Here is a 55488-nt window from a genome sequence, read left to right on the forward strand (position 1 = left end):
TTCCCGACGCCGGCAATCACCTTCTGATCCATCAGCAGGGATGCCAGCGGCATCCGGCGGGCCAACACGCGCCGGACAAAGTCATCGCGGCCACCACTCCCGTTGGGCGGCGGATCGGCTTCCTGCCGCGGATCCCGCATATGAAGGGGGCCGGGATTGTGCAGCGGGTCGGGTCCGAGCCGGGCCAGCACGGCATCCGCGTCCGCCTCGGTGATGGCGGCGCAGGTGGTGGCTCCGCGCAGGTCGGCCCAGCCGTGCTTCCCCGCCAGCCGCACGCGTACGGCGCCGACCGGTGCGGGCGGCCCGGCGTAGGCCGCCGGCGCGGCGTCGTCGGGAACCTCCCGCTCCCCCACCTTCCGCGGCGCGCCGATGCTGGACGCACCGCGGAATTCGCTGTCCCCGCCGAAGTCCCATGCACCGTACAGTCCGAGGTGGACGTGCAGGACCATGCCGTGGTCGAAGCGCAGGAACAGATGCTTCCCGTGCGCGTCGGCGCACATCAGCGTGCGTCCGTCCAGGAGCGCGGCCCCGGCGGCGAAGCGGCCCTGCGGGCTGGTCACGGCAAGCTGCTCGCCGGCGAAGACGTCACCGAACTGGCGGGCAAGCCGGTGGATAGAGTGCCCTTCAGGCACTACTCGACGACCTCGCCCGTGGTTTCGTAGGCTGCTATTTTGCCGATCCGGCGGATGTGGCGCTCGTCGTTGCTGAACGGCTCCTGCAGGAATGCCTCAATCAGGGCAGTTGCTTCCTCGACGCTGTGCTGGCGGCCGCCGACAGCCACGACGTTGGCGTCGTTGTGCTGGCGCGCCAGGACGGCGGTGGAGTGGTTCCAGGCCAGCGCCGCGCGGACACCCTTGACCTTGTTGGCAGCGATCTGTTCGCCGTTCCCGGAGCCGCCCAGCACGATGCCCAGGGCGTGGACGCCGGCGGACTGGTCCGCCACGACCGCGAGCGCGGCATTGATGCAGAAGGCCGGGTAATCGTCCAGGGCGTCATATTCCCTCGGGCCGTGGTCCACCACGTCGTAACCCTTCGCGGACAGGTGGCTCACCAGGTGGGCGCTCAGCTCCATGCCGGCGTGGTCAGTGGCGATGTGGACCCGCGGGAATGCAGGAGTAGTGGTCACGGTAGCTTCCGTTCAGTCATGAGCACCGGGGCGCGGCCGGGCTGGTACAGGTCAGATCAACAGATCCAAGAGTACTAGCTGTGCCTGCCCGGGCTGCAGGAAGCTACGCGCCCCCGTCGCCTGCGGAAGGAGGGCGGCCTTCGCCGCGGGCCCGGGCAGCCACCCGCGTCAGGACCTCGGCAAGGCGCGCCGCCGAGTCGGAGTTTCCGCCGCTCACCGCGAGCCGATGTCCGTCAGTTTTCCGGACCACGACGGCGGGACCGCTGCTCACGAGCACGGCTGCTGTTTCGCCGTGGTGGCGGTATCCCCATCCCCCATAGTCGGCGGCGCGGACATCCGCGGGATCGGCCGCCGAAATGGCGGCGGCCGGCACGTCCACGACGGGAAGGATCCCGGCAACGAACACGCGCAACCCGCTGCGGTCCGCGGTAACCCTGGCGAAAAGGAATGCGGCGCCGACGACGGCCGCCGCAACCAGCAGGGCACCCAGCCAGGGAACGGCGATGGCAAGGAGGGCGGCCGGAAACAGGCTGGCGATGCCGATCATGACAAAAACGGAGCTCCGGGCGTGGACCCAGAGCCGGATGGAATCGGTGGCGAGCTCGGGGTCGAGCGCCTGTTCAAGGGCCCGGTCATCCTCCGGGGTCCACTGCTGGTCGGCCTTGAAGACAAACCCGATGATGACGCCCAGGGCGAGGGCGGCGCCGCTTCCCATGGCCAGCACTATCACGTCCACGCTGGACTCGCGGGCATCGGTGACCCCGGCCTGTCCCACGAGTCCGGCCGCCAGCACGCTGGTGATAAACAGGCTGACTGTCAGCCCGGCGCCCATCATGATCCGGCGCATCACGGTGGGGCGTGACACGGGCACGGCCTGGAGCAGCACCAGCCAGCCGGCCACGACGATCATGGCGGACCCGACGCCCACATAGGCGGGGAACGGCGCAAAGGCCGTTCCGCCGTCGTCGTTCCATCTGACCGCCAGCGGCTCCGGCAGATCCGGGCGCAGCAGGACGGCACAGACTGTGAAGCCGGCAGCGAGCAGCAGGGGGAAACCGATGGCGAACCGCAGTGCCTTCGTGTCCACAGCATCGAGGAGCTTTCCCATGCCTTAACGCTACCCCTGAGCCTGCTCCGGCGCGGAGAAAGTGATCCGCGCAACTTGCCATCGGTGCGGGGAATGAAACAATGACTTCACAGTGACCCACTGACGGGCAGGCTGGGGCTTGTCCGGCAACCAACACCTTTGGAGGCACAACCTTGCCAGGTATGAACCTGACGCGCGCCGAAGCTCGCGAGCGCGCCGACCTGATCGCCGTCGATTCCTACGATGTCGCCCTGGACCTGACCACGGGCGAGACAGTCTTCGGCTCGACCACCACGGTGAAGTTCACGGCTGTACCGGGGTCCTCGACGTTCATCGACGCCGTGACGCAGAGCGTCCACAGCGTGACCCTGAACGGCCGTGAACTCGATCCTGCCAAGGTATCCGACGGCGTCCGGATCCAGCTGCCGGACCTCGCCGAACACAACGAACTCACGGTGGTGGCGGACGCGCCCTATATGAACACCGGCGAGGGGCTGCACCGCTTCGTTGATCCGGTGGACGGCGAGGTCTACCTGTACACGCAGTTCGAAGTGCCCGACTCCCGCCGGATGTTCGCCGTCTTTGAACAGCCGGACCTCAAAGCAACGTTCAGGTTCAGCGTGACGGCGCCGTCACACTGGGACGTCATCTCCAACTCCCCCACGCCGGCCCCCGTGGAGGCCTCCCCGGCGGCAGACGGCCGCGCCCGCTCGGTCTGGGAGTTCAGCCCCACCCCGCGCCTGTCCTCCTACGTCACGGCGCTGATCGCCGGTCCGTACCAGTCCGTCCGCAGCGACGTCACCAGCTCCGACGGCCGGGTGGTCCCGCTGGGCGTGTTCGCCCGGAAGTCGCTCATGCAGTACCTCGACGCCGACAACATCTTCGAACTCACGCGGCAGGGGTTCGAGTTCTTCGAAGCGCAATTCGGCTGCCCCTACCCGTTCGAGAAGTACGATCAGCTCTTCGTCCCCGAATTCAACGCCGGAGCCATGGAAAACGCCGGGGCGGTGACCATCCTCGAAGGCTACGTGTTCCGGGGCAAGGTGCCGGAGGCCCAGGTGGAGCGCCGCGCCATCACGGTCCTGCACGAACTGGCCCACATGTGGTTCGGCGACCTGGTGACCATGCGCTGGTGGAACGATCTCTGGCTCAACGAGTCCTTTGCCGAGTACATGTCCCACCTCGCCGCGGTGGAGAACACGAAGTTCCAGAGCGCCTGGACCACGTTTGCCTCGGTGGAGAAGTCCTGGGCCTACCGCCAGGACCAGCTCCCCACCACCCATCCCATCTTTGCCGAGATCAACGACCTCCAGGACGTCGAGGTCAACTTCGACGGCATCACCTACGCCAAGGGTGCCTCCGTGCTGCGCCAGCTCGTGGCCTGGGTGGGTCCGGAGCAGTTCATGGCCGGCGTCCGCGAATACTTCGCCAAGCACTCCTGGAAGAACACCGAGCTGGGCGACCTGATGATCGAACTGGAGAAGGCCAGCGGACGCGACCTGGACCAGTGGGGCCGGCTCTGGCTCGAAACCGCCGGCGTGAATTCGCTCAAGCCGGAGCTGACAGTCGACGCCGACGGCACCATCACGGCCTTCGCCATCCTGCAGTCCGCTGTGGCCGACCAGCCCACCCTCCGGCCGCACCGGCTGGCCGTGGGGTTCTACGACGTCACCGAGGAAGGAAAGCTGGAGCGCGTCCACCGCGAGGAGCTGGACGTCGACGGCGACCGGACGGACGTGCCGGAACTCGCCGGCCTCCAACGGCCGGACCTGATCCTGCTCAACGACGACGACCTCGCGTACGCGAAGGTCCGGCTGGATGAGAAGTCCCTCGCAACCGCCAAGTCGCACCTGAAGGATTTCCGGGAAAGCCTTCCGCGCACGCTCGTGTGGGGCTCCGCCTGGGACGCCGCCCGCGACGGCGAGAGCCCGGCCCGCGGCTATGTGGACCTGATCCTGGCCAACATCGCCTCCGAGAGTGACTCGTCGGTGATCCTGGTCCAGCTCCGGCAGCTGGCAACCACGCTCACGTTCTATGTGGCGGAGGAGCACCGCGAAGCCGCGTCGGTGGCCGCCGGAGACCGGCTCTGGGAGCTCGCCTCGGCCGTTCCCGGCGGTTCGGATGCGCAGCTGCAGTTCATCAAGTCCTACGCCCTGCTGGCCCGGAGCGGCGCGCAGCTGGACAACGTGGCCGGGCTGCTGGACGGCTCCGTCACCTTGAACGGGTTGACGGTCGACCAGGACCTGCGCTGGGAACTGGTGGCCTCACTCGTGGTGGGTGGACGGCTGGGCCAGGAACAGATCGACGCGGAACTGGAGCGGGACAACACCTCCAGCGGGCAGAACGCTGCGGCGCTGGCGAAGGCCGCGATCCCCACGGCGGAGGCCAAGGCGGCGGCCTGGGAGTCGATCGTGGTCAAGGGCGAGCTATCCAACGCCATCCAGGGCTCTGCGGTCACCGGCTTCACCCGCGTGCTGGACACCGCACTGCTGGAGCCGTACGCGGAGAAGTACTTCGCGGCCGTCCCCGGCATCGTGGCGGAGCGGACCTTCGCACTGGCGCAGCAGGTCGTCGTCGGGCTCTACCCGGCGCAACTGACCACGCAGGCCACCGTGGACCGCACCGACGAGTTCCTCGCGTCACTCCCGGAGGACAGCGCGGCGCTGCGCCGCATGATGCTGGAAAACCGCGACGGCGTCGCCCGGGCACTGCGGGCACGCGCGGCCGACGTCTGAGCCGCAGGTGCCAGAGCGGCGCGATGTGAACTGCGGGCGCTCTAAACTGGCCGCATGGGCCTTGATGAGCACCACTATTCACTGACCGTCCGCTGGACCGGCAACCTTGGAAGCGGCACGTCGTCCTACCGGGAGTACTCCCGGGACCACGACGTCGAGATTCCGGGGCTGCCGGTCCTCAAGGGCTCCGCCGACCCCACGTTCCGCGGCGACCGGTCGCGGTACAACCCCGAGCAACTGCTCCTGACGGCACTCGCCCAGTGCCACATGCTGTCCTTCCTGCACGTGGCGGTGAAGCACGGCGTCGTCGTCCTGTCGTATGAGGACAACGCCACGGGCATGATGCGGCTCAACCATGACGGCAGCGGGCAGTTCGAGAAGGTGACCCTCCGGCCGCGGGTAACGGTGGCCGACGCCGCCCACATCGCGCTGACCCAGGAAATGCACCGGGAAGCCAACGCCCTGTGTTTCATCGCCCGCAGCGTAAATTTCCCTGTACTGCACGTTCCGGATACCACAGCGGCCGGAAGTTAGCCAGCGGGATACACCGCTACGCTTAAAACTGACCAGAGAGCAGGCCGCCGCCGGAAGACCGGCGGATACCCCCGGCCGCCGTCGGACAGCAGCAAGGAGCATCCCTACAGATGTACAGCATGTTTACAACGCCCTCGGCCTCGCTGGAGCCCACCGGTTTCGACGTCGCCGGCATCGCGATCAGCCTCGGTGCAGGCATCATCCTGTGGCTGCTGGCGAGCTTCGTGATCTCCCGGATCACCAAGCGTGTCGCCAGCGGAACAGCGCTGTTCAAGAAGCCGCACTTCAAGTGGGTCGCCCCCGCCCTCCGCGCCCTCGACCACGAGCGGCGGGTCCAGCGCGCCAACACCATCGGGTCGCTGCTCAACAGCGTGGTGGGCGTGGTCATTGCCGTCATCACCAGCATCTACGTGCTGAAAAACCTTGACGTGGACGTCGCGCCGCTGCTGACAAGCGTCGGTATCCTGGGTATCGCCATCGGCTTCGGCGCCCAGCAGCTGATCCGCGACTTCCTTGCCGGAATCTTCATCACCATCGAGGACCAGTACGGTATCGGAGACATCATCGAGACCAGCGAAGTGGTGGGCGTCGTCGAATCGATCGGCCTGCGCATCACCCGTGTCCGTGATGACAACGGGGCCATCTGGTATCTCCGCAACGGCGAAATCCTCCGCGTGGGCAACCGGTCCCAGGGCAATTACGTGGCCCCAGACGATGAGCCAGGCGAGGGGCCGCTCGAGGCTGAACCCCAGCACGGACCGCAGCAGAAGGCCGGAGAATAGCCATGACCCTTCCCACTCCCTCCGAACCCAACGCGCCGCGGCAGCTGATGCGTAATGACCCCTTCAGCCAGCCCGGCTACACGGACAACTTCTACGATGCCGTGGGCGGCCACGAGACCTTCGTGAAGCTCATCGACGTGTTTTACGACGGCGTGGCCAGCGACCCGCTGCTGCGGCCGATGTACCCGGAAGAGGACCTTGCTCCGGCGAAGCGGCGCTTCCTGATGTTCCTCGAACAGTACTGGGGCGGGCCCACGACGTACGGCGAAGAGCGCGGACATCCGCGGCTGCGGATGCGCCACATGCCGTTCCGGGTCACGCCCGAGGCCAAGGACCGCTGGCTGCACCACATGCGCACGGCCGTGGACTCGCTCCAGCTGCCGCCGCTGCACGAGGCCACCCTGTGGGACTACATGGAACGGGCGGCGCTGTCCATGGTGAACAGCCCGTCTGAAGCATAGGTCCGGCTAGGGCAGCCCGACGCCGGTCCTGGCCAGGACGTGCCCGCGGCTGCCGGTGAGCCGGAACCAGCGGCCGGCCCGGTAGAGGCGCTGTTCGTCGGAGCCGAGGAATCCGAGGGCCAGGGCGGCAAAGGCGGCACCGGCGGGAAGGCCCGGGAGCCCTTCCAGTTCGCGGCCCCAGACTGCGGCACGGGCGTTGTTGACCATCAGGGCACCGGGCTTGTCCGGGACGATTCCGGCCACCTCGGCGATGCCGGCTTCCGCGGCTCGCCGGAGGACGTCATCCGGCACTGAAGCGATCAGCTCCCAGCCGCTGCGCGGCGCTCCGACGCCGGCCCAGGACTCGGTGACCGTCGACGGCGGGACCGGGAGTTCGGCGTCGTTCTCACCAGCCCGCGCGAGCCGGTCAAGGACCGCAGCGAGCGGGACGGTGACGTCCGCGGCGGACGGTTCGGCCAGCGCCATGGTCCGCAGGCCGAGGATGGTGGGGGTGGACTCCCCCAGCAGCCGGGGCCGGAGCACGCAGACGTAGGCGGCCAGGACCATGCCCGCCGCCTGGAGGCGGATGGCGCCGTCGTCGATGGCCTTGGCGCGGGTGGCGTAGGTCCGGAGATCGGCCAGGTCGCGGGGGTCGGCGAAGCGGATGGACTGGGTGAGGAGATCAGACACATTAAGAACACTACCGGCTGGGCCCCGGTTGAGCGGTGCCGGGGCGACGTCTAGAGTCAAACCATGACTGAAGCGGACGCCGGAGTGCAGGCATTGCCCTTGAACGACCCCACCACCTCGCTGATCGAATTGCTGGATCTTGGCGAGCTTGAGGGCGCCCGGACGGACGAGGACATCTTCATGGGCCCGTCGCAGCGGCAGCCGCACCAGCGCGTGTTCGGGGGCCAGGTCCTGGCGCAGTCCCTGATCGCCGGGATGCGCACCGTGGATCCCGTCCGCGCCGTGCATTCCATGCACGCCTACTTCCTGCGGCCCGGCGACGCGAACAAGCCCATCACCTTCGGCGTGCAGCGGCTGCGCGACGGCCGGTCTTTTTCGGCACGCCGCGTGCACGCGTACCAGGACGGCACGCCCATTCTGTCCATGATCGCCTCGTTCCAGGCCGGGGACGAGGGCCTGGAACACCAGTCGGAGATGCCCGAGGGAATTCCTGATCCGGAATCACTTCCCAGCACGGCGGATCTCCTGGGCAAGTTCGACCACCCCGTGGCGCGGCACTGGGCGTACGAGCGGCCCTTCGACATCCGCCACGTCGATCCGCCCCTGTACGTCGCGGCCACCGGCAAGAAGGAAGCCCGCAATGCGGTGTGGATGAAGACCTTCAGCGCCATGCCGCACGACGCCAACACCCACCGCGCCGCACTGGCGTATGCCAGCGACTACACGCTGCTCGAATCCATTCTGCGCCGGCACGGACTGAGCTGGATCACGCCGGGCATGAGCGTGGCCAGCCTGGACCACGCCATGTGGTGGCACCGGCCCGTGCGGGTGGATGAGTGGCTGCTGTACGTCCAGGAAAGCCCCAGCGCGCAGGGAGCCCGCGGGCTCGCCACCGGAAAGATCTTCAACCGCGAGGGACTGCATGTGGCATCCGTCGCCCAGGAAGGGATGGTCCGCGTGCCGACTGACCTGAAGAGCAAAGTGGCAGGGGCCTTCCAGTCGAAAGTCCTCCAGCACCAGATGCGCCGGGCATAGCGGGACAAGCCGGGCCGCGGGACGGTCCTCCGGGCGTGCGGACCTGCGGACGCAGCCGGCCAACCCCATCCCGGTCGGGAATCGAGGACTACAGTGGATGCATGGCTGCCAGCCGCAATCCGCTCGACGACCTGCGCGAAACCATCGGCCATCTGACCGATCAGCTCAGGCTGCACGGTTCTGAGCGCGTCGACGACCTGGTCGGCGATCTCATCGGTGCGAGGCCCGGGCCGGCCCGGCCGCTGTCCGAGGTGCAGGCCGAGCTCGACGCGCTGGTCGGACTGGAGACCGTGAAGGAACAGGTACGGGCGCTCGTCGCACTGCTCCAGGTCCAGGCCCGCCGTAAGGCGCACGGCCTGCCGGAGGTGGCGACATCACAGCATCTGGTGTTCCTCGGAAACCCGGGCACGGGCAAGACCACCGTGGCGCGGCTCCTGGCCGAGATGTACCGCGCGGTCGGTCTGCTGCAGAAAGGCCACCTGGTCGAGGTCGACCGTTCGGGCTTGGTGGGGCAGTACGTCGGCGCGACCGCCATCAAGACGGACCGGGTGATCCGGCGTGCGCTGGACGGCGTCCTGTTCATCGACGAGGCCTACGCTCTGGCCCCGGAGGACGGCCGGACGGACTTCGGCCCCGAGGCGATCGAGGTCCTGCTCAAGCGGATGGAGGACCACCGCCACCGCCTGGTCGTGATCGTGGCCGGATACCCGCGGCTGATGGAGTCCTTCTTGCTCTCGAACCCCGGACTGCGCTCCCGGTTCGCCCGCGAGATCACGTTCCCCGACTACTCCGTCGACGCACTCCAGACGATCTTCCACCAGATGCTGGCCCAGCACGAGTACACGCTGGAGCCGGGTGCGGACCAGATGCTGCGCCGCATCCTCACCGGGCTCCACGCGGGCGAGGACTCCGGCAACGCACGGTTCGCCCGCACGCTGTTCGAGCAGGCGCTCAACCGCCAGGCGCTGCGGCTGTCGCTCGACGAGGAACAAAGTCTCGACGCGCTCGATCGTGAGGCCGTCATGACGCTCACCGCGGACGACATCGTCGAGGCCGCGCTGGCCTTGGGCGAGGAGCCGGAGCCGGAGCCGGAACCGACGCCGGAACCGGAGCGGTCACGCTGGTGGCGCTGGCTGGTCTGACCGGATCTGCGGCGGCTGTCAGGCGAAGGCCTGTCCGGCCCCCGAGCGGGAAAAAGCTCAACTATTCCACTGTCGTGCAACCGGAGGACAGCTTTCCGACCCGCCCCAAGCTTGCTCGCTACGGCCCTGGACCCCCAACGGTCGCAAACAGCCGCACCGCGGCTTCGCGCTGCTCCTCCGACAACGAACTGCCCTTAAACATGAAACTGCTCCCCGTAAGTTAGAACTGAAGTTCAGTCCAACTTTCGGGGAGCAGTTCAGCGTGGTACCGGCCTCGCTGCGGAACTAGTCGCGGGTCAGGCGGCGGTGGGTGACGCGGTGCGGCTTGGCGGCGTCGGGGCCGAGGCGCTCCACCTTGTTCTCCTCGTAGGATTCAAAGTTGCCTTCGAACCAGTACCACTTCGACGGGTTCTCCTCGTCACCTTCGTAGGCGAGGATGTGCGTGGCCACCCGGTCCAGGAACCAGCGGTCGTGCGAGACCACCACGGCGCAGCCCGGGAACTCGAGCAGCGCGTTTTCGAGGCTGCTGAGGGTCTCGACGTCGAGGTCGTTGGTGGGCTCATCGAGGAGCAGCAGGTTTCCGCCCTGCTTGAGGGTCAGTGCGAGGTTCAGGCGGTTGCGCTCACCGCCGGAGAGCACGCCTGCCTTCTTCTGCTGGTCCGGTCCCTTGAAGCCGAAGGCGGCGACATAGGCGCGGGAGGGCATTTCAACGTGGCCGACCTGGATGAAGTCGAGGCCGTCCGAGACGACCTCCCACAGGGTCTTGTTGGGGTCGATGCCGCCGCGGCTCTGGTCCGCGTAGGAGATCTTGACCGAGTCACCGATCTTCAGTTCGCCGCCGTCGAGGGGCTCGAGCCCCACGATGGTCTTGAACAGCGTGGACTTGCCCACGCCGTTGGGGCCGATGACTCCGACGATGCCGTTGCGGGGCAGGGAGAAGGACAGGCCGTCGATCAGGGTGCGGTCGTCGAAGCCCTTCTGCAGGTTCTTGGCCTCGAGGACCAGGCCGCCCAGGCGGGGTCCCGGCGGGATCTGGATTTCTTCGAAGTCCAGCTTGCGTGTCCGGTCAGCCTCGGCTGCCATTTCCTCGTAGCGTGCCAGACGCGCCTTGGACTTGGTCTGCCGGCCCTTGGCGTTGGAGCGGACCCATTCCAGTTCTTCGGTGAGCCGCTTGGCCTGCTTGGCGTCCTTCTTGCCCTGGATTTCCAGGCGGGCCCGCTTCTTCTCCAGGTAGGTTGAGTAGTTGCCTTCGTAGGGGTACAGGTGGCCGCGGTCCACTTCCGCGATCCATTCCGCGACGTGGTCAAGGAAGTACCGGTCGTGGGTGACGGCCAGCACGGCCCCTGCGTACGAGGACAGGTGCTGCTCCAGCCACAGCACGCTCTCCGCGTCCAGGTGGTTGGTGGGCTCGTCGAGCAGGAGCAGGTCCGGCTTCTGGAGCAGGAGCTTGCAGAGTGCGACGCGGCGGCGCTCACCGCCGGAAAGGAGGGTGACGTCGGCATCGGCCGGCGGGCACCGGAGGGCGTCCATGGCCTGCTCGAGCTGGGAATCGAGGTCCCAGGCGTCGGCGGCGTCGATGGCTTCCTGCAGCTGGCCCATTTCCTCCAGGAGGGAGTCGTAGTCAGCATCCGGGCTGGCCATCTCTTCGGAAATCTCGTTGAAGCGCTGGATCTTGCCGTAGATCTCGCCAACGCCTTCCTGGACGTTGCCCAGGACGGTCTTTTCCTCGTTGAGCGGCGGCTCCTGGAGCAGGATGCCCACGCTGTAGCCGGGGCTCAGCCGGGCTTCGCCGTTGGAGGGTATGTCCAGGCCTGCCATGATTTTCAGAATGGTGGACTTACCGGCACCGTTGGGGCCAACAACGCCGATTTTGGCGCCCGGGAAGAAGGACATGCTTACGTCGTCGAGAATAAGTTTTTCGCCAACAGCCTTACGGGCCTTGGTCATTGTGTAGATAAATTCCGCCATGCTTCCAAATCTAGTGGGTTGGCGGGGATATCTCACATTCGCGTCAGGCGGGAGCCCCCACGAAGCACTTCCCGTTCGCAAGCACCGGCAGCACCGTCACGGTGACTTTGCCGTCGCGGATCTGCCCGAACACGCAGTCCTTGCCCTGCACTGACGCGGCCTCAATGGAATCCACGTCCAGGCCAGTGGGCGTGCGGCCGGCCGAGACCTCGAGGCTGCGGGCCGGAACACCGGCGGCAGTCAGGGCCGCCGTGATCTGGTCCGTTCCGGGTTTCGGGTTACCTACAGTGAGGCTTCCGAGTGCTTCGGCCATGGTCCGCTGCAGCCGTGCTGTGGCCGTAGCGGCGGTCGCCTGTGCAGCCGCGGAGGACGCCGGAGCCGGGGCGGCAGCGGAAGATGCGGCGGAGGTAGCCCCCGCCGGGCCGGTGGACTCCGGTCCGGGCTGCTGGCTGGCGCCGGAACTGCACGCAGCCAGTGATGACAGCAGCAGCACCGAGAGTGTGAACCGGCCGGAGAACCTGCCGTAACCGCCCCTGGAGCCGGTGGTTGCCTGAGGTGTCTTCGCTCGCGTCACGCTGCCATTCTGCCATGCGGCACCGGGGGGTTACGGTGCCGCATGCCACCGCCGCTCAGGCTGCCGCCCCGGTGAGCTCTCCGGTTTCGGAGTCCAACTGCAGGGTGTCCCCTGTGGCGCCGTCGATGAAGATGTCTGTGGACCCGGAGTCTTCATCCTCCTCACCGTCTTCCTGTCCTCCCTCCTGGTCACGCCCGGAAGCATCGGATTCGTGCCCCTCGGCGTCGCCGGTCTGTCCGTCGGCGGCTACGGCGGGCTGGGGGCTGTTGCCGGCGGTCCGGGTGAAGTTGGCGGAGCCCCACATGAGGTCGTGGCCTACGGACTCGGCGTCGATTTCGGCCGCGTGGTAGATCCGGCCGTCCTTTTCCCAGCTGCGCATCTTCAGCCGCCCTACGATGATGACGCGCTGGCCCTTCTTGATGCTGCAGCCGATGTTCCCGGCCAGCTGCCGGTATCCCTGGACGGTGAACCAGTTGGTGTTTCCATCCACCCACGTGCTGGAGGCGCGGTCGTACCGCCGGTCGGTCGACCCGAGGCGGAAGGAGGCGGTGGCAACACCGCCGGGGGTGGTGGAGCTTCTGATCTCCGAGGCAACGAAGCCGCGGACGGTGATGTTGTCAGTCATCTTGGTGTCCTGTCTCGAATTGTCTTGCCCTAGCAGGCACTCCAAGCATCGACCGGCCACGACGGACCAGGGAGGGACAACATGACCTATGTGCAAAACCCGGGCAGGGGACGCCGTGTGGAGGACAGGTGAAACGGCCCCGCCCGTGACACCGTCCGGGGTCAAGTCAATGTAGACTTTTTTAGGCGCCTGGAACCTGCCGGGCAGCCACTGCCCCAGTAGCTCAGGGGATAGAGCAGCGGCCTTCTAATCCGCCGGTCGGGGGTTCGATTCCCTCCTGGGGCACCAGGCGGTGAGTCGAGACATCCTTTACGGATGTGTCGGGTCATCGTTGACACCCCGGTCTTCGGACCGGGGTGTTTTTCGTTGTCCCGGCGCGCAGTGCCGCCAGCCTTTTACCAGCCCTCCCGACACGCGACCCTTCCGATGCAAAGCATGCTTACTATGCGCCTGAAGCGTGCTTATGATCGGAGTGGGCGCCGGCACAGTGATGTGGCGCCGGCGCCCACGTCCCCGGCCGCGCTGGACCATCGGAAAGGATTCACCGGCATGACGCAGAATCGATCTGAGCCCGAACCGTTCGACGAGCAACCATCGCCGCCGGCGCAGGCCTCCGTGCCGAACGTTCCCCCGCCAGCGGAAGGCCGAACGGCCGCCGGGGAGGGCCAAAGCCGGCCCGGTACCGCTTCCCTTCCCGGCTACGACGGAGGCACCACTCCGGCGGCCACGAACGAACCAAAACGTCCAGTCACCCGCGCCGGCATGATCTGGGCCGCGGTCGCGTCGGCCCTGGTGGTGCTTGTGCTGCTGATCGTCTTCATCCTGCAGAATCAGGAACTCGTCCAAGTGAAGTTCTTCGGGCTGCAAGGTGCCGTGGCCCTCGGCATCGCACTCTTCATCGCCGCAGTCGGCGGCGGCGTGCTCGTGGCAATGGCCGGCGCCGCGAGGATCATCCAACTCCGTGCCGCCGAACACCGCCGGCGCGTATCAGGCTCACGGCAGCGCTGAAAAGGCGGTCGCCGAGTGCGCCGGCGCGCGGAGGCAAGCGACGGGATCCTCCGGCCGCTCCGCCGGGTCAGCGCTCCAGATACTCCTTGAGGTTGGCGAGCACCATATCCCAGAGTTTGGTGGATTCCTCCGCCTCGGATTCGCTCCGGTTGTTGCCCTGCGTGATGCTGACTTCGGTGCCTTCGGCCCGTGGATCCAGGCGGTACTCCACCGTGTGGTAGTTCTCCGGCACGTCGGGAAGCCCCGTCAGTGGACTGTAGTGGCTGATCCGCAACAGCTCGTTGGGCCGGTTCGCCAGGACAATTCCCTTGTCTTCGTAGGTCTTGCCCTTCCATTCCCCGGCAAAGGTCACGGGGTCGCCCTCACGCCACGTGGACGTGACGTTCGTGCCCAGGAAGTACTGCCTGACGTCGTCGGGATCCGTAAGGGCCTTCCAGACCCTCTCCGCGGGTGCCGCTACGACGATGGACGCCACCGCGTCCTTGATCTGATGATTCATAAGCCTGCCTCCTCGGCCTCACCCTACCCGCGGACGCCAGCCCTGTTAAGGGCGCACCCGCGGCTGAGAACTCCGGGCCCGCGACTGATGACTCCGGGCCGGCACCGGTGTCCGGTGCCGGCTGTCCGTACCGCGGGTGGGCAGGGAGCCGTCAGGCGTACGGCAGCACCAGCTCGGCGTAGCGCGCCTTCATGGCCACGAGGACGGCGTCGCCGTCGGCATCCCAGATGGCCTGGTTGAAGATTTCCACTTCGATGTCGCCGGTGTATCCGGCGTCCCGGACCCAGGTGCCGATCGTGGCGAAGTCGATCACGCCGTCGCCCATCATGCCCCGCGACAGGAGGGCGTCTGCCGCGATGGGCAGGTTGAAATCGCAGACCTGGTATGAGGCTATGCGGTTCTCCCGGCCCGCCCGTTCAATCTGCGCCTTCAGTTCCGGGTCCCACCAGACATGGAACGTGTCGACGGCGACGCCGACCGCCTTCGCGTCGTATGGGCCCGCCAGGTCGAGGGCCTGGCCCAGGGTGGAGATCAGGGCACGGTCCGCGGCGTACATCGGATGCAGCGGCTCAAGGACCAGCCGGATGCCGTTTTCGACGGCGAAGGGAACCAGGTCTGCGAGGCGGTCAGCCACGCGCCGGCGGGCCGCCACCACGTCCTTCTCCCCCGGGGCCAGGCCGCCGACCACCAGGAACAGCTCCCGCGTGTCCAGTGCCACTGCTTCCAGGACGGCGGCACGGTTGTCGGCGAGGGCCGCCGCCTGGCCGTCGGCGTCGGCTGCCGTCAGGAAGCCGCCGCGGCACAGAGAGGAGACGCGCAGGCCGGCGTCCCTGATCAGCTTGGCGGCCTTGTCCACGCCGGCTTCGTGCACGCGGTCGCGCCAGGGGCCGATCGCCGGGATGCCGGCCCGGGCACAGCCGTCGACGGCCTCGGCGAGGGTCCACTTCTTGGTGGTGGCGCTGTTGAGGGAAAGCCGTGAAAAGTCGCTCATACTCCCACTCCGTTGATGCGAAGGAAATCGGACATCCGGAACGCCGCGAGGGCCGGGTCCTTCAGCAGCCCGGCCTGGTCGGCAAGTTCGAAGGTCTTGGCCAGGTGCACTACGGAACGTCCGGAATGCAGTCCGCCCACCATCTGGAAGCCCGGTTGCTTGCCGTTCAGCCAGGACATGAACGCGATGCCGGTCTTGTAGTAGAACGTGGGGGCGCTGAAGATGTGCTTGCCCAGCTCCCGGGTGGAGTCCAGGATGGCGCGGGCCCTGGTGGGATCGCCGGCGTCGTAATTTTGCAGCGCCGCCGAGGCTGCCGGATAGATGGCGGCGAAGATGCCCAGCAGGGCGTCCGAATGGTGGGTACCGTCGCCGTCGATGAGTTCCGGATAGTTGAAGTCGTCGCCGGTGTAGAGCCGGACGCCCGCGGGGAGGGCCGCGCGCAGTGCTCCTTCGTGGCTGGCGTCCAAAAGCGACACCTTGACGCCATCCACCTTGTCCGCGTGCTCCCGGATGAGGGAGAGGAACGTTTCCGTGGCCGCAGGGACATCCTCGGAGCCCCAGTAGCCCGCCAGCGCGGGATCGAACATGGTGCCGAGCCAGTGCAGGATCACCGGCTGCTCCGTTTCCTGCAGCAGTGTCGAGTAGACCTGCAGATAGTCATCCGGCCCGCTGGCCACTTTCGCCAGGGCACGGGAAGCCATGAGGATCACCTTGGGGCCGGCCTCGGATACGACGGCGACCTGCTCGCGGTAGGCATCCAGGACGGCCCGGATTCCGGCAGCACCTGAGGGCAGCGAGCCCAGGTCCAGCTGGTCGGTGCCGGCACCGCAGGACACGAGGTCACGGACGGACTTTCCGGCCGTGGCGGCGCTACCGGAGGAAACCACTGACGCGGCCTCGACACCGGTGCGCTTGATGAGCTGCTGCGTGGCCTGCCAGTCCAGGCCCATGCCGCGCTGGGCGGTGTCCATGGCGTCGGCCACCCCCAGGCCATAGGACCAGAGCTCGTGCCGGTAGGCCAGCGTGGCGTCCCAGTCGAGCCGGGCCGGTGCCCCGGGAGTGTTGTCCGCTGTGACCTCCGGGATGACGTGGGCGGCGGCGTAGGCGCGGCGCGATGTCAGTGGCGCGGCCGGAATCGGCCACGAAGTGGCGGAGTTGAGGCGGTACTCACGCGTGCCGCCGTCGTGCGTGGGAAGGATCAGCGATGTCATGAGAGCGTGATCTCCGGGATGTCGATGGTGCGGCGCTCGCCGTTGGACTGCAGTCCGAGCTCGGCGAGCTGGACGCCACGCGCCGCGGAGAGCAGGCCGAAGCGATGTTCGCGGCCGGCGACGACGTCGCGCAGGAATTCCTCCCACTGCAGCTTGAAGCCGTTGTCCAGTTCGGCGTTGGCGGGGACTTCCTGCCACTGGCTGCGGAACGATTCGGTGACGGGCAGGTCCGGGTTCCAGACGGGTTTGGGCGTGTGGGCGCGCTGCTGCGCGACGCACTTGTTCAGGCCGGCGACGGCGGAACCGTGCGTGCCGTCGATCTGGAACTCCACGAGTTCGTCACGGTAGACGCGAACGGCCCAGGAGGAGTTGATCTGGCCGATGACCTCGTCACCGCCTGGGGTTTCGAGCTCGAAGATGCCGTAGGAGGCGTCGTCGGCGGTGGCCTGGTATTCCTTGCCGGCCTCGTCCCACCGCGCGGGGATGTGGGTGGCGGTCTTGGCACTGACGCTCTTGACCTTGCCGACGATGCCTTCGAGGACGTAGTTCCAGTGACAGAACATATCAGTGGTCATTCCGCCGCCGTCTTCCTTACGGTAGTTCCAGGACGGGCGCTGCGCCGCCTGCACGTCCCCCTCGAAGACCCAGTAGCCGAATTCGCCGCGGATGGAGAGGATGCGGCCGAAGAAGCCTTCATCGACTAGGCGGCGCAGCTTGACCAGGCCGGGGAGGTAAAGCTTGTCGTGGACCACGCCTGCGGTGACTCCGGCCTCCTTGCCGATGCGGGCCAGTTCAATCGCCTCGTCCAGCGTTTCGGCAGTGGGCTTCTCGGTGAAGATGTGCTTGCCGGCGCGCATGGCCTTCTTCAGGGTGGCCGCCCGGAGGCTGGTCATGGAGGCATCGAAGACGACGTCGACCGTGGGGTCGTTGATGACGGCGTCCAGATCGGTGGACCACTCGGAGACCTTGTGGAGCTCGGCCAGCTCACGGATCTTGGTCTCGTTCCTGCCCACCAGGATCGGTTCGACCTGAACCCTGGTGCCGTCCTCGAGGGTGAAGCCGCCCGCGTCGCGGATGGGAAGGATGGAGCGCAGCAGGTGCTGGCGGTAGCCCATCCGGCCGGTGATGCCGTTCATGGCGATGCGGATCGTCTGTGTTTCGAAGCCCATGTGTCCTCTTCATAGTCAGTGAAGCTCCAGGTCGTCCGGAGTCCGAATGAACTGGGAAAGCGCATTCCCGTCGCTTCCAATAATGCCCATGCCACGCCGTATTGGCAAGCGCTTTCCCAGCATTCCCCGCAACTGCCATAATGTGAACATCTCCGCAGCGGACCGACGCTGGGGGCTGTTGAACAGGAGTTGTCTGTGGCTGCAAGCACGCTGACCGAGGTGGCCCGCCTGGCAGGGGTCTCCCCCGCCACCGCATCGCGCGTCCTCAACGGTTCGGCGCGGACGCCGGGGCCGGACATCGCGGAGCGAGTGCGGAGGGCCGCGGAATCGCTCGGCTACATTCCGAACGCCCAGGCCCAGGGCCTGGCGAAGTCCAGCTCCGGGCTCCTCGGTCTGATCGTGCACGACATCGCCGACCCCTACTTCTCCGCCATCGCCCGCGGCGTGCAGGAAGCCGCCCGGGAACAGGGCAAGATGGTTTTGCTGGCCACCACCGGCGGCACCCCTGCGGACGAACGGGCGGCTGTGGCCGCGTTCGCCGCGCGCAGGGCCGACTCGATCGTGATCGCCGGGTCCCGCTCCGCCCGCCCGGCGGACCGGGACGGCAATGCCGAGCTGGCCGCGGAACTGGACCGGTACTGCCGCAACGGCGGGCGCGTCGGCGTCGTGGGGCATCCGGTCATCGGAGCCGCAACCTCCGAGGGCTACCACGTGGTTGCCGTTCCGAACGAGGAACTCGCCGCCGAGCTCGCCCGTCAGCTCGCGGCGAACCACCCCGGTGAGTTCGTCATCATGGGCGGCCCGGAGGGTCTCGTGACGTCCGACGACCGCGTTCGCGGATTCCAGGCCGGCCTGGCGGCCTCCGGCCGGCAACGGGCAGAGGTCATGCACAGCGGCTTTGACCGCGCCGGAGGCTTTGCGGCTGGCGAGGTGCTGGCCTCCCGCATCAAGGCCGGCCGAACGCAGGGTTCGGCCGGGCCCCGGCTCTGCATCTTCGCGGTCAATGATGTCATGGCCATCGGCGCCGCTGCAGCCCTGCGCTCGGAGGGGCTGCGGATCCCGCGCGACGCCTTTCTCGCCGGGTTCGACGACATCGAAACGCTGCGCGACTTCCGCCCGGCGCTGTCAACCGTACGGCTTCCCTTGGAGGAGATCGGCCGGCTGGCGGCCCTGGGCGCCGCGGGCGGGGACTCAACGGCCGACGGCGGGGCTCCCGTTCCGGTGACAGGCCAAGTGACCCTTCGCCACAGCACCGAGGCGGCCCCGGAGTCCGTTTCGTAGCCCGTGGCCGTCGCCACCTCGCCAGCCCCGAGGGGCTGACCTAGGCTGTTCCCATGACACAGCCGGACGCCACGAAACAGCCGGACCGGGACGCCGCAGGCGGCATCGCCACCGCCGCGGCCGAATGGCCCGACGTCGAGCAGCTGTTCGGCGTCAGGGGCGAACCGTCGCGGTGCTGGTGCCGGTTCTTCGCCCTGACCGGGCCTGACTATGCGGCGACCTCCCCTGCCGACCGCAAGGCCCTGCTGAAAGACAGGTTCGACGGCGGCATGCCGGCGCCCGGCGTCCTCGCTTACCGGGACGGCACTCCGGTGGGCTGGTGTGCCGTTGAACCCCGGCACTGCTATCCCCGGATTCTGCGTTCGCAGGTCCTCAAGGCCGCCGGCCCGGGCATCGCCGGCCCTGCAATTTCTGGCCCCGCAATTCCCGGCCCCGCCGGCGAGGCCGCCGCGGACTCCCCCGCAGCTGCCGATGTATGGTCTGTGAGTTGCTTCGTCGTCTCCCCCGGCCACCGCCGCAGCGGCGTTGCAGCCGCGCTCCTCGGGGCCGCCGTCGAGCACGCAAGGGCCTGTGGAGCAGCGGTGCTGGAAGGCTATCCGGTGGATGCGGCGAAGCGGCCCAAAGCCGGCGCGCCGGACCTGTACCACGGGACACTCGGGCTCTTCCTGGCCGCCGGCTTCGAGGTGGTCAGCGAGGCCGTTCCGGGCCGCGCCGTGGTGCGCCTGCAGCTCAGGCCGCCGAGCCCCCGGTGACCGACGGCACCGCTATCGGCTCAGGGCGCGGATCGTCCAGCCTGCCTCATGCGACGAGCCCGGGAGCAACTCCACCACATCTGTACCCGAATTGAACGCGTCGGGCGGGCAGGTCATCGGTTCCACTGCCAGTCCGAGCCGGTCCGGACCCACGGGCTTGTCCGCCGTGTGAACCTGCACCCACGGGCACCGCTTGTCCCATTCGATCTCCACTCCCGTCCCCGAGGGGTCAAAGACGCGCACCGTTGCCAGTCCGTCAGGGTTGCGGCTGAGGCTCGTGAACGCGTGGTCAATCCGGACGGAACCAAGGCCGCGCTCGTTCCGGAAATCGAACTCATGACCGTCAACGGACCTCATTTGCCGCGGCAGCAGCCGGTCCGGCGTGACTTCGAGAAACTCTCCAGCGGGGAGTTCCAGCGTCCAATTATCCAACGGGGCCGGGCCGGCGACGAGGTACGGATGCGGGCAAACCCCGTACGGGGCCGCCGTCTCACCGACGTTGGCGGCCGTGACAGCGCAGTGCAGGCCGTCGGCCAGCAGCTCATAGGAAGCGGTCACCGCAAGCGCCCCCGGATAGGCGGGTCCGGCAGCGACGTGGCACCGGAGAGTGACCGAGGAATCCGTCCGCTGCGCCAGGGTCCACGGCACATCCAGCACCAGGCCGTGGAGGGCCGTGTTCCGTTCGGGTTCGTTGATGGGCGCCTGGAATGCTGTGCCGCCGTGGCTGTAGCGGCCGCCGGCCACCCGGTTGGGCCACGGGACGCAGACCACTCCCCGGTAGTCCGGAATGGGGCCGTCCGCACCAAAGCCGACCACCAGGTCCCGGCCGTCGTACCGAAGTTCCCGCAGGGCTCCGCTGCGCTCGGTGATGATGGCCGAATAGGGGCCGAAACTTATGGCATGCTCCGTGCGCGGCATGGGCGTCCTGTCTCCTCTGTTAGCGCTAACTTTCCGTCACTACCAGCAAGGATAGCGCAGGGTCAGGGCAGGGTCAGGATGACCGGACCGTCCTCGGTGATGGCCACGGTGTGTTCGCTGTGTGCAGCCCTGCGGCCGTTGGCGGACCGGAGCGTCCACTCGTCCTCGTCGTGGTAGTAGTCACCACTACCTCCGAGAATGAGCATCGGCTCGATGGCGATGACCAGCCCCTCGGTCAGCTTGATCCCCCGGCCGGGGCGGCCGTCGTTGGGTACCGGAGGTTCCGCGTGCATGGTGCGGCCAATCCCGTGCCCGCCGTGGTCAGCCAACAGTCCGTAGCCCTCCCGCCGGGCGGCGCCGCCGATCGCGTACGCGAGGTCGCCCATCTTGTTGCCCACCCGCGCAGCGTCGATGCCCCTGGCCAGCGCGGCGTCCGTCGCCTCGATGAGCGCCTGGTCCACCGGATCCACCGTGCCCACGACAAAGCTGATGGCGGCATCCCCGCACCAGCCCTCAAGGAAGGCGCCGCAGTCCACGCTCAGCAGGTCTCCGTCCTGCAGCCGGTATCCGTTGGGGATCCCGTGCACCACGGCATCATTCACACTCGTGCAGATCACGCCGGGAAACGGAACGGCAGCCCAGCGCGGCCGGTAGTTGAGGAACGCCGGCGTGGCTCCGGCGTCGGAAATCGAGGCGGCGGCAACGCCGTCGAGTTCCGTCAGCGAAACACCGACGGCGGCTGCCTGCCGGACCGCCGCCAACGCGTTGGCCACGACGCGTCCCGCTTCGCGCATCAAGGCAATTTCCTCGGGAGTCTTGATCATGGACATGGGGGCCTCCGGGATTACTTGGGCGCGGCAGGTGGATCCGTGCCGGGCGGCGCCTCGTACGCGCATACTCTGTACCTGCCTACTCTAGGACCACGCGGGCCGCTCCGGCACCGGCAAACCACGCGGCGGGTTCCTTGAAGCAGCTATCGTGGCGGCATGGCAAATGAAGAGGTGCTGGCCGCCATCCGCTCCGAACTGCGCGCCGCGGCGGACCCGGTGCGCGGCGCCGCGGCTCAGGCCTACATGAAGTCGTCCACTCCGTCCCTCGGCGTCCGGGTGCCGGATGTGCGAAAGGCCACGAAGAGCATTGCGGCGGCCCATCCCTTTGCCTCCGCCGAGGACCTGCGGTCAACCGTGCTCGCCCTGTGGCGGGAGGCCGGCTACCGCGAGGAACGCTACGCGGCGATCGACCTCACCGGGCTGCGGCTGGTTGCCCGTGACCTCGGGATGCTGCCGGTGTACGAGGAAATCATCCGCACCGGCGCATCGTGGGATTACGTGGACGGCGTGGCCCACCGGATCTGCACCCTGCTCCAGGCCCACCGGGAGGAACTCACGCCCGTGCTGCTCCGCTGGAGCGCGGACCCGGACCTCTGGATCCGTCGGGCCTCCATCACCGCCCAGCTGGGCGCGAAGTCCCGCACGGACCCGGCCCTGCTCGCGAGCGTCATCGAGGCGAATATGGCCGACGGGGAGTTCTTCATCCGCAAGGCCATCGGCTGGGTGCTGCGCGAGTACGCCAAAACCGAGCCTGACTGGGTCCTGGACTTTGTGGCCCGGAACGGCCCTTCCCTCAGCCCGCTCTCGCGCAGGGAAGCCCTGAGGAACGTCGCGGTCAGATGACGGGTCGCGTGGTGACCGGCTGGTCCGACTTGCTGAACAGCAGCTTGGTCCTCCGGTCCAGGAAGATCAGGTAGAGCGCAAACAGCAGGGCGATGATGGCCGCGGCGTTGCGGGCAAGTGCCAACGCCAGGCCCAGGTCCTCAGTCTGCAAATACGGGAAGACCTCCAGCTGGTCTGAAATCGCGTAGACCATGAAGAAGGACACGATGAAGTACAGGGCTTTGACCTGCCAGTCATCGCGGATGCCGGTCACGGCAAACAGCGGGATCAGCCAGACGACGTACCAGGACTGGATCATCGGGGCCAGCACCACCACCGCCGCAAACGCCAGCGTCAGCCGGCGCATGATGCGGTCGTGGTCTCCCCTGAAGATCTGCCAGGCGACGATTCCCACGGCAAGCACCTTGCCGGCGTCGTAAACCAGTTTGGCGAGGCCCCACCCGTCGAAACTGAACGCGTTGGCGATGGAGGCCACCACCAGGCCCAGCAGGCCCACCGGGGCGTACCAGATCCACACGCTTCCGGGCGCGGACAGGCCGTTGATCCACCCGAAGCCGAAACCGTTCACCAGGCTCATGAGGTAGAGCAGGGCAAAACTGATTCCCGCGGTCAAGCCCCAGAAAACAAACCTCCGCGGCCAGCTGGCTCCCTTGCCCGCCCAGAGCAGTCCGATGAAGGGCAGGAAGACCACGGTAATGGGCTTCACCGCAATGGAGGCCGTCACCAGGACAATTCCGAAGATGACGCGCCTGGTGGCTGAGTAATACAGTCCGGCTAGGGCAAGGCCGATCATCAGCGAGTCGTTGTGGACGCTCGCAATGAAGTTGGTGAGGAAGAGCGGATTCGCCGCCGTAAGCCAGAGGGCGCGGTGGGGATTGACGCCGTGGAGTTCGGCGAGCTTGGGGACATAGATAATGCACAGCGCCACGCCGGCCAGCGCGGCGAGGCGGAACAGCATGATGCTTGCCTCGGGGTGGACGTTGGTGGACCAGACCACGAACTGCTCGATCCAAAGGAACAGCTGCCCGTACGGCACCGGGGCTTCGGTCCACATTTTGTCAGCGCCGAGCTGGAAATAGTTGGACAGGGCCGAGATGCCGTTCTCGTACGGGTTGAACCCCTCCACCATCAGCCGGCCCTGGCCGATGTAGGCATAAACGTCCCGGCTGAACAACGGGACCGTGAACATCATGGGCAGGCCCCACGCGGCAATGGCCTTCAGGGTGGCTTTTCGGGCCGCCTCACCCCAGATGTGGATGTGCTGGCCAAGCCTGAGCCACGCCCGGACCAGCAACATGCCGCCGACGGCCAAGAGCACGATCGACAACGCGACGCCGATGGCCTCGGTGCGCATCCAAATAAACAGCGGCATCCGCCGCAGCTCCGACGCCGGAGCCAGCCAGCCAACGCCCAGGGAGCCGATGACTAGGAACACCGAGCCAATGAAACCGGAGAGGATGGGCGAGCGGGGGTTGTCCACCTCTGCCGGGGCCGGGTCTGTGGAAAGGCCGGTGGCCTTTTCCCCAATCGCAGGCACGGGCGCCGTCATCTCAGGATCGTCCAATCTGTTGTGGGCATACTGCCGCCATCTGCGCCCGTTATATCCGGCCAGAATGGATCGCGGCAGGCGCACTGGGACGTCGCCACGTACCCGAAATCTTAGCACCGGACCGCAGCAGGACGGCTAAACGGTAGGCTGATCGGGTGCCTATTACTAACGAACGCATCGTCTGGATCGACTGCGAAATGACCGGCCTTGACAGTGTTAACGACGCCCTGATCGAAGTGGCTGCCCTGGTGACGGATTCCGAACTCAACATCCTCGGGGACGGGGTGGACGTCGTCATCAAGCCCGACGACGCGGCCCTCGCCCAGATGAATGACTTCGTCCGGGACATGCACACGCGCTCGGGCCTCCTCGAAGAGCTCCCCAAGGGAAAGACTCTGGCTGAGGCCGAAGCCGCCGTCCTGGAGTACATCCGCAAGTGGGTGCCGGATGCCCGCAAGGCGCCGCTCGCCGGAAATTCGGTCGGCACGGACCGCGTGTTCCTGGCCCGTGACATGCCGTCGGTCGTGGAGCACCTGCACTACAGGATCGTTGACGTGAGCACCATCAAGGAACTGTCGCGGCGCTGGTTCGCCCGCGCCTATTTCCAGGCACCCGCCAAGCATGGCGGGCACCGCGCGCTCGGCGACATCAAGGATTCGATTGATGAACTCCGCTATTACCGGGAAGCGGTCTTTGTGCCGGCCCCCGGCCCGGACAGCGTCACCGCCCAGCAGATCTCCAAGCGGATATCGGATCCGTCCACACCCGCCGATGAGCTCGCGGCGGGGACCGTTCCTTCGGCGGCCCCAGTGGAGCCCGGAAAGTAATCTGCGCCACGTTTGAGGGAAATTTTGCCGAAATGGCCAAAAGTGGCAAAACCACCCCCGAACAGCAGGTAAGCTATTTGACGTTGCCTTTTCGGACGAACGGCTTGCCGGACAGTCTGTCGGGGCACATGGTGGGCGTAGCTCAGTTGGCAGAGCGCCTGGTTGTGGTCCAGGAGGTCGCGGGTTCAACCCCCGTCGCTCACCCTCACCAAGGACGGCATTGACTTGCCGCCCAATCACAAAGGCCGCACCGGTTATCCGGTGCGGCCTTTGTTCGTTTCGCACCATTGCCGGCTGAAGTCCGCCCTGCACCAAAGGATCCATCTGACATGACCGTTCTGCCTATCACCATCTGGGGCGAGCCGGTGCTGCACCGCCGCGCAGCCGAAGTTGAGGTGTTCGACGACGAACTCCGCCAGCTGATTGCCGACATGTTTGAGACCAATGACAAAGCCAACGGCGTGGGGCTGGCCGCACCCCAGGTGGGCGTAGGCAAACGGATCTTTGTGTACAAGTACGACAACGAGGACGGCGCGCCGCCTTCCGGGGTCCTGGTCAACCCCGTTCTGACACTTTCCAAGATCTCCGGCGCCCTGCCTGACCCGGACGAGGAGGTTGAGGGCTGCCTCTCCTTCCCGGGAGGCCAGTACCCCCTGAAGCGGGCGGACTGGGCGCGGGTCCAGGGCTTCGACGGGTTCGGCAACCCGGTGGACTTCGAAGCCACGGGCTGGTTCGCCCGGGTGATCCAGCATGAATACGACCACCTGGACGGCCGGCTCTACGTGAACCGCCTCATTGACAGGTACGCCCGCAAGGCGATGAAGCAGGCCAAGAAGAGCGGCTGGGGCGTCCCCGGGCTGACGTGGATGCCGGGAGTGGATCCGGACCCGTTCGGGCACTGAACCCTTCACTCACCGGGCTCGCGGCCCGGGCGCGGCTTCACCGGGTGGCATGGCTCGCAGCTTCACCGGGCGGCAATGGTCTGCTGCTGCGGGCAGGAGCTCAGCACGCGGGCCATGGCGTCCTTCTCCGGCTGCGTTACCCAGAGCCCGTAGGCCGTTTTCACCGAGATTTGCCGTGCGACGTAGTGGCACCTGAGGGCCTTGTTTTTCGGCAGCCAGGTTCCGGCATCCGAGGCGCTCTTCTCCTGATTGGCCGGGCCGTCCGCCGCAATGAGGTTCAGCGGATCATTGGCCAGATTCTGCCGCTCCCTGGGCGTGAGCTGCTGGGCTCCTTTCTGCCAGGCGTCGCCCAGGGCAACCACGTGGTCGATCTGCACGTCCTTGCTGGTGTCCGCGCCGCGGGTGAACGTCGCAACCCGGCCGACATACGGCTCGTGCATCGTCCCGGACACGACCTTGCACTTGGAGTCCTTCGCAAACACCACCTCGCGGAGATCGCGGCGCAGGATGTCATTGCGGGTATCGCACCCGTTCCGGTCGGCATCCTGCCAGGCCGGCCCGAACGCCGAGCGCTGGTAATCGTTCTTTGGCGCACGGCCTTTGACTGCGAGGCCCTCGAGGGCCGCTGCCGCACTGCCGCCGGGCACCGGGCGGGGCGGGATCACAGGCTTCATCCAGGCCGGGTCGAAAACGGGGGCCTCACTCGGGCCGGACACTGCCGGCTCCGCTACCGCAAACTGCCCGGCGATGAAAAACCAGATGATCAGGGCGACCAAAACAGCGGCGAAAGCCCCCAGCACGGCCCACGCCTGGCGCGAGCGGCGGCGGGCGCGCCGGTAGGCGGCCCAGCTGACGCTCACGTGCTCCGGGGCTTCAGGTCGGGTTTTCTACTCACCCCCAGAGCCTAGGCCGGAGCACTGACATCGGGGCCGTAATCCACAGTGTTGAGGAGTGGTGGGCTGTGCAGGAACAGTCGAGCAGTGCTATTGCTCCCGCATCACCCGCCGTAGGTCCACGTTGGCGAGGTCAAGAAGGCGTTCCAGTTGGGCCACCCTGTCGTCGCCGATTTCGCCGGCCGCGTGCGCAGCGCGGGCTTCGTCCAACAACAGCTGAGCTTTCTTTTGGTTGGCTCGCGCTACGTCGAGGGCATGTTCCAAGGTTGTCTCGTGCTGGAGAGTCGCGTCGTGTTCCATGTCACCAGTCTGGTCCCCTTTCCCGGCTGATTCCAGAGACTCGGCTGGGAACTTCCGGGGAAACAACGCAACCCGCTGCCAGGGCAGCGGGTTGCGTTGGATGGCTCCTAGGCCGGGTTACGGGCCCGGGGCTTCTAAGCCGGGTCGGCGTCAGGCCAGTGCAGCGGCGGCCAGCACGGGCGCGGCGTCCTTGACGGAGTCCTTGGCGGGAAACGCCGGAGGATTCACGCCGGCCATTTCCTCCATGACGCGGACCACCTGGCAGCTGTAGCCGAACTCGTTGTCGTACCAGACGTACAGCACCAGGTTCTTCTCGTTGGCGATCGTGGCCAGGCCGTCCACGATGCCTGCCCGGCGCGAGCCGACGAAGTCCGTGGACACAACCTCCGGGGAGTCGATGTAGTCGATCTGCTTGCGCAGCTCCGAGTGCAGCGACATTTCCCGCAGGAAGTCGTTGATCTCGTCTTTGGTGGTTCCCCGCTCAAGGCTGAGGTTCAGGATCGCGAGGGACACGTCCGGCGTGGGGACGCGGATGGAGCTGCCCGTGAGCTTGCCCAGCAGTTCCGGCAGCGCCTTGGCCACGGCCTTGGCGGCACCGGTCTCGGTGATGACCATGTTCAGCGCAGCGGAGCGGCCGCGACGGTCACCCTTGTGGAAGTTGTCGATCAGGTTCTGATCGTTCGTGAAGGAGTGCACGGTCTCGACGTGGCCGTGGACCACACCGTACTTGTCGTTGATCGCCTTCAGGACCGGGGTGATGGCATTGGTGGTGCACGATGCTGCGGTCACGATCTTGTCCGAGTCCAGGATCGTTCCGTGGTTGATGCCATGGACGATGTTCTTCAGGTCGCCCTTGCCCGGGGCCGTGAGGAGCACGCGGGCCACGCCCTTGCTCAGGAGGTGCTGGGACAGGCCTTCGGCGTCGCGCCAGCGGCCCGTGTTGTCAACCACCAGGGCGTCCTTGATGCCGTAGGCCGTGTAGTCGATGGTGGCGGGGTTGTCCGAGTAGATGACCTGGACCTGGACGCCGTTGGCGGTGATGGTGTTGGCTTCCTGGTCCACCTTGATGGTGCCTTCGAAGGAGCCGTGCACCGAGTCGCGGCGCAGGAGGCTGGCGCGCTTGGACAGGTCGTTGTCGGAGCCGCGGCGGACCACGATGGCGCGCAGCCGCAGGCCGTGCCCGCCGCCTGCCTTTTCGATGAGGAGGCGTGCCAGCAGGCGGCCGATCCGGCCGAAGCCGTAAAGCACGACGTCGGTGCTGGTGCGGTCGTCTGCGCCCCGCTTGCCTACTATCTCGGCCAGTTCGGCGCGGAGGAATTCCTCGAGAGTGGCGTCGCCGCCGTCGGACTTGAACTTCTGGTTCAGGCGCGCGATGTCGATGGCCGCGGCGCCCAGCTCCAGCTTGGCGAGGGTGTCCAGCAGCGGCGCGGTCTCCTCCAGGAGGAGCTCATCCTTGCTCATCCGGCGGGCAAAGCGGTGGGCCTTGAGGATGTTCATGGTGGATTTGTTGATCAGGCTGCGCCCGTGGATGGAGGTCACCACGTTGTTCTCGCGGTACAGCCGGCCGATCACCGGGATCATGGCCTCGGCGAGCGCCTCGCGGCCCATCCACGTATCAAGACAAGAATCTGACGTCTGGCTCACAGAACTACCTTCCTTGGTTCAACCGGATACGTCGTCGTAAACCGGATGGCGGCCACCTGAAGTTATCCAGGGGCGCTGGCACCGGCAGGGTTTCGGTCCACCCCGGATGCCGTTGTACGTTGCAAAGAAAAACCGCCGGCTGCGAACGCAGATCCGGCGGAAGAACTTCTACGTTCACTGTCCATTCTAAGGCGGGGCCGTATGCCCGGACCGCCGCCGCGTGCGTGAATTCACTCACACCGGGCAGGGCACGAAGCTGGCCAAGGGGATGGATGGGTTGACCGATACGCCGGGTTCTGTGCTCCCGTGCCGTTACCAGCGCGGGAGTAGCGGCCATCCATCTACGGACGCCGTTGCCGACGCCCTCCAGCGGCCTACCCGGGCACTCGGGCGAGCAGCCCTCAATCGTGCCCTGTCTGGCCTTGCTCCGGGTGGGGTTTACCTAGCCTTCCCGGTCACCCGGGAAGCTGGTGGTCTCTTACACCACCGTTTCACCCTTACCTGCTTCGTGCCGCTTTCAAAACGGCGCGGGGCAGGCGGTCTGTTTTCTGTGGCACTGGCCTGCGGGTTACCCCGAGTGGGCGTTACCCACCACCCTGCTCTGCGGAGCCCGGACGTTCCTCGAGCCACTCGCGTGACGCGCGGCCGCCTGGTCAACCCATCCGCCGTCCAGTCTACGGGCTTCCCGGCCTGCCCCGCTCCGCGCCGGCCCCGGGGCTCGGTGAGACAATTAATACGCTAGAACTCTCACTAAGGAGGGGATCCCATGGACCCCACCAGCATCGTTATTGTCGCCATCCTCGTCGTCCTGCTGCTGATTGCGGCGAGGATGTCCATCCGGATCGTCCGGCAGTATGAGCAGGGCGTGCTCTTCAGGCTGGGCCGGGTGGTCGGAGTCAGAATGCCGGGGCTTCGCTTCATCATCCCGGTCATCGATCGGCTTCACCTGGTCAGCCTGCGGATCGTGACCATGCCCATCCAGTCGCAGGGCATCATCACGCAGGACAACGTCAGCGTCGACATTTCCGCAGTGGCGTACTACCGGGTGGTGGACGCCGTGAAGTCGGTGGTGGCGATCGAGAACGTCGCTGCCGCCATCAACCAGATCGCCCAGACCACGCTGCGCAAGGTGGTGGGCCGGCACAGCCTTGACCAGACACTGTCAGAGACGGAGCAGATCAACACCGACATCCGCGAGATCCTGGACGCCCTGACGCTCGAGTGGGGCGTGGCGGTCACGCTGGTGGAGCTGAAGGACATCCAGCTGCCGGACGGCATGAAACGCGCCATGGCCCGCCAGGCGGAGGCCGAGCGGGAGAAGCGCGCCAAGATCATCGCCGCCCAGGGCGAGGCCATCTCGGCGGCCGCCCTTGGCGACGCCTCGGACACCATGATGGCGCATCCGCTGGCACTGCAGCTCCGGAACCTGCAGTCCCTGGTCGAGATCGGCGTCGACAGGAACACGACCGTTGTTTTCCCGGCGCCGCTGATGAGCACCATCGGTGAGCTCTCGGCGTTCCTGGCCCGCGAGAGCCAGGCCGCGCAGGCGGCAGCGTCACAGGCCGCGTCGTCGCAGGCGGTGACGTCCCAGGCCCCGCCGTCACAGGTCAAGGCCGCCTAGCCACCGGCCCGTCCGTTCGGCCGGGGCCGGAGTGGCAGGCACCGCCCGCCTCAGGCGCCCGGCGGCAGGCGGCCGGCGGCCGGCTGAGGCTTATGATCGGGGCATGGGCAACCGTCCCGTAGCGCGACGGCGGCTGCTGCAGTGGACAGCGTCCGGAGCCGGCGTTGCCGCGCTGGCAGCCTGCACAGGCCTCCCGGGCCCCGGGCCCGCACCGGCCAGCGCGAAAGCGGACAGCACGACGGCGGCCACAGCGCCGCCGTCGACAATCCCTGGCGGCCCTCCGGCGGTGGAAATGACCACCGGCTCCTTCGTCTCGACGTTCCGGCCCGCGGCGGCCACCCTCTGGACTATCGCCACGCCCGCTGTGCCCGGCAGGGGCGCCACGGACTATCCCGTTGCCGTCTTCCTCCATGGCCTGGGCGGCAACAACAGGGGAATTTTCGATGTTCTTGGGGCGCAGGCAGTCCTAGGGCGCCATCTCGCCGCCGGCGGGGCGCCGTTCGCCATTGCCGCGGTGGACGGAGGCGACACCTGGTGGCACGCCCGCGCGGACGGCAGCGACACCCAGTCGATGCTCGTGAAGGAATTTGTGCCTTTCCTCGGCGGCGAGGGCTACGACCTTGGGCGGATCGGCCTCTTCGGCGTGTCAATGGGCGGCTTCGGTTCCCTCCTTCTGGCCTCGCAGGCCCGGCTCCCCGGACTCCGGGCTGTGGCGGCCATGAGTCCGGCAGTCTGGGCCAGCTACGACGCGGGAATAGAAAGCGCCTTCGACAGCCCGGCCGATTTCGCGGCCAACGACGTGTTCGCGCTCCGGCCGCGGCTCGCAGCAACGCCCAAACGGATCGATTGCGGTACCGAAGACGAGCTGTTCGCCACGGTCAGGGACTACGTTCGCGGACTCCCCGTCCCGGCCGAAGGAGGCTTTCAGCCCGGTGGCCACGATGAGGCCTACTGGCGGTCCGTCCTGCCGAATGTCGTGTCATTCCTGGGCTGGCACCTCGGCTGAGCCTGCGCCTGCGGAAAGTGCCTCCGGCACGCGCACCGGTAAGATCGTACGGTGCTAATCCTGCTCCCCCCGTCCGAAGGCAAGACTCCGGCCGTCCGCGGCAACTCCATGGACTGGGCGTCCCTGAGCTTCCCTGAGCTCAACACCTACCGGGCCAAGGTGCTCGATGCCCTGGGAACGGTCAGTGCGCACGAGGACGCCCTCGCCATACTGGGCGTCGGAGCGTCTCTGAAGGACGACGTCGAACGCAACACCCGGCTTCACGCGGAACCGGCCGCGCCGGCGCACCAGGTCTACTCCGGGGTGCTCTACGATGCGCTGGGCTACAAGACATTGACGCCTGTCCAGCGCCGCAGGGCGGATGAATCGGTGCTGGTGATCTCGGCACTCTGGGGAGCCATCCGGTTCGCGGACCCGGTCCCCGCCTACCGGCTGTCCATGTCAGCGGCACTGCCCGACGTCGGACGCCTCGCGTCGTTCTGGAAACCGCAGCTCACGGACGCCCTCGCCGCCGCGGCTGACGGCGAGCTGCTGGTTGACTGCCGGTCGAGCACCTATGCCGCGGCGTGGACTCCCCCGGCGTCGAACACCGTGGCCGTGAACGTCTTCACTGAGGTGAATGGCGTGCGCAAGGTGGTCAGCCACTTCGCGAAGCACACCCGGGGCGAGCTGGCCCGGCACCTGCTGACCCGGCGGGGCAAGGCTCCGGAGACGCCGCAGCAGCTGCACAAGGCCGCGGGCGAGAAGTGGACTTCGGAGCTCGTGCCCGGCACGGCCCGCAAGGCACATGCACTGAACATCATCCTGCCCGGCTGACACCCAAGTAGGTAGCAGCAGGCGCCGTTCTCAGCGCTGGGAACCGTGCGTACTGCTACCCAGTTGGGTCAGACCCATTCGGCGGAGCGCACCAGGATGCAGCCGGAGTCGGGGCAGAAGACGATGTCGTCCTCGGCTGCGGCCTTTATTTCGGCGAGGTCGCCGGGGCTCAGCTGCATGCCGGAGCCTTCGGACGTGCCGTGGAAGAGCCTGGCGGCGCCAACTCCGCGCTTTGCCAGCGTTTTTTCGTACACGGCGAGCATTCCCGTATCCAGGCCTGCGGCGAACTCGGCGCGCCGGGCGGCCACCTCGGTTGCCTCGGCGGCGATTTCGGCAAGGGCGGCGTCGAGTTCCGCGCGGATCACGCCGAACGAGCCCTGGATGTCGTCAACGATGCGCTGCTGGGCCGCCTGCCGTTCGCGCAGGCCGTCCAGCCGCTCCAGCACCTCGAGTTCGACGTCTTCAAGATCGGAGCGCCGCTTGTTGAGCGAGGCGATGTCCTTTTGCAGGGCCACGAGGTCCTTGGACAGGCCCGTGCCGCTGTTGAGCCTTGCTTCGTCCCGTTCAATGCGGCTAGCCACCTGCTCCACATCGGCCTCGGAGCGCTTCAGCTCCGCCTCCGCATCGTGGACGGCCATCTTCGCGGCACCGAGCTCTCCGTTGGCGATTCCGAGCGCCGCCTGGAGATCCGAGATCCGGGGATCGGTTTCAAGGCTGCGGCGGCGGTTGGACAGTGACCTGAGCCTGGCGTCCAGGCCCTGGAGATCGAGCAACTTCAACTGTTCCGCCGGTGCTGCCTTGGCCACGATTACCTCCGCTTGTTCCCATCCGGCCTGCGCCGGGCACCCCTACGGGGGCTTTATAGACTCTAGTCCCCGCCGGGAGTCAGAATGAAGTCCCACGGATCGCTGTTGGTGGTGCTCACCCGGATCTCGACGTCGAGGCCCTGGTCCCCGAGGACATTTCCGAGCGCGTCCGCCGCAGCCGGAAGCCACAGCCACTCGCTGGCGAAATGCGACACGTCAATAAGGTAAGGGCGGCCGTTGACCGCGGCCTCGCGCGCCTCGGACGCCGGGTGGTGCCGGAGGTCGGCCGTGACGAACAGGTCCGCATTGCTGGCCCGCACTTCGTCCAGGAGCGAATCCCCCGCCCCGCCGCAGACGGCAATCCGGCGGACCAGGCCGTCCTTGTCCCCGGAGACCCGGACGCCGCCCGCCACCGACGGCAGGATGCCGAAGACCCGGGCCGCGAACTCGCCCAGGGTGGTTGCCTCGGCCAGGTCCCCCACTCTGCCGATGCCTTCCTCCGGAAGGCCGTTGGCGGCAGGGGTCAGCGGTGCAACGTTTTCCAGCCCCAGGGCGTCGGCCAGCACGTCGGAGACGCCTCCGACGGCGGAATCGCCGTTCGTATGGACGGTCAGCAGCGCCGTGCCCGACTCAATCAGGCGGTGGACCGCCCTGCCTTTGGCGGTATTCGCCGCGACGGTGGTGACACCCCTGAGCAGCAGGGGATGGTGCGTGATGAGGAGCTCCGCGCCCCATTCGATGGCCTCGTCGATCACCTCAAGCGTGGGATCCACGGCGAACATGACCCGGGTGACTTCAGCGGACGGGTGTCCTGCCACGAGGCCCACCTCGTCCCACTCCTCGGCCAGCGACTCGGGCCAGAGCTCTTCGACTGCCAGCATGAGCTGCCCGAGCGTGGCTGCAGCAGGTGATTCCGCGGCGTCTTCCGGAGTTTCCTCCGGTGCTGCTGCCACGTCACTGTTCACAGGTTCCATACTCATATTTTTACCCTACAGTCGGGCCTGTCCCGTGGCCGTTACGAGGCCGTAGGGTTACTTGGGGAATCATCCGCGTGCCTGAACCATTGAAGAGGACATGAAAACTTTTGTGCTTGGCGGAGGATGCTTCTGGTGCCTCGACGCCGTTTACCAGAAAACGAGGGGCGTCACGTCCGTCGTCTCGGGATACACCGGCGGCCACGACCGCCACCCGGACTATTACTCCGTCTGCTCAGGCACCACCGGCCACGCGGAGGTTGTTGCCGTAACCTTCGACGAAGATGTCATCCCCGCCGACGTCATCCTGGACATGTTCTTCGCCCTGCATGACCCCACCACGCTCAACCGCCAGGGATACGACGTCGGCACTCAGTACCGCTCATCCATGTTCTATGAGACCACCGAGGAGAAGATCCTCTTCGAGGAAGCGATCGAGCGGAACCAGGCCCTGTGGTCACGGCCCATCGTGACTGAGGTCAGCCGGCTTCCTGACTTTTATCCCGCGGAAAATATCCACCAGAACTACTACGCCAAGTTCCCCGAACAGGGTTACTGCCAGGTCATCATCAACCCCAAGCTGGCCAAGGCACGGAAATATTACTCTGCATGGCTTAATGCTTAGCAGGGTCGCTTGCGCCCTCGTTAGGCTGACCAAAGTATTCCCTCCTGAGAGATAGGCGTAAGTACATGGCACGGATCTACGACGATGTAACGCAGCTGGTAGGCGGCACCCCCCTGGTCAGGCTGAACCGGCTGACCGAGGGCCTGGATGCCCAGGTGGCCGTCAAGCTCGAGTTCTACAACCCGGCCAACAGCGTCAAGGACCGCATCGGAGTCGCCATCATCGACGCCGCTGAAAAGTCCGGCGCGCTCAAGCCCGGCGGGACCATCGTTGAAGGTACGTCCGGCAACACCGGCATCGCGCTGGCCATGGTGGGTGCTGCCCGCGGCTACAAGGTCATCCTGACCATGCCGGAGACCATGTCCACCGAACGCCGTGTCATGCTGCGCGCCTTTGGTGCCGAGATTGTGCTGACGCCGGGGTCCGAAGGGATGCGCGGCGCCGTGGAGAAGGCCCAGGAAATCGTGGCCAACACGGAGAACTCCATCTGGGCACAGCAGTTCGCCAACGAGGCCAACCCGGAGATCCACCGGAAGACCACGGCCGAGGAAATCTGGGAAGACACCGACGGCAAGGTCGACATCTTTGTGTCCGGCATCGGCACCGGCGGAACCATCACCGGCGTCGGGCAGGTCCTGAAGGAACGCAAGCCCGAGGTCCAGATCGTGGCCGTCGAACCCAAGGACTCCCCCATCCTCAACGGCGGCGCACCCGGCCCGCACAAGATCCAGGGCCTCGGCGCCAACTTCATCCCCGAGCTCCTGGACACCAACGTCTACGACGAGGTCTTGGACGCCACCCTTGAGGATTCCGTGGCCGTGGCCCGGGACCTCGGCGTCAGGGAAGGCATCCTAGGCGGTATCTCGTCCGGCGCCATCGTTTGGGGCGCGCTGGAACTCGCCAAGCGCCCGGAGAACGCGGGCAAGCTGATTGTGGCTGTGGTCTGCGACTTCGGTGAGCGTTACATCTCCACCGTCCTCTATGACGACATCCGGGGCTAAGCCTTAACCAGCTGCTTTCCGTTTCCTGTAGAAAGATCTTTGTGGGCTTCTTCGCAAGACTTAAGGAAGACCTCGACGCCGCCCGGTCCCACGACCCGGCGGCTCGAGGCTCTTTTGAGAACTTTTTCGCCTATTCCGGGCTCCACGCCATCTGGGCGCACCGGCTGACGCACAAGCTGTGGCAGAATCCTGCACTTCGGTTTCCGGCGCGGCTCATTTCGCAGCTGACGCGGTTCCTGACGGGAATCGAGATCCATCCGGGTGCCACGATCGGACGCAGGTTCTTCATCGACCACGGCATGGGCGTGGTGATCGGTGAGACGGCCGAAATCGGCGAAGACGTGATGATCTACCACGGTGTGACCCTTGGTGGCAGGTCGCTCGCGAAGGTGAAGCGCCACCCCACCATCGAGGACCGTGTGACGATCGGGGCCGGGGCAAAGATCCTCGGGCCCATCACGATCGGACGGGACAGCGCAGTGGGCGCCAACGCCGTCGTCGTCAAGGATGCGCCGCCAGAGTCCATCGTGACCGGCGTACCGGCCAGCTGGCGCCACCGTGACGCCCAGCGTGAGACCAAACCGGCCGTGGATCCGGCCGAGTATTACATCGAGTACCGGATCTAAGCTCAGCGCGCTACGCGCTTGAGGACGGCCATGACGGCGGCGTCATACGCCCGGTCCGGCAGGATCCGCCGCAGCGCCAGGATTGCGGCCGCGCCCCGGCCTACGGGGTAACGCGTCTTAGGGCGCGCCGAGGTCGCCGCATGCAGGACTGCGTCCGCTACGACTTCCGGGCGCGTGGACGTGGCCGGCCTGTCAGTGGACGCCAGCACAGCGGCCATTTCCTTTGCCTGGTCCATGTACGGGCCGCGTCCGGAGCTGGCCAGCAGCCCCTCAGCGGAGATGCGCCCCCATTCAGTCAGGGTGCTAGCAGGTTCAATGATTGATACGCCGACGCCGTGCGGCTTCAGTTCGAGCCGCAGGGCATCACTGAGGCCTTCGACGGCGAACTTGGTGGCGTGGTACCAGGTGCCGAGCGGCTCGTAGAACTTTCCGCCGATGGACGAGATGTTGATGATCCGCCCCTGCCCCGCGGCGCGCATGGCCGGCAGGACCAGCTGGGTCATCCGCGCGAGGCCAAAGACGTTGACATCGAACTGCCGTCTGCCTTCCGCCAGATCCACTTCCTCCAGCGCACCGAAGGAGCCGTAGCCGGCATTGTTCACCAGGACGTCGATCCGGGCGTGTGCGTCCAGGACGGTGTCCACGGCGGCTTTCATCGACTCTTCGTCCGTGACGTCCAGTTCCAGGACGTTGACGCCGTGGGCTTTGAGGGGTTCCATTCTGTCCACCCGCCGTGCCCCGGCGTAGACCGTGAATCCGTAGGCGGCGAGCTTTTGCGCGGACTCAAATCCGATGCCTGTGGATGCTCCGGTGACGAACGCTACTGGCTGGGACACTCGTGACTCCTAGATTTGCGGAACGGTGTTCGGCGGAACAGTTGGCGCCGGACACAACAACGGCCGGCACCTCCCCAGAGTATCGGGGATGTGCCGGCCGTTGGCGTCAGAACGGTCGTGCGCTAGCCGGAGACTGCGTTAACCGGTGACTAGTGGGTGTCCACTGCCTCGATCTCGGACTTGTCCTCGCCCCACAGGGTGTGGAATGTGCCTTCGGCGTCAACACGGCCGTAGGTGTGGGCGCCGAACAGGTCGCGCTGGCCCTGGATCACGGCGGCCGGCAGGCGCTTGCGGCGCAGGCCGTCGTAGTAGGCCAGCGAAGAGGAGAAGACCGGCACGGGGATACCCAGCTGCACAGCCGTGGCAACCACGCGTCGCCAGGCCGGAAGGACCTCGGCGATGGCCTTGGTGAAGGCCGGGGCGAACAGCAGGTTTGCCGGCTTCTCGTCGGCGGCGTAGGCCTTGGTGATTTCCTTGAGCAGTTCCGCACGGATGATGCAGCCGCCGCGCCAGAGCGAAGCGATCTCGTCCAGCTTCAGGTCCCAGCCGTATTCCTTGGCTGCGGACGTCAGCATGTCCAGGCCCTGGGCGTAGGAAACCAGCTTGGAGGCGTACAGCGCCTGGCGGACGTCCTCGACGAACGTCTCCGGAACGTCTACGGCGATTTCCTCGCCGGCGAGGAGTTCCTGGGCCAGCTTGCGCTGCTCGGCCTGCGAGGACAGTGCGCGGGCGAACACGGACTCGGCGATGCCCGACGTCGGGGATCCCAGCTCGAGGGCGGAGATGACCGTCCAGCGGCCGGTGCCCTTCTGGCCGGCGGCGTCGACGACGACGTCCACGAACGGCTTGCCCGTGCGGGTGTCCACGTGGCCGAGAACCTCGGCGGAGATTTCGATCAGGAACGAGGCGAGATCGCCCTTGTTCCATTCGGCGAAGATCTTGGCCTGCTCGGCCGGCTCGATGCCGGCGCCGGAGCGGAGGAGATCAAAGGCTTCGCCGATGACCTGCATGTCGGCGTATTCGATGCCGTTGTGGACCATCTTGACGAAGTGGCCGGCGCCGTCGGTGCCGATCCAGGCGCAGCAGGGCTGGCCGTCGACGTTAGCGGCGATCTTTTCCAGCAGCGGGCCGAGGGCGTCGTAGGACTCCTTGGAACCGCCGGGCATGATGGACGGGCCGTTGAGTGCGCCCTCCTCGCCGCCGGAGACACCGATGCCGACGAAGTGCAGGTCCTTCTTGGCCAGGGCGGCTTCGCGGCGGCGGGTGTCCTCGTAGTGCGAGTTGCCGGCGTCTATGATGATGTCGCCCGCCTCGAGCAGCGGTTCGAGCTGCTCAATCACGGAGTCAACCGGCTTGCCGGCCTTGACCATGATCAGGACCCGGCGCGGCTTCTCGAGCGAGTTAACGAGCTCTTGGAGGCTCTCGGTCCGGACGAAGTCGCCTTCGTGACCGTACTTTACCAGCAGTGTGTCGGTCTTCTCGACCGACCTGTTGTGCAGGGCAACCGTGAAGCCGTTCCGGGCCAGGTTGCGGGCTAGGTTGGCGCCCATCACCGCAAGGCCGGTGACACCGATGTGTGCTGACATCAAAACTCCAATTCATTTCTGTGCAACGTGTGCAATAGGTCCCGCACGTCCTGCGGAACACGCTTAAGGCAAAGTGGCTGTGAATAAACCATATGTATTGCGGGCCACGTGGGGAAAGTGGCGCCCACGTAGTGGAAAGACGCGCGTCACAAACAGTCTATGATGTGCGGCCCCGCGCGCGCCCCGCGGCCGGGGTGAGGCGGGAAACAAACCGGCGCCGCCCGATTATGCTTACCAATATGTCAACCAGCCTCCACCACCGTGCCATCGAGCACCTGGGAACCCGAATCGTCGGCGGAAGCCTCCCCACGGGCCACGTCATGCTGGCGGAGGAGCTGGAGGACGAACTGAACGTGTCGCGCTCGGTGGTCCGCGAGGCCGTCCGGGTGCTCCAGTCACTCGGCCTGGTGGAAACCACCAAACGCGTGGGAATCAGGGTCCTCCCGCCCCACCGCTGGAACCCTTTCGACCCCCAGGTCATCCGCTGGCGGCTGGCCGGCGAAGGCCGCGGCGCCCAGCTAAGGTCGCTCGCGGAACTGCGGTCCGCCGTCGAACCCGTTGCCGCGGAACTCGCCGCCGTGAACGCTCCGGACGATCTCCGCCAGGAGCTGCTGGAGGTGTCGCTCGCCATGCGCGACGCCGGGCAGGCCGGCGACGTGCCCCGGTTCCTCGAGCTGGACATCCAGTTCCACTCCCTGCTGCTGAGCGGGTCCGGCAACGAAATGTTCGCCAACCTCGTAGGCCAGGTGGCCGAGACACTGACCGGCCGCACGGTGCACGGGCTGATGCCGGACCGCCCCCGCGACGTCGTGCTCCAATGGCACCTGGACGTTGCCAAGGCCATTTTCACCGGCGACGCCGCCGAAGCCCGCGAGGCGTCAAGCATGATCATGCGCCAGACCATCTCGGAGATGGAGCCCGTGTGGCTGGAGCAGCCGCGGGTGTTCGTCCCGGTGCAACGCCGCTAGCAGCTCTACGCAAAGCTCAGCAGCACCTTGCCGGATTCGGCGGAGTTGCGGGCGACGGTGAAGGCTTCGAGGGCGTCCTGGACCGGGAATTCGTGCGTGATGACGGGTTCGATGTGCAGGGTACCGTCGGCGAGGGCGGCGATGACGTCATCGATTTCATCGTTGAACCGGAAGGAGCCCTTGAGGTCCAGTTCGCGGGTGATGGCCAGCGAGATCAGGACCGGCTGCGGGCCGGTGGGCAGCAGCCCGACCAGCACCACGGTCCCGCCGCGGGCGGCGCCCCCAATGGCCGAGGCCAGCCCGTGATGGTTCCCGGAGGACTCAATCACGACGTCGGCCTCGACGGCGGCAATCGCGTCCGCGTCGCCGGCGGCCAGGACCTCGTCCGCGCCCACCGCGGCGGCGATCTCGAGCGGTTTGGCGTGCATGTCGACCGCGACGATCCGGGCCGCGCCGGCCCGCTTCAGCACCGCGACGGCCAGCGCCCCGATGGGCCCGGACCCGATCACCAGGGCGGTCTTGCCCGCCACGTCCCCGGCCCGGGCCACCGCATGCCAGGCCACACTTGCGGGTTCGATCAGCGCCGCGGTGCGCAGGTCAAGGCCTACCGGCAGCGGCCGGAGCATCCGCACCGGCAGGCTCACGTAGCGGCTGAACGCGCCGTCGGTGTGCGGGTAGCGGGCCGCGCTGCCCAGATAGGTGCAGCCCGGTGAGAGGTTGGGCCGGTCCGCCGGATACCGGGCCGCGCCCGGACCCGGGGTGGCCGGATGCACCGCGACCGGGGTGCCCGCGGCCGGGCCGGACCCGTCCGCGGCGGCCCGCACCACCCGCCCGGAAATCTCATGCCCGAGCACCAGCGGCGCCCTCAGGATCGACTCGCCCGCCGCACCGTGCAGCCAGTAATGCAGGTCCGAGCCGCAGATCCCGCCGTACAGGACCTCCACCACGGCCTCCTCCGGCCCCGGCACGGCCAGCGGGACCTCCTCGATCCGCAGGTCACCCTGCGCGTGCGCGACCACCGCCAGGCCCGACACCGGCAACGCCGTTGAAGCCTCTGCCTCTGTTGATGCCGTCATCACACCACCACCGTCATTCCGCCGTCGATGAAAATCGTCTGCCCGTTCACGAAATCCGAACCGTCCGAGGCCAGCCACACCGCCGGCCCGGCCAGGTCCTGCACCGTGCCCCACCGGTGCGCCGGCGTCCGGCCCAGGATCCAGGCATTGAACTCCCCGTCATCGACCAGGTTCTGCGTCATCTCGGTATGGATGTAGCCCGGCGCGATCCCGTTGATCTGCAGCCCCGAGCCCGCCCACTCCGCGGTCATCGCCCGGGTCAGGTTCCGCAGCCCGCCCTTGGCCGCAACGTACGGGGCGATCGTGGGCCGGGCCAGGTCCGTCTGCACCGAACAGATATTGATGATCTTCCCGCGCCCGCGCGCAATCATGTGCCGGGCCGCCTCCCGGCCCACCAGAAACGCGCTGGTCAGATCCGTGGCAATCACCCGCTCCCAGTCCTTCACATCCAGCTCCAGCATCGGCACCCGGTGCTGGATCCCGGCGTTATTCACCAGGATCTGCAGCGGACCCACCTGCTCCTCCACCCACGCAATACCCCGCGCAGCCTCGGCATCATCCGTGACATCAAACGCGCAGCCACGCACCCGGCCCGGCGCATAATCCGCCGCCATCGCCGCCTCGGCATCCTTAAGCCGCTCCGGATTCAGCCCGTTCAGCACCACCGTGGCACCGGCATCCGCCAGCGCCCGCGCCAACGCATTACCGATCCCCCGGCTCGAACCCGTCACCAACGCTATCCGCCCGGACAGATCAAAAAGTGCACTCATTCTGGAAGGGTCCCTCTCTTCGCGGCGTCCGCTGTTGTCCTGCTGAGATTCGAAATGGTCTGCCTTACGACGGCGAGATCCTGGTCCCCCAGACCCTGCCGTTTGAGTTCCGCGTAGAGTTCGACGCCGGCCCTCGCCATGGGGACAGCTGCACCGGCCGCTTCGGCCGACTCAACGACGAAGGAAAGGTCCTTGTGCATGAACTTGGCGGGCCCGGTGGGTGTGTAGTCCTTGCGCACGAGCCGCGGGCCGACGATGTCCAGGACCCTGCTTCCGGCAAGTCCGCCGGCGAGCACCTCGTAAAGTGCCGCGACTTCCAGGCCGGAGCGCTCGGCGAGCTCTGCCGCTTCGGCGAGCGCCGCCGTCGTGGTTCCCACGATCAGCTGGTTGCAGGCCTTCGCGAGTGATCCAGCGCCGAGGGGGCCCAGCAGCCGGACCGTGGTTCCCATGGCTTCGAACAGCGGCTGCAGCCTGCGGAAGTCAGCTGCGTCGTCGGCTCCGGCCATGATGGCCAGGGTCCCGTCCGTAGCGCCGACGGTGCCCCCGCTGACCGGCGCGTCGACCACCACGGCATTGCCCGCGCTGGCTTCCCACACGCGGCGCCCGAATGCGCGGACGCCCTCGGGGGAAACGCTGCTCATGACCACCAGGGCGGTGCCGCGCGCGGGAGGACTGTCCGCCCAGCTGGCCAGCAGCCCCGCCGAGGCCTCCTCTATGTTTGCCAGATCCGGGAGCATGAAGACGGTCACGGGCTCGTCGCGGAGTCCTGCCACCTCACTTGCCACCTCGCCGCCACGCTGCCGGAATTCTTCCGACGCGGCGGGCGAGCGGTTCCAGGCGGTGACGGACCATCCGTTCCTGAGTAGGTTTGCCGCCATGGGCGCCCCCATCAGTCCCAGGCCGACGAAGCCTGCTCTCTGTACATTCATATGCAGCGCAACCTCACATCTTCGTGGTTAATGTATGGAAATCTGTTCAGTATCCTAGCCTCTATTCAGTATGATGAACACTATGACGACTGAAACCATCGTCGCGATCGCCGTCCCGCTCGAAGCCGAGCTGGTGGAACGCATCCGCGCCGTAGACCCTTCCGTGACCGTTCTCTACGAACCCGAACTGCTGCCTCCGGAGCGCTTCCCGGCCGACCATGCCGGCGACCCGGCCTTCAGCCGCACCCCCGAGCAGGAGGAGCGCTACTGGGGGATGCTGGGCCAGGCCCAGGTGCTGTACGGCCTTCCGAACGAAAGCCCCGCAGGGCTGGCCCGGATAGCGCGGGAAAACCCGCGCCTGCAGTGGATCCACGCCATGGCGGCCGGGGCAGGCGGGGCCGTGAAGGCCTCCGGCCTCGACCCCGAAACGCTGAACAAGTTCATGGTGACCACGTCGGCAGGAGTCCACGCCCTGCCGCTGGCCGAGTTCGCCGCACTGGGGATCCTCAACGGCTTCAAGCGGAGCGCCGAACTTGCCCAGGACCAGGCCGCCAAGGTCTGGCCGGAACTGCGGACCCCGACGCGACTGGTCAGCGGCTCATCGCTGGTGGTCACCGGGCTCGGCGAAATCGGCCTCGAAACGGCACGGATCGCCCGAGCCCTCGGCATGAAGGTCAGCGGGACCAAGCGGAACGTGGAGCCAATCGAGGGCATCGAAGAAGTGGCCGACAACAGCGGCCTCGCCGGCCTGCTGGCCTCCGCCGACGCCGTCGTGAACACCCTGCCCGGCACGCCCTACACGGAGCGGCTCTTCAACCGCGAAATCTTCGCGGCCATGAAGCCGGGCACCGTGTTTGTGAACGTGGGACGCGGAACCGTGGTGGATGAGGATGCGTTGCTGGAGGCCCTGGAAAGCGGCCAGGTTTCGTATGCCTGCCTCGACGTGTTCGCCGTGGAGCCGCTCCCCCAGGACAGCCCGCTGTGGGACCACCCCAAGGTGATGGTGTCGCCGCACACGTCAGCCCTGAGCGCCGCTGAAAACCGCCTCATCACGGAACGGTTCTGCAGCAACCTGCGGACCTTCCTCGACGGCGGCGAACTCCCCCACCTCGTGGACACGGTCCACTTCTACTAGAACGCACTGCTCCTGACCCCAAGGGCGACTCCTCCGGAAACGGAAGGGCCGCCCTTTGCGGTTCAAAAGGTCCTCATCCGGCGTAATCTTTCGACATGATGGGCGCCGGCCGCTACGAGGAACCGCTGCAGCACCTTCCACCGGGAATTCCTCGCCGGCATGCCGAATACACACCTGCACCGGACGCCCCCGCTCCTGCGCCGACCAACGTTGGTGGTTACGACGAACTGCTGGCCTACTTCCATTCCATCGGGCACGATCTACCCCGCTCAGAAGAGGGCCTTGCAGCCATCGATCGGCTGATGGATGGCTTCACGGACCGAGCCGCTCTGGCCAAGCTGGTCCGCGCCATCGGCATGTTCTATGGCAACCTCCTTACTCACACTGTCCCTGGGGCTCATTGGGAAGTCATTGAAGACGGCAGCCCGTGCGTCCGGGTGACCCGGAAAACTGCAGTTTCCGTCGTCTCTGTCGCCGAGAAGCGCTTGGTCAGGCGTACGCCGACTCTCCTGCAGAACTATGCGCACGTATTGGAAATCGTGGCGTCTGAAACCTGACTCAGTAGGCCTGGAAACAGCGAAAGGCCGCGCCCCCTCCCTTGTGGAAGGGGCCGCGGCCCTGGCGAAGTAACAGTGCTGCGAGCTGGCGTGGCGCTAGCTGGCGTCTTCGGTGAGCAGGAGGTCGCGGCCCACGGTCTCAGGAGTGAAGAACGTGGTAACAAAGGAGATCAGCGCAAGCACCAGTGAGTAGAACGCGAGGACCAGCCAGGAGTGGTGGGTTGCCGCCAGGAGCGATGCCCCCACCAGCGGAACCAGCCCGCCCGCCATGACAGCCGAGAGCTCCCGGCTCATGGCCACACCGGTGAAGCGGTACTGGGAACCGAAAAGCTCAGGCAGCAAGGGGCACTGCGGGCCGAGCATGGACTGGACGCCCAGGGCGATGCCCACCACCATGACCACCCAGACCAGCGTGACATTGCCCAGGGTGACCAAGTAGAACGCCGGGAGCGCGATGACAGCCTGGAAGAGCGCGCCGTAGCGGTACACCGGCACGCGGCCGAACTTGTCCGACAGTGCACCGAAAGTGACCACCATGACGGCAGCGAAGCCTGCTGCGATGAGGAGTCCAACGGGACCGATGAACTTGTCGCCCGGGAATACCCCGTCCTTCGAAGCCAGGAATGCGATCAGGAGAGCGGAGTAGATCGAAGAGTTGCCGTTCTCGCCCATGCGCAGGCCGATGCCGATGAGGACGTTCTTTTTGGAGTGCTTCCACAGCTGGCCGATGGGGTTCTTGACCACACTCTTGTGCTTCTCCAGCTCCTGGAAGACCGGGGTTTCCTTGAGCCGAAGCCGGATGAATATGGCCACCGCAATCAGGATCACGCTCGCCAGGAACGGCACACGCCACAGCCAGCCTTCCAGGACAGCTTTGTCGGCCATGGCAATCAGCGCAAAGGTTCCGGCACCAAGGAGTGTGCCCAGCTGGATACCGACGAACGGCAAGGACGCGAAGAAGCCACGACGGCGGCGCGGTGCGACTTCGGAAATAAGCGTCGTGGCGCCGGCCTGCTCGGCTCCCGCACCGAGCCCCTGCAGGATGCGCAGCGTCACGAGGAGGACTGCGCCGAGCATGCCCGCCTGCTCAAACGTGGGCAGCAGGCCGATCGCGAAGCTGGCGGAGCCCATCAGGCCGATGGTCAGGATGAGCACCATCTTGCGGCCGAACCTGTCGCCGATGTAGCCGAAGATCATGCCGCCAAACGGGCGGGCGGCGAAACCCACACCGTAGGTCGCGAAGGACGCGATCAGCGCGCCGTCGTCGCCGAGCGGCTTGAAGAACAGCGGCCCGAAGATCAGGGCCGTAGCGAGCCCGTAAATGTAGAAGTCGTAGTACTCCAGAGCGGAGCCGACGGAGCTGGCAAGAGTTGCCCTTCGCAGCTGTTGCGGATCGACGACGGCGCCGTCCGCATCAGCCAGCGGTGAATCAGTACGAGTAGTCACAAGCACTCCCTCAAAGACACAACAGGCCCCCGTTGGCCTGTGGGATAGCGGCAACACCATGGCGTCGATCACTATGTTGAACAGAGTACAACATGATGAACAACTCGCCAATACCCAAGGTTGCCACGCACCCCAAGGCGCTAATGTGACGCGGATCGCAGGCTTGTTCAGCCCATGGGATTGCCCAAGGACCTCGCAAGTTCATTGAGCTCCTTGACCATTTGGGAGCCCTGCTCCTCGGAGAACGTCGCCTTGAGCGCGGTCACCGAAAGCCCCAGGCTGGGCCCGTGAGCACCGCGGGTCGGCACGGACACGGCGAGGCAGACAACGCCTGTGGTGGATTCCTCATCTTCGAAGGCGTAGCCCTTCTCGCGGATCTCCCGGAGCTGTGCCTTGAGTTCCGCCCCCGTGCGCAAGGACTTCGGGGTCAGCACCGGAAGCTCCGCATCATCGGCAAACATGGCGTCGATGTCATGGTCATGGAGCCGGGCAATAAGGGCCTTGCCCACAGCACACAGCGAAACCGGCATTTTGTCACCGATGTTGGATGTCAGCCTGACGGCCGGATGGCCCTCATAACGAGCAAGGTAGATCACGTTGGTGCCATCCAGCATTGCGATGCGGACGGTTTCCCCGGAGAGGGTGGGTGCCTGCTCGCAGAAGCGGTAGAACTCCTGCACCTCGTCAAGCCGGCTCAGGTACGCTGCACCGAGCTCGACCAGCTTGCGGCCGAGGGTATATTCGGCTCCCTGCCGGCTGATCAGCCGCGCCTCCTCGAGGGCGAGCAGCAGGTTGGACGTCGACGACTTGGGTATGCCCAGCTCGCGGGCCAGGTCACTGAGGGTCAGCCGGCCCGTGGCCGATCCTGCGAGGGCCTCCAGAACGGCTGCCGCCCTGGTGACAGCCGGCGCCGGCGAAGTGCTGCCCAATCCGTCGTTGGGCCGGGCGGTGCGGGAATCGACCATGATTCTCCTTCAATCGGTGCGCGCTCTGACAGCGCGGGCAGCTTCGGCGGCCAGCCTTGGCAACACAGCGGAAGCCCGCAGCATCTGTTCATTTGGCTGAACACTTACCATCATAATGGCTTTTGCCGTCAATGGGCCCAGCGTCCGGCACCGAAGCGGGAGGCAGGAGATCAATGGGAGAGCACGGCGAAGTCAATTACAGACGGAACGGCGAAACAGTTTCGTGTTTCCAAATGTTCACGGTATATTCAAAGTAAGCCTTCCACCGCGGCATCCCCCAATAGTCGCGGTGGAAGGCTTTTCCAATTTAAGCCGCATCTTTAAGCCGCATCGGCAATGGCGCTGCGCAGCTTCCAGCCGCCACCCAGGCCGTCGCGCATGATCTCCATAGTGGTCAGGGCCGAGCCTTCGTTCCGCCCCAATCTCGCCTGAAGGCGCCACACCTCCACGTCCACGCGGCTGAGGCCCAGGGGCATTCTGCGCTCGGCCTCCCACCAGCTGACGCGTTCGAACCAGCGGACCGGCTCAGCCCCAACAGTCCACTCACGGCCGCCACGGATGACGGCACCGGGCCGGCCGTCGGTAGCGGTTTTCACCAGTACATGTTCCATGCCCGCAGACTATGGCGGGGCAGTGACAATTTAGGGTCCGGCTTTCAAAGCACGGCTTTAGGGTCCGGCGGCAGCAGCCGGAGGGCATCCCCCGGGCAACACAAAACCCCGCCCGGCAGGACAGGCCTGCGGACGGGGTTTTCGTGGTGGGTCCTACCGGGATCGAACCGATGACATCCACGGTGTAAACGTGGCGCTCTACCAGCTGAGCTAAAGACCCATTTCGCCGACTTTCACGCCGAAGCGCTCCAACCAACGAACATAGACTCTACCGGATCAAAGGCCTGAAACGCCAATCCGGGTCAGGGCTCCGGAAGTCCGGGCAGCTCCGCGGCCAGCCAGGCAAGTGCCTCACTCACCCCGGCTGCGAGCTTGATGGTTGCAAGCTCATCGCCGCGGGTATCGCCGCGATTAATGATGACCACGGGCTTGCCCTGTTTCGCGGCATGCCGGACGAAGCGAAGCCCGCTCATGACGCTGAGCGAGGAACCGGCGACCAGCAGCGCGGCGGCCTGGTCCACCATGGCATAGGCGCGCTCAACCCGGTCCTTGGGGACGTTCTCGCCGAAGTACACGAAGTCCGGCTTGAGGACACCCCCGCAGGCAGGGCACCGCGCAACCACGAAGCCGCCGACAAGTTCAGCGTCCTCCACTGTGGCGTCGGCATCCGGCGCGATTTTACCGGCTCCGGATTCCAGTGCCCGGCGCAGGAAGTCCGGATTCAGCTCCTCCAGGACGGCTGCGAGGAGCTGCCGGGAGTATGTACGTTTGCAGTCCAGGCAGATCACCCGGTCAAAACGGCCATGCAGGTCAACCACGTTCACGCTGCCGGCGTCCTCGTGCAGGCGGTCCACATTCTGCGTGATCAGCCCGGTGAGGAGGCCCCGCCGCTCCAACGCGGCAACCGCGGCGTGGCCCGCATTGGGATCAGCCCGGCGGAGGTGGGACCAGCCGATGTGGTTCCGTGCCCAGTACCTTTGCCGGTTCGCCGCATCCTGCACGAACTCCTGGTACGTCATGGGCGACCTCGGCGGCGAATCGGGCCCCCGATAATCCGGGATCCCCGAATCCGTGCTCAGGCCGGCGCCGGTCAGGAGCGCCATGCGCAGCCCGGACAGCAGTTCCTTGATGCCGCCCAGCACTTCGAGGTCATCGGAAGACGGGTGCGCCCGGGGCGCGGGCGGCTGACTGGCAAAACCCGTCAGGCCGATCCCGCTGCGCCGCTGGTCCATGAGTCGGACCTAGGCCAGCCCCGCCAGCACGCGGCGGTATTCGCCGAGGTCGCGGGCCTGGCCCCGGGGGTTGACGACGACATAGCGGACGGTGCCGCCGCCGTCGATGATGAAGGTTCCGCGGCGCGCCATTCCGCTGTCCGCGTCAAAGACGCCGTACTTTTCAGCCACGGCGCCATGCGGCCAGAAGTCAGCCAGCAGGCTGAAGCCGTAGCCCTCTTGCTCGGCATACGCCCGCAGGGCGAATTTGCTGTCGACCGAGACGGCCAGGATTTCGGCGTCGGAATGCTCAAAGACAGCAAGGTTGTCCCTGATCTCGCACAACTCGCCGGTACAGATGCCGGAGAAAGCGAACGGATAAAAGACCAGGACCACGTTGCGGCCGCGGAAGTCGGCCAGCCGGACGGGCTCACCAAACTGGTTCACCAGCGTGAAATCCGGCGCCTGCTCCCCTACCGCGGGCGCACTGACGACGTCCGTTGTGGCAACGGAGCCGGGTGCCGTCACTTGTTCTTCCTGGTCACCAGGCGGGTGGCGCTCCAGTCCTTGGACACACCCGCTGATGTAGTGAGGTGAAGCCCGGCAGTGGGCGCGGCTTCCTGGATCTCTGCGGGGGACACGTAACCGGACCTCCCCGACTTCGGCGTCAGCACCCAGACCACACCGTTCTCGCTCAGTGTGGTCAGTGAATCCATGAGCGTGTCCACGAGGTCGCCGTCGCCGTCCCGCCACCAGAAGATGACGGCATCCACAACGTCATGATCGTCTTCGTCCAGGAGTTCAGACCCGGTGAGATCCTCTATGTCGTCACGCAAGTCGAAGTCGACGTCGTCGTCGTAACCGAACTCCTGAATCAGATCCCCGTTCTTGAAACCCAATTTTTCCGCCACATTTACCGAAGTGGCGGCGTCGGCCTCGCTCACGTGTTCCTCCTATGAATGGTGATATCGATTACTCCAAGCCAACACCCTTTAGGCGTGTGCTTCAAGCCAGTGCGGCCGCGGTGCGGCTTATTCTGCGTCACACAACCAGTATGACGGTCAAATACGGCAGGGGCGTCAGGCGCGGCTACGCATCGGCAAGCCGTCACAGCTAGAGTGACTGGTGACATCTATGCCTGCGGGGCGACCGCCCTGGATCAATTGGCAGTCGTAGACGAGATAAAACCCTGCCCGGCGCACATGACCGGGCTGTTGTAACCGATATGTCGCACACGTCGCGTTCACGCCGGGCAGCTACCCTGCCGGACCTGAGGGCGCCGATGAATGCGCGCAAAGAGAGGTTGGACGTGGCTGCAGGAGAAGATACCTCCCATATCCTCAGCGGGTTGACTAACCAGCTGCCTGATCGTGATCCGGAAGAGACCGCCGAGTGGGTTGAGTCCCTGGATTCGCTGATCAGGGAACAGGGCACCGAGCGTGCCCAATACATCATGCGCAGTCTCCTGCAGCGTGCCGGCGCCCAGAGCGTCGGGGTTCCGATGGTCACCACCACGGACTATGTGAACACGATCCCGGCGGACCAGGAAGCGGAGTTCCCGGGCAACGAGGAGTTCGAACGCCGGTACCGGGCGTACATGCGCTGGAACGCGGCCGTGATGGTGCACCGGTCCCAGCGGCCCGGGATCGGGGTGGGCGGGCACATCTCCACCTACGCCGGGGCCGCGACGCTGTACGAGGTCGGCTTTAACCACTTCTTCCGCGGCAAGGACCACCCCGGCGGCGGGGACCAGGTCTTCTTCCAGGGCCACGCCTCCCCCGGGATGTACGCGAGGGCGTTCATGGAGGGCCGGCTCACCGAGCAGGACCTGGACGGGTTCCGGCAGGAAAAGTCCAAGGCCGGGCACGCGCTCTCCTCCTACCCGCACCCGCGGCTGATGCCGGAGTTCTGGGAATTCCCCACCGTTTCGATGGGCATCGGGCCGATGAACGCGATCTACCAGGCCCAGTCCAACCGGTACCTGCACAACCGCGGCCTGAAAGACACCGCGGAGCAGCAGGTCTGGGCGTTCCTGGGCGACGGCGAAATGGACGAGCCCGAGTCCCGCGGCCTGCTCCAGCTCGCCGCGAACGAGAACCTGGACAACCTGAACTTCGTGATCAACTGCAACCTCCAGCGCCTGGACGGGCCGGTGCGCGGCAACGGCAAGATCATGCAGGAACTCGAGGCGTTCTTCCGCGGCGCGGGCTGGAACGTGATCAAGGTGGTCTGGGGCCGGGAATGGGATGACCTGCTCGCCCGCGACGCCGACGGGTCGCTGGTGAAGATCATGAACGAAACCCCGGACGGGGACTACCAGACCTACAAGGCCGAATCCGGCGGGTTCGTCCGCGAACACTTCTTCGGCAAGACCCCGCAGACCAAGGACATGGTCGCGGACCTGACCGATGACCAGATCTGGAACCTCAAGCGCGGCGGCCACGACTACCGCAAGGTCTACGCCGCGTACAAGGCCGCGACCGAATTCAAGGGCAAGCCCACCGTGATCCTGGCCAAAACGGTCAAGGGCTACGGACTCGGCCCGCACTTCGAAGGCCGCAACGCCACCCACCAGATGAAAAAACTCACCCTCGACGACCTCAAGAAGTTCCGCGACCACCTGCGGGTCCCGGTCACGGATGAGCAGCTCGAAAAGGATCCGTACCAGCCGCCGTACTTCCACCCGGGTACTGACGCGCCGGAAATCAAGTACATGATGGAACGCCGCGCCGCGCTCGGCGGCAGCGTGCCGGAACGCCGCGCCAAGCATGCCGACATCGCACTGCCTGAGGCCAAGACCTATGAGGTGGCCAAGCGCGGTTCGGGCAAGCAGCAGGCCGCCACCACCATGGCGTTTGTCCGGCTGCTCAAGGACCTGATGCGGGACAAGAACTTCGGCAAGCACATCGCGCCGATCATCCCGGATGAGGCCCGCACGTTCGGCATGGACGCGTTCTTCCCCACCGCCAAGATCTACAACCCCAAGGGTCAGAACTACCTGTCCGTGGACCGGGACCTGGTCCTGGCCTACAAGGAGTCCGCCCAGGGCCAGCTGATCCACCCCGGCATCAACGAAGCCGGCGCCGTCGCGGCGTTCACTGCCGCCGGAACCGCGTACGCCACCCACGGCGTGCCGCTGGTCCCGGTCTACGTGTTCTACTCCATGTTCGGCTTCCAGCGCACCGGCGACGCCTTCTGGGCCGCAGCCGACCAGATGAGCCGCGGCTTCATCATCGGCGCCACCGCAGGACGGACCACCCTCACCGGCGAAGGACTCCAGCACGCCGACGGCCACTCCCCGCTGCTTGCCTCCACCAACCCGGCCGTGGTCACCTACGACCCCGCCTACGGCTACGAAATGGGCCACATCGTGCGGGACGGACTCGAGCGTATGTACGGTCCGGACTCCACGGACCGGAACCTGATGTACTACATCACGGTCTACAACGAGCCCATCATCCAGCCGGCAGAGCCGGAGGAGCTGGACGTTGAGGGAGTCCTGAAGGGCATCTACCTGCTGGCGCCGGCCAAGATCGACGGCCCGCGCACGCAGATCCTTGCCTCCGGTGTTTCGGTGCCGTGGGCCCTGGACGCGCAGCGGATCCTGGCAGAGGACTGGGGCGTCTCCGCGGACGTCTGGTCCGTCACCTCCTGGAACGAGCTCCGCCGCGACGGCCTGGCCGCCGAGGAAGAGGCGTTCCTGAACCCCGGCGAACCGGCCCGGGTCCCCTTTGTGGCCCAGCAGCTCGCCGGGGCCACCGGTCCGATTGTGGCGGTCTCCGACTACATGAAGGCCGTCCCGGACCAGATCCGCCAGTTCCTGCCGAACGAGTTCGCTTCGCTCGGCGCCGACGGATTCGGCTTCTCCGACACCCGCGCCGCTGCACGCCGCTTCTTCAAGAACGACACCCACTCGGTGGTGGTGCGGTCGCTGGAGCTGCTGGCCCGCCGCGGCGAGGTTGACGCCCAGGCGCCGGCGCAGGCGATTGAGAAGTACCGCCTGCTCGACGTCAACGCCGGCACCACCGGCAACGCGGGCGGCGAGTCCTAACCGCTGCTGGTTGAGCCTGCCGAAACCTGGTTCCGGCAGGCTCAACCGGCGGGGTTCCCTCTCTGCACAACGTAACGACGACGGTCCCCACCAAAGGTGGGGGCCGTCGTCGTCGTTTTGCCGTGCTGCGGCAGTGCCAATGCGGCGCCGATGGCGCGTTGTGATGCAGCACAACCGGGGTTGTAGCCTTTACACAAAATGGAGGTTGCCGGGCAGGCCCCGTATGCTCGATGCATGCCCGAGCCAACCCCCGCCCCTGCCAAGCGCAAACCGCCGGCGCGCACCATGACGCCGGAAAAGACAGAGACCCTGAAAAAGCTCCGGGCCAGTGTTGGCCAGTTGTCGACAACCACCATGCGGCAGCTGGAAAAGTCGTTGCCCTGGTACAGCCGGCTCAGCTCCGACGAACGCTCCGCGCTGGGACTTGTGGCGCAGAACGGCATTGCCGCCTTTGTCACCTGGTACGAGCGGCCCAGTTCCCCGTCCTGGATCCTTTCCGACGTCTTTGGCACGGCACCCACCGAGCTCACCCGCTCCATCAGCCTGCAGAAAGCACTCCAGCTGATCCGGATCGTGGTGGAAGTGGTCGAGGACCAGGTCCCCGTCATCGCTCCCGAGGCGGACCAGCCGTCGCTGCGCGAGGCCGTGCTGCGGTACTCGCGCGAAGTTGCCTTCGCCGCCGCCGATGTGTATGCGCGGGCCGCCGAGTCCCGCGGCTCCTGGGACACCCGGCTCGAGGCCCTGATCGTGGACGCCATCCTGCGCGGCGAGAATACCGATGCGCTGCGGTCCAGGATCGCCGCCCTCGGCTGGAAGGCCCAGGAGCGCTTCACCGTGATGGTGGGGAACTCGCCGTCGGAACCCAGCGCCAGCTACGTGAGCGAGCTCCGGCGGACCGCGGGCCGGTACGCGGAAGACGCCCTGGTGGGCATCCAGGGCGACCGCCTGATCCTCATTCTGGGCGGCGTCCACGACCGCGAAACGGCGTACCTGAAGCTGAGCGAGATGTTCGCGCCTGGTCCGGTGGTCTACGGCGCCGAGGCGAGTTCGCTCCTCGAAGCCAGCAGCTCTGCGCAATCAGCGTTCGCCGGGCTCACCGCCGCACGGGCCTGGCCCTCGGCGCCGCGCCCGGTAGCCGCGGACGATCTCCTTCCCGAGCGGGTCATTTCCGGTGATGACGCGGCGCGCCGGTCGCTGGTGAAGAACATTTACCGGCCGCTTCTGGCCGCCTCCAACGGCCTGGTGGAAACCCTCGGCACGTACCTCGAATTGGGGCACTCGCTCGAGGCGACCGCGCGGGAACTCTTCGTCCACGCCAACACGGTGCGCTACCGCCTCAAGCGCGTTTGTGACGTCACGGGCTGGGATCCGCTGCTCCCCCGGGAAGCCTTTGTGCTTCAGGCCGCACTCGTCGTGGGGCGGCTCTCGACGCCGCCCAAGCCCGCCGTGGAGCGCCATTCGGCGCGGAACTCGAACTGAACCGTTGTAGACTTCCTACAAACTGACCCAGTGAGCTTGGTGTACGGAAACACCATGAATCACGCGGTAATTTGGAAAGCTGGATACGTGCTTGCAATCGTCTGCCCTGGACAGGGCTCACAGACCCCCGGATTCTTGGCCCCTTGGCTGGAACTGCCTTCCGTAGCAGGCCATCTGGCCTCCCTCAGCGAAATCGCAGGCATCGACCTCACGGCGCACGGGACCACCTCCGATGAGGACACCATCAAGGACACCGCCGTTGCGCAGCCCCTGATCGTGGCCGCCGGGCTCGTGGCCGCGAAGTCGCTGTTCGACGTCGAACTCAGCTCGCTGCCGGTCATCCTGGCCGGGCACTCGGTCGGAGAGATCACGGCATCGGCCCTGGCCGGTGTGCTGACCGAAAAAGAAGCCATGACATTCGTCCGGGTCCGCGCCAACAGCATGGCCGAGGCCGCCGCTGTCACGCCGACCGGCATGAGCGCCGTGGTGGGCGGGGACCCCGCCGAGGTCCTCTCGGCCATCGAAGCCGCCGGCGCCACGCCGGCCAACGTCAACGGCGCTGGCCAGGTCGTTGCCGCCGGAACCTTTGACCAGCTCAAGGCCCTGGCCGAGAATCCCCCGGCCAAAGCACGCGTCATTCCGCTCAGGGTGGCCGGAGCCTTCCACACCTCGCACATGGCACCGGCCGTGAGCGCCCTGGAGGCCCTGAAGCCCGAGCTCCAGCCGCAGGCCCCGGCAGTCCCGCTCCTGTCCAACTTCGACGGCCAGGAAGTCACGGATGGCGCTGCCGCCGTCGACCGCATGATCGCGCAGGTGTCCCGCCCGGTCCGCTGGGACCAGTGCATGGACTCGCTCGTGCAGCGGGGCGTCACCGGCGTCATCGAACTGGCGCCGGCAGGCACCCTGGCCGGCCTCGCCAAGCGCGGCATGCCGGGCGTGAAGACCGTGGCCGTGAAAACCCCCGAAGACCTGTCCGCAGCCCTTGCACTATTCGCAGAACTGGAAGGACAGGCATGAGCGTTCCCACGCTGAAGCAGTCGCCCGCCAACGAGCACACCCGCATTCTGGGCATCGGCGCTTACCGGCCGGACGTTATCGTGACCAACGACGACGTCTGCCAGTGGATCGACTCCTCCGATGAGTGGATCCGCCAGCGCACCGGCATCATCACCCGCCACCGTGCGCCCGCGGACGTCAGCGTCATCGACATGGCCGAAGGCGCCGCCCGCGAGGCGCTGCAGTCGGCCGGCATCGAGGCCTCCCAGCTCGGTGCGGTGATTGTCTCCACCGTGACGCACCCGTTCGCCACTCCGTCAGCGGCCGCCAGCCTCGCGGACCGCCTCGGCGCGACGCCTGCTCCGGCCTTCGACATCTCCGCCGCCTGCGCCGGGTACTGCTACGGCATCGCCCAGGGCGACGCACTGGTCCGCTCCGGCACCGCGCAGTATGTGCTCGTGGTCGGCGCCGAGAAGCTTTCCGACGTCATCGACAACACCGAACGCACCATCTCCTTCCTGCTGGGCGACGGCGCCGGCGCGGTCGTCATCGGCCCGTCCGAGACGCCCGGGATCGGTCCGTCGGTCTGGGGTTCGGACGGCAGCAAGTGGGACGCCATCGGCATGACCCACTCCCTGCTGGACGTGCGGGAATACTCGGCAGCCCACCAGGACGGCTCCACTCAGCATGCCAGCGCCCTCAGCGCGGACGAGGTTGCCGTCACGGATGCGGCCATCTGGCCGACACTGCGCCAGGACGGCCAGACCGTCTTCCGCTGGGCCGTGTGGGAAATGGCGAAGGTGGCTCAGCAGGCCCTGGACGCCGCAGGCATCCAGGCCGAAGACCTGGTCGCCTTCATTCCGCACCAGGCCAACATGCGGATCATCGACGAAATGGTCAAGAAGCTCAAGCTCCCGGAATCCGTCACCGTGGCCCGGGACATCGCCGACGCCGGCAACACCTCGGCCGCGTCCATCCCGCTGGCCACACACCGGCTGCTCCAAGAAAACCCGGAGCTGAGCGGCGGCCTGGCCCTGCAGAT

The 55488-nt window shown here is 66.6% G+C and carries 55 protein-coding genes, 3 tRNA genes and 1 other RNA gene (2 of these 59 only partly in view); 27 read left to right on the forward strand and 32 right to left on the reverse strand.

The features are described 5' to 3' along the window. From ABFP37_RS05815 to ABFP37_RS05825, 3 genes are all read right to left on the reverse strand, one after another. Window positions 1–632: the 5' portion of an Fpg/Nei family DNA glycosylase gene (locus ABFP37_RS05815; protein ID WP_078028803.1), read on the reverse strand. The gene continues 316 nt to the left of window position 1, outside the view; the window shows 632 of its 948 coding nt (coding positions 1–632); it begins with the start codon at window positions 630–632; the stop codon falls past the left edge of the window. Beyond that, complete coding sequence (locus tag ABFP37_RS05820) at window positions 632–1126, reverse strand: ribose-5-phosphate isomerase (protein ID WP_078028802.1); 495 nt, start codon at window positions 1124–1126, stop codon at window positions 632–634. Before ABFP37_RS05820 ends, ABFP37_RS05815 begins: the two co-directional genes overlap by 1 nt. Window positions 1127–1229: 103 nt before the next feature. Further along, window positions 1230–2234 (reverse strand): hypothetical protein, encoded by a 1005-nt coding sequence (locus ABFP37_RS05825; RefSeq protein WP_078028801.1) that lies wholly within the window; start codon window positions 2232–2234, stop codon window positions 1230–1232. Window positions 2235–2395: 161 nt separating this feature from the next. Here ABFP37_RS05825 and pepN point away from each other — a divergent pair, with 161 nt between their 5' ends. The 4 genes from pepN to ABFP37_RS05845 all read left to right on the forward strand — a co-directional run bounded on the left by pepN (window position 2396) and on the right by ABFP37_RS05845 (window position 6725). After that, window positions 2396–4948: an aminopeptidase N gene (gene pepN / locus ABFP37_RS05830; protein ID WP_347032994.1), complete on the forward strand. Its 2553-nt coding sequence runs from the start codon at window positions 2396–2398 to the stop codon at window positions 4946–4948. Window positions 4949–5002: 54 nt separating this feature from the next. After that, a complete protein-coding gene (locus tag ABFP37_RS05835; RefSeq protein ID WP_347032995.1) occupies window positions 5003–5482 on the forward strand; it encodes an OsmC family protein in 480 nt (159 codons plus the stop codon). A 119-nt stretch (window positions 5483–5601) separates the two neighbouring features. Then, window positions 5602–6264, forward strand: a complete 663-nt coding sequence (locus ABFP37_RS05840; RefSeq protein ID WP_347032996.1) for a mechanosensitive ion channel domain-containing protein — start codon at window positions 5602–5604, stop codon at window positions 6262–6264. A 2-nt stretch (window positions 6265–6266) separates the two neighbouring features. Next, window positions 6267–6725 (forward strand): globin, encoded by a 459-nt coding sequence (locus ABFP37_RS05845; protein ID WP_347032997.1) that lies wholly within the window; start codon window positions 6267–6269, stop codon window positions 6723–6725. A 6-nt stretch (window positions 6726–6731) separates the two neighbouring features. On the opposite strand, the gene ABFP37_RS05850 is transcribed toward ABFP37_RS05845, so the two are convergent. Beyond that, a complete protein-coding gene (locus ABFP37_RS05850) occupies window positions 6732–7394 on the reverse strand; it encodes a hypothetical protein (RefSeq protein ID WP_347032998.1) in 663 nt (220 codons plus the stop codon). Window positions 7395–7457: 63 nt separating this feature from the next. On the opposite strand from ABFP37_RS05850, the gene ABFP37_RS05855 reads away from it, so the two are divergent. Next, the gene (locus ABFP37_RS05855) at window positions 7458–8429 is read left to right on the forward strand and encodes an acyl-CoA thioesterase II (protein WP_347032999.1); all 972 of its coding nucleotides are present in this window, start codon (window positions 7458–7460) and stop codon (window positions 8427–8429) included. A 101-nt stretch (window positions 8430–8530) separates the two neighbouring features. Beyond that, a complete protein-coding gene (locus ABFP37_RS05860; protein WP_078028794.1) occupies window positions 8531–9571 on the forward strand; it encodes an AAA family ATPase in 1041 nt (346 codons plus the stop codon). Between the two features lie 285 nt (window positions 9572–9856). On the opposite strand, the gene ettA is transcribed toward ABFP37_RS05860, so the two are convergent. Genes ettA through ABFP37_RS05875 form a run of 3 tightly spaced genes read right to left on the reverse strand, consistent with a single transcriptional unit; the run spans window position 9857 to window position 12738 of the window. Continuing rightward, a complete protein-coding gene (gene ettA / locus ABFP37_RS05865) occupies window positions 9857–11539 on the reverse strand; it encodes an energy-dependent translational throttle protein EttA (protein WP_078028793.1) in 1683 nt (560 codons plus the stop codon). Window positions 11540–11582: 43 nt separating this feature from the next. Next, on the reverse strand, window positions 11583–12113 hold the full coding sequence (locus ABFP37_RS05870) for a hypothetical protein (protein ID WP_260680692.1): 531 nt from the start codon (window positions 12111–12113) through the stop codon (window positions 11583–11585). A gap of 55 nt (window positions 12114–12168) precedes the next feature. Further along, window positions 12169–12738: a single-stranded DNA-binding protein gene (locus tag ABFP37_RS05875; RefSeq protein WP_078028792.1), complete on the reverse strand. Its 570-nt coding sequence runs from the start codon at window positions 12736–12738 to the stop codon at window positions 12169–12171. A 212-nt stretch (window positions 12739–12950) separates the two neighbouring features. Between ABFP37_RS05875 and ABFP37_RS05880 the strand changes: the two genes are divergently transcribed. Both ABFP37_RS05880 and ABFP37_RS05885 read left to right on the forward strand, forming a co-directional pair. Beyond that, window positions 12951–13026 (forward strand) — tRNA-Arg (locus tag ABFP37_RS05880). Between the two features lie 261 nt (window positions 13027–13287). Next, the gene (locus tag ABFP37_RS05885) at window positions 13288–13746 is read left to right on the forward strand and encodes a lipopolysaccharide assembly protein LapA domain-containing protein (RefSeq protein WP_347033000.1); all 459 of its coding nucleotides are present in this window, start codon (window positions 13288–13290) and stop codon (window positions 13744–13746) included. Between the two features lie 67 nt (window positions 13747–13813). On the opposite strand, the gene ABFP37_RS05890 is transcribed toward ABFP37_RS05885, so the two are convergent. From ABFP37_RS05890 to ABFP37_RS05905, 4 genes are all read right to left on the reverse strand, one after another. Further along, entirely contained in the window at window positions 13814–14245 is a 432-nt protein-coding gene (locus tag ABFP37_RS05890) for an SRPBCC domain-containing protein (RefSeq protein ID WP_078028791.1), read from the reverse strand. 151 nt (window positions 14246–14396) lie between these two features. Then, window positions 14397–15236, reverse strand: coding sequence for a sugar phosphate isomerase/epimerase family protein (locus tag ABFP37_RS05895; protein WP_347033001.1), 840 nt, complete (start codon window positions 15234–15236; stop codon window positions 14397–14399). Further along, complete coding sequence (locus ABFP37_RS05900; protein WP_347033002.1) at window positions 15233–16447, reverse strand: dihydrodipicolinate synthase family protein; 1215 nt, start codon at window positions 16445–16447, stop codon at window positions 15233–15235. The genes ABFP37_RS05895 and ABFP37_RS05900 overlap by 4 nt, the downstream gene beginning before the upstream one ends. Further along, window positions 16444–17616: a Gfo/Idh/MocA family oxidoreductase gene (locus ABFP37_RS05905; RefSeq protein WP_078028788.1), complete on the reverse strand. Its 1173-nt coding sequence runs from the start codon at window positions 17614–17616 to the stop codon at window positions 16444–16446. Before ABFP37_RS05905 ends, ABFP37_RS05900 begins: the two co-directional genes overlap by 4 nt. Before the next feature lie 195 nt (window positions 17617–17811). On the opposite strand from ABFP37_RS05905, the gene ABFP37_RS05910 reads away from it, so the two are divergent. Together ABFP37_RS05910 and ABFP37_RS05915 are read left to right on the forward strand one after the other, a co-directional pair. Then, complete coding sequence (locus ABFP37_RS05910; protein WP_347033003.1) at window positions 17812–18897, forward strand: LacI family DNA-binding transcriptional regulator; 1086 nt, start codon at window positions 17812–17814, stop codon at window positions 18895–18897. A gap of 53 nt (window positions 18898–18950) precedes the next feature. Continuing rightward, the gene (locus ABFP37_RS05915) at window positions 18951–19649 is read left to right on the forward strand and encodes a GNAT family N-acetyltransferase (protein WP_347033004.1); all 699 of its coding nucleotides are present in this window, start codon (window positions 18951–18953) and stop codon (window positions 19647–19649) included. A 12-nt stretch (window positions 19650–19661) separates the two neighbouring features. Here the strand turns inward: ABFP37_RS05915 and ABFP37_RS05920 are convergent, their stop codons facing one another. Then, the gene (locus ABFP37_RS05920) at window positions 19662–20567 is read right to left on the reverse strand and encodes an aldose 1-epimerase family protein (protein WP_078028782.1); all 906 of its coding nucleotides are present in this window, start codon (window positions 20565–20567) and stop codon (window positions 19662–19664) included. A gap of 62 nt (window positions 20568–20629) precedes the next feature. Further along, on the reverse strand, window positions 20630–21397 hold the full coding sequence (map, locus tag ABFP37_RS05925; protein WP_078028781.1) for a type I methionyl aminopeptidase: 768 nt from the start codon (window positions 21395–21397) through the stop codon (window positions 20630–20632). 156 nt (window positions 21398–21553) lie between these two features. Here map and ABFP37_RS05930 point away from each other — a divergent pair, with 156 nt between their 5' ends. Continuing rightward, window positions 21554–22240 carry a DNA alkylation repair protein gene (locus ABFP37_RS05930; protein WP_078028780.1) on the forward strand — a complete coding sequence of 229 codons (687 nt, stop codon included), beginning with the start codon at window positions 21554–21556 and terminating at the stop codon, window positions 22238–22240. On the opposite strand, the gene mptB is transcribed toward ABFP37_RS05930, so the two are convergent. Beyond that, window positions 22233–23789: a polyprenol phosphomannose-dependent alpha 1,6 mannosyltransferase MptB gene (mptB, locus tag ABFP37_RS05935; RefSeq protein ID WP_078028779.1), complete on the reverse strand. Its 1557-nt coding sequence runs from the start codon at window positions 23787–23789 to the stop codon at window positions 22233–22235. The genes ABFP37_RS05930 and mptB overlap by 8 nt on opposite strands. Before the next feature lie 155 nt (window positions 23790–23944). Between mptB and orn the strand changes: the two genes are divergently transcribed. The 3 genes from orn (at window position 23945) to def (ending at window position 25518) form a co-directional block, all read left to right on the forward strand. Next, complete coding sequence (gene orn / locus ABFP37_RS05940) at window positions 23945–24616, forward strand: oligoribonuclease (RefSeq protein WP_260680691.1); 672 nt, start codon at window positions 23945–23947, stop codon at window positions 24614–24616. Window positions 24617–24747: 131 nt separating this feature from the next. Continuing rightward, a tRNA-His gene (locus tag ABFP37_RS05945) sits at window positions 24748–24820 on the forward strand. A 125-nt stretch (window positions 24821–24945) separates the two neighbouring features. After that, the gene (gene def, locus ABFP37_RS05950) at window positions 24946–25518 is read left to right on the forward strand and encodes a peptide deformylase (RefSeq protein ID WP_078028777.1); all 573 of its coding nucleotides are present in this window, start codon (window positions 24946–24948) and stop codon (window positions 25516–25518) included. 62 nt (window positions 25519–25580) lie between these two features. On the opposite strand, the gene ABFP37_RS05955 is transcribed toward def, so the two are convergent. The 4 genes from ABFP37_RS05955 to rnpB all read right to left on the reverse strand — a co-directional run bounded on the left by ABFP37_RS05955 (window position 25581) and on the right by rnpB (window position 29016). Next, on the reverse strand, window positions 25581–26378 hold the full coding sequence (locus ABFP37_RS05955) for an HNH endonuclease family protein (RefSeq protein ID WP_078028776.1): 798 nt from the start codon (window positions 26376–26378) through the stop codon (window positions 25581–25583). 123 nt (window positions 26379–26501) lie between these two features. Then, window positions 26502–26711: a hypothetical protein gene (locus ABFP37_RS05960; RefSeq protein WP_078028775.1), complete on the reverse strand. Its 210-nt coding sequence runs from the start codon at window positions 26709–26711 to the stop codon at window positions 26502–26504. A gap of 150 nt (window positions 26712–26861) precedes the next feature. Then, window positions 26862–28355, reverse strand: a complete 1494-nt coding sequence (locus ABFP37_RS05965) for a glyceraldehyde-3-phosphate dehydrogenase (RefSeq protein WP_347033005.1) — start codon at window positions 28353–28355, stop codon at window positions 26862–26864. 269 nt (window positions 28356–28624) lie between these two features. Next, window positions 28625–29016: RNase P RNA component class A (gene rnpB, locus ABFP37_RS05970), an RNA gene on the reverse strand. 105 nt (window positions 29017–29121) lie between these two features. On the opposite strand from rnpB, the gene ABFP37_RS05975 reads away from it, so the two are divergent. From ABFP37_RS05975 to ABFP37_RS05985, 3 genes are all read left to right on the forward strand, one after another. Beyond that, window positions 29122–29976, forward strand: coding sequence for a slipin family protein (locus tag ABFP37_RS05975; protein ID WP_078028772.1), 855 nt, complete (start codon window positions 29122–29124; stop codon window positions 29974–29976). Between the two features lie 103 nt (window positions 29977–30079). Beyond that, a complete protein-coding gene (locus tag ABFP37_RS05980) occupies window positions 30080–30982 on the forward strand; it encodes an alpha/beta hydrolase-fold protein (RefSeq protein ID WP_078028771.1) in 903 nt (300 codons plus the stop codon). Window positions 30983–31033: 51 nt separating this feature from the next. Next, a complete protein-coding gene (locus ABFP37_RS05985) occupies window positions 31034–31798 on the forward strand; it encodes a peroxide stress protein YaaA (RefSeq protein ID WP_347033006.1) in 765 nt (254 codons plus the stop codon). A 68-nt stretch (window positions 31799–31866) separates the two neighbouring features. Here the strand turns inward: ABFP37_RS05985 and ABFP37_RS05990 are convergent, their stop codons facing one another. Both ABFP37_RS05990 and ABFP37_RS05995 read right to left on the reverse strand, forming a co-directional pair. Continuing rightward, complete coding sequence (locus ABFP37_RS05990) at window positions 31867–32604, reverse strand: C4-type zinc ribbon domain-containing protein (protein ID WP_078028769.1); 738 nt, start codon at window positions 32602–32604, stop codon at window positions 31867–31869. Window positions 32605–32666: 62 nt separating this feature from the next. Next, on the reverse strand, window positions 32667–33584 hold the full coding sequence (locus ABFP37_RS05995; RefSeq protein ID WP_347033007.1) for a Nif3-like dinuclear metal center hexameric protein: 918 nt from the start codon (window positions 33582–33584) through the stop codon (window positions 32667–32669). Window positions 33585–33678: 94 nt separating this feature from the next. Between ABFP37_RS05995 and msrA the strand changes: the two genes are divergently transcribed. The 3 genes from msrA (at window position 33679) to epsC (ending at window position 35830) form a co-directional block, all read left to right on the forward strand. Next, window positions 33679–34203, forward strand: a complete 525-nt coding sequence (gene msrA, locus ABFP37_RS06000; protein ID WP_347033008.1) for a peptide-methionine (S)-S-oxide reductase MsrA — start codon at window positions 33679–33681, stop codon at window positions 34201–34203. 65 nt (window positions 34204–34268) lie between these two features. Next, window positions 34269–35204, forward strand: coding sequence for a cysteine synthase A (gene cysK / locus ABFP37_RS06005; protein ID WP_078028766.1), 936 nt, complete (start codon window positions 34269–34271; stop codon window positions 35202–35204). A gap of 41 nt (window positions 35205–35245) precedes the next feature. Further along, on the forward strand, window positions 35246–35830 hold the full coding sequence (gene epsC / locus ABFP37_RS06010; RefSeq protein WP_078028764.1) for a serine O-acetyltransferase EpsC: 585 nt from the start codon (window positions 35246–35248) through the stop codon (window positions 35828–35830). A 2-nt stretch (window positions 35831–35832) separates the two neighbouring features. On the opposite strand, the gene ABFP37_RS06015 is transcribed toward epsC, so the two are convergent. Next, entirely contained in the window at window positions 35833–36666 is an 834-nt protein-coding gene (locus tag ABFP37_RS06015) for an oxidoreductase (protein WP_347033009.1), read from the reverse strand. A 149-nt stretch (window positions 36667–36815) separates the two neighbouring features. Further along, window positions 36816–38252: an NADP-dependent phosphogluconate dehydrogenase gene (gene gndA, locus ABFP37_RS06020; protein ID WP_347033010.1), complete on the reverse strand. Its 1437-nt coding sequence runs from the start codon at window positions 38250–38252 to the stop codon at window positions 36816–36818. A gap of 239 nt (window positions 38253–38491) precedes the next feature. Between gndA and ABFP37_RS06025 the strand changes: the two genes are divergently transcribed. Next, entirely contained in the window at window positions 38492–39220 is a 729-nt protein-coding gene (locus ABFP37_RS06025; protein ID WP_347033011.1) for an FCD domain-containing protein, read from the forward strand. Window positions 39221–39225: 5 nt separating this feature from the next. Here ABFP37_RS06025 and ABFP37_RS06030 read toward each other — a convergent pair whose 3' ends face one another. The 3 genes from ABFP37_RS06030 to ABFP37_RS06040 are packed head-to-tail and all read right to left on the reverse strand — an operon-like array spanning window position 39226 to window position 41995. Beyond that, window positions 39226–40296, reverse strand: a complete 1071-nt coding sequence (locus tag ABFP37_RS06030) for an L-idonate 5-dehydrogenase (protein WP_347033012.1) — start codon at window positions 40294–40296, stop codon at window positions 39226–39228. Further along, window positions 40296–41066, reverse strand: a complete 771-nt coding sequence (locus ABFP37_RS06035; RefSeq protein WP_078028757.1) for an SDR family oxidoreductase — start codon at window positions 41064–41066, stop codon at window positions 40296–40298. Before ABFP37_RS06035 ends, ABFP37_RS06030 begins: the two co-directional genes overlap by 1 nt. Beyond that, on the reverse strand, window positions 41063–41995 hold the full coding sequence (locus tag ABFP37_RS06040) for an NAD(P)-dependent oxidoreductase (protein ID WP_347033013.1): 933 nt from the start codon (window positions 41993–41995) through the stop codon (window positions 41063–41065). The genes ABFP37_RS06035 and ABFP37_RS06040 overlap by 4 nt, the downstream gene beginning before the upstream one ends. A gap of 82 nt (window positions 41996–42077) precedes the next feature. On the opposite strand from ABFP37_RS06040, the gene ABFP37_RS06045 reads away from it, so the two are divergent. Continuing rightward, window positions 42078–43130: a D-2-hydroxyacid dehydrogenase gene (locus tag ABFP37_RS06045; protein WP_347033014.1), complete on the forward strand. Its 1053-nt coding sequence runs from the start codon at window positions 42078–42080 to the stop codon at window positions 43128–43130. 95 nt (window positions 43131–43225) lie between these two features. After that, window positions 43226–43687, forward strand: a complete 462-nt coding sequence (locus ABFP37_RS06050) for a DUF6278 family protein (protein WP_347033015.1) — start codon at window positions 43226–43228, stop codon at window positions 43685–43687. 96 nt (window positions 43688–43783) lie between these two features. Here ABFP37_RS06050 and ABFP37_RS06055 read toward each other — a convergent pair whose 3' ends face one another. From ABFP37_RS06055 to ABFP37_RS06085, 7 genes are all read right to left on the reverse strand, one after another. After that, window positions 43784–45133 (reverse strand): MFS transporter, encoded by a 1350-nt coding sequence (locus ABFP37_RS06055; protein WP_139362849.1) that lies wholly within the window; start codon window positions 45131–45133, stop codon window positions 43784–43786. Window positions 45134–45300: 167 nt separating this feature from the next. Then, window positions 45301–46098, reverse strand: coding sequence for an IclR family transcriptional regulator (locus ABFP37_RS06060; protein WP_078028752.1), 798 nt, complete (start codon window positions 46096–46098; stop codon window positions 45301–45303). A 320-nt stretch (window positions 46099–46418) separates the two neighbouring features. Then, window positions 46419–46709, reverse strand: a complete 291-nt coding sequence (locus ABFP37_RS06065; RefSeq protein WP_078028751.1) for a hypothetical protein — start codon at window positions 46707–46709, stop codon at window positions 46419–46421. Between the two features lie 144 nt (window positions 46710–46853). Next, window positions 46854–46929: transfer RNA gene (locus ABFP37_RS06070), tRNA-Val, on the reverse strand. 82 nt (window positions 46930–47011) lie between these two features. Continuing rightward, on the reverse strand, window positions 47012–47941 hold the full coding sequence (locus tag ABFP37_RS06075) for an NAD-dependent protein deacetylase (RefSeq protein WP_347033016.1): 930 nt from the start codon (window positions 47939–47941) through the stop codon (window positions 47012–47014). A 9-nt stretch (window positions 47942–47950) separates the two neighbouring features. Next, window positions 47951–48448 (reverse strand): peroxiredoxin, encoded by a 498-nt coding sequence (locus ABFP37_RS06080; protein WP_078028749.1) that lies wholly within the window; start codon window positions 48446–48448, stop codon window positions 47951–47953. Further along, window positions 48445–48864: a DUF3052 domain-containing protein gene (locus ABFP37_RS06085; RefSeq protein ID WP_078028748.1), complete on the reverse strand. Its 420-nt coding sequence runs from the start codon at window positions 48862–48864 to the stop codon at window positions 48445–48447. Before ABFP37_RS06085 ends, ABFP37_RS06080 begins: the two co-directional genes overlap by 4 nt. A 404-nt stretch (window positions 48865–49268) precedes the next feature. On the opposite strand from ABFP37_RS06085, the gene aceE reads away from it, so the two are divergent. From aceE to ABFP37_RS06105, 4 genes are all read left to right on the forward strand, one after another. After that, window positions 49269–51971, forward strand: a complete 2703-nt coding sequence (gene aceE / locus ABFP37_RS06090) for a pyruvate dehydrogenase (acetyl-transferring), homodimeric type (RefSeq protein ID WP_347033017.1) — start codon at window positions 49269–49271, stop codon at window positions 51969–51971. Between the two features lie 234 nt (window positions 51972–52205). Then, window positions 52206–53450: a helix-turn-helix domain-containing protein gene (locus tag ABFP37_RS06095; RefSeq protein ID WP_078026571.1), complete on the forward strand. Its 1245-nt coding sequence runs from the start codon at window positions 52206–52208 to the stop codon at window positions 53448–53450. A gap of 87 nt (window positions 53451–53537) precedes the next feature. Further along, the gene (locus ABFP37_RS06100; protein WP_185982244.1) at window positions 53538–54467 is read left to right on the forward strand and encodes an ACP S-malonyltransferase; all 930 of its coding nucleotides are present in this window, start codon (window positions 53538–53540) and stop codon (window positions 54465–54467) included. After that, window positions 54464–55488 carry the 5' portion of a beta-ketoacyl-ACP synthase III gene (locus ABFP37_RS06105; protein ID WP_078026573.1) on the forward strand. It continues 52 nt past the right edge of the window, so only the first 1025 of its 1077 coding nucleotides appear in the window; it begins with the start codon at window positions 54464–54466; its stop codon lies beyond the right edge, outside the window. Before ABFP37_RS06100 ends, ABFP37_RS06105 begins: the two co-directional genes overlap by 4 nt.

It is taken from the genome of Burkholderia sp. RS01 (assembly GCF_039748055.1).
GTDB lineage: Bacteria > Actinomycetota > Actinomycetes > Actinomycetales > Micrococcaceae > Arthrobacter.

Excerpts from the sequence above, each read along its gene's own strand:
- ABFP37_RS05825 (WP_078028801.1), bottom strand. The coding sequence starts at position 2,234 with ATGGGAAAGCTCCTCGATGCTGTGGACACGAAGGCACTGCGGTTCGCC.
- pepN (WP_347032994.1), top strand. The coding sequence starts at position 2,396 with ATGAACCTGACGCGCGCCGAAGCTCGCGAGCGCGCCGACCTGATCGCC.
- ABFP37_RS05835 (WP_347032995.1), top strand. The coding sequence starts at position 5,003 with ATGGGCCTTGATGAGCACCACTATTCACTGACCGTCCGCTGGACCGGC.
- ABFP37_RS05840 (WP_347032996.1), top strand. The coding sequence starts at position 5,602 with ATGTTTACAACGCCCTCGGCCTCGCTGGAGCCCACCGGTTTCGACGTC.
- ABFP37_RS05845 (WP_347032997.1), top strand. The coding sequence starts at position 6,267 with ATGACCCTTCCCACTCCCTCCGAACCCAACGCGCCGCGGCAGCTGATG.
- ABFP37_RS05855 (WP_347032999.1), top strand. The coding sequence starts at position 7,458 with ATGACTGAAGCGGACGCCGGAGTGCAGGCATTGCCCTTGAACGACCCC.
- ABFP37_RS05860 (WP_078028794.1), top strand. The coding sequence starts at position 8,531 with ATGGCTGCCAGCCGCAATCCGCTCGACGACCTGCGCGAAACCATCGGC.
- ettA (WP_078028793.1), bottom strand. The coding sequence starts at position 11,539 with ATGGCGGAATTTATCTACACAATGACCAAGGCCCGTAAGGCTGTTGGC.
- ABFP37_RS05875 (WP_078028792.1), bottom strand. The coding sequence starts at position 12,738 with ATGACTGACAACATCACCGTCCGCGGCTTCGTTGCCTCGGAGATCAGA.
- ABFP37_RS05885 (WP_347033000.1), top strand. The coding sequence starts at position 13,288 with ATGACGCAGAATCGATCTGAGCCCGAACCGTTCGACGAGCAACCATCG.
- ABFP37_RS05890 (WP_078028791.1), bottom strand. The coding sequence starts at position 14,245 with ATGAATCATCAGATCAAGGACGCGGTGGCGTCCATCGTCGTAGCGGCA.
- ABFP37_RS05895 (WP_347033001.1), bottom strand. The coding sequence starts at position 15,236 with ATGAGCGACTTTTCACGGCTTTCCCTCAACAGCGCCACCACCAAGAAG.
- ABFP37_RS05900 (WP_347033002.1), bottom strand. The coding sequence starts at position 16,447 with ATGACATCGCTGATCCTTCCCACGCACGACGGCGGCACGCGTGAGTAC.
- ABFP37_RS05905 (WP_078028788.1), bottom strand. The coding sequence starts at position 17,616 with ATGGGCTTCGAAACACAGACGATCCGCATCGCCATGAACGGCATCACC.
- ABFP37_RS05915 (WP_347033004.1), top strand. The coding sequence starts at position 18,951 with ATGACACAGCCGGACGCCACGAAACAGCCGGACCGGGACGCCGCAGGC.
- ABFP37_RS05920 (WP_078028782.1), bottom strand. The coding sequence starts at position 20,567 with ATGCCGCGCACGGAGCATGCCATAAGTTTCGGCCCCTATTCGGCCATC.
- map (WP_078028781.1), bottom strand. The coding sequence starts at position 21,397 with ATGTCCATGATCAAGACTCCCGAGGAAATTGCCTTGATGCGCGAAGCG.
- ABFP37_RS05930 (WP_078028780.1), top strand. The coding sequence starts at position 21,554 with ATGGCAAATGAAGAGGTGCTGGCCGCCATCCGCTCCGAACTGCGCGCC.
- mptB (WP_078028779.1), bottom strand. The coding sequence starts at position 23,789 with ATGACGGCGCCCGTGCCTGCGATTGGGGAAAAGGCCACCGGCCTTTCC.
- def (WP_078028777.1), top strand. The coding sequence starts at position 24,946 with ATGACCGTTCTGCCTATCACCATCTGGGGCGAGCCGGTGCTGCACCGC.
- ABFP37_RS05960 (WP_078028775.1), bottom strand. The coding sequence starts at position 26,711 with ATGGAACACGACGCGACTCTCCAGCACGAGACAACCTTGGAACATGCC.
- ABFP37_RS05975 (WP_078028772.1), top strand. The coding sequence starts at position 29,122 with ATGGACCCCACCAGCATCGTTATTGTCGCCATCCTCGTCGTCCTGCTG.
- ABFP37_RS05980 (WP_078028771.1), top strand. The coding sequence starts at position 30,080 with ATGGGCAACCGTCCCGTAGCGCGACGGCGGCTGCTGCAGTGGACAGCG.
- ABFP37_RS05995 (WP_347033007.1), bottom strand. The coding sequence starts at position 33,584 with ATGAGTATGGAACCTGTGAACAGTGACGTGGCAGCAGCACCGGAGGAA.
- msrA (WP_347033008.1), top strand. The coding sequence starts at position 33,679 with ATGAAAACTTTTGTGCTTGGCGGAGGATGCTTCTGGTGCCTCGACGCC.
- cysK (WP_078028766.1), top strand. The coding sequence starts at position 34,269 with ATGGCACGGATCTACGACGATGTAACGCAGCTGGTAGGCGGCACCCCC.
- gndA (WP_347033010.1), bottom strand. The coding sequence starts at position 38,252 with ATGTCAGCACACATCGGTGTCACCGGCCTTGCGGTGATGGGCGCCAAC.
- ABFP37_RS06025 (WP_347033011.1), top strand. The coding sequence starts at position 38,492 with ATGTCAACCAGCCTCCACCACCGTGCCATCGAGCACCTGGGAACCCGA.
- ABFP37_RS06030 (WP_347033012.1), bottom strand. The coding sequence starts at position 40,296 with ATGACGGCATCAACAGAGGCAGAGGCTTCAACGGCGTTGCCGGTGTCG.
- ABFP37_RS06035 (WP_078028757.1), bottom strand. The coding sequence starts at position 41,066 with ATGAGTGCACTTTTTGATCTGTCCGGGCGGATAGCGTTGGTGACGGGT.
- ABFP37_RS06040 (WP_347033013.1), bottom strand. The coding sequence starts at position 41,995 with ATGAATGTACAGAGAGCAGGCTTCGTCGGCCTGGGACTGATGGGGGCG.
- ABFP37_RS06045 (WP_347033014.1), top strand. The coding sequence starts at position 42,078 with ATGACGACTGAAACCATCGTCGCGATCGCCGTCCCGCTCGAAGCCGAG.
- ABFP37_RS06050 (WP_347033015.1), top strand. The coding sequence starts at position 43,226 with ATGATGGGCGCCGGCCGCTACGAGGAACCGCTGCAGCACCTTCCACCG.
- ABFP37_RS06060 (WP_078028752.1), bottom strand. The coding sequence starts at position 46,098 with ATGGTCGATTCCCGCACCGCCCGGCCCAACGACGGATTGGGCAGCACT.
- ABFP37_RS06065 (WP_078028751.1), bottom strand. The coding sequence starts at position 46,709 with ATGGAACATGTACTGGTGAAAACCGCTACCGACGGCCGGCCCGGTGCC.
- ABFP37_RS06075 (WP_347033016.1), bottom strand. The coding sequence starts at position 47,941 with ATGGACCAGCGGCGCAGCGGGATCGGCCTGACGGGTTTTGCCAGTCAG.
- ABFP37_RS06095 (WP_078026571.1), top strand. The coding sequence starts at position 52,206 with ATGCCCGAGCCAACCCCCGCCCCTGCCAAGCGCAAACCGCCGGCGCGC.